28 protein-coding genes and 2 tRNA genes are annotated in these 40,884 nt (G+C 42.4%); 25 read left to right on the top strand and 5 right to left on the bottom strand.

Going from position 1 to position 40,884, the window contains the following annotated elements:
• From PHQ42_01665 to PHQ42_01545, 25 genes are all read left to right on the top strand, one after another.
• The coding region (locus PHQ42_01665; protein ID MDD5071421.1) for an MFS transporter at positions 1-839 on the top strand (839 nt) is incomplete at its 5' end.
• A 187-nt stretch (positions 840-1,026) separates the two neighbouring features.
• Positions 1,027-1,872 (top strand): 16S rRNA (adenine(1518)-N(6)/adenine(1519)-N(6))-dimethyltransferase RsmA, encoded by an 846-nt coding sequence (rsmA, locus tag PHQ42_01660; protein MDD5071420.1) that lies wholly within the window; start codon positions 1,027-1,029, stop codon positions 1,870-1,872.
• Positions 1,873-2,102: 230 nt separating this feature from the next.
• The gene (locus PHQ42_01655) at positions 2,103-2,756 is read left to right on the top strand and encodes a hypothetical protein (protein ID MDD5071419.1); all 654 of its coding nucleotides are present in this window, start codon (positions 2,103-2,105) and stop codon (positions 2,754-2,756) included.
• Positions 2,757-2,820: 64 nt separating this feature from the next.
• Positions 2,821-3,363: a hypothetical protein gene (locus PHQ42_01650; protein MDD5071418.1), complete on the top strand. Its 543-nt coding sequence runs from the start codon at positions 2,821-2,823 to the stop codon at positions 3,361-3,363.
• A 386-nt stretch (positions 3,364-3,749) separates the two neighbouring features.
• Positions 3,750-12,068: a hypothetical protein gene (locus tag PHQ42_01645; protein MDD5071417.1), complete on the top strand. Its 8,319-nt coding sequence runs from the start codon at positions 3,750-3,752 to the stop codon at positions 12,066-12,068.
• Positions 12,069-12,140: 72 nt separating this feature from the next.
• Positions 12,141-12,524: a GxxExxY protein gene (locus tag PHQ42_01640; protein ID MDD5071416.1), complete on the top strand. Its 384-nt coding sequence runs from the start codon at positions 12,141-12,143 to the stop codon at positions 12,522-12,524.
• A 126-nt stretch (positions 12,525-12,650) separates the two neighbouring features.
• A complete protein-coding gene (locus PHQ42_01635) occupies positions 12,651-13,631 on the top strand; it encodes a hypothetical protein (GenBank protein MDD5071415.1) in 981 nt (326 codons plus the stop codon).
• A 16-nt stretch (positions 13,632-13,647) separates the two neighbouring features.
• Positions 13,648-16,311, top strand: coding sequence for a hypothetical protein (locus PHQ42_01630; protein ID MDD5071414.1), 2,664 nt, complete (start codon positions 13,648-13,650; stop codon positions 16,309-16,311).
• 23 nt (positions 16,312-16,334) lie between these two features.
• A complete protein-coding gene (locus tag PHQ42_01625) occupies positions 16,335-17,249 on the top strand; it encodes a hypothetical protein (GenBank protein ID MDD5071413.1) in 915 nt (304 codons plus the stop codon).
• 255 nt (positions 17,250-17,504) lie between these two features.
• Positions 17,505-17,894 (top strand): four helix bundle protein, encoded by a 390-nt coding sequence (locus PHQ42_01620; GenBank protein MDD5071412.1) that lies wholly within the window; start codon positions 17,505-17,507, stop codon positions 17,892-17,894.
• Between the two features lie 123 nt (positions 17,895-18,017).
• Positions 18,018-18,971: a carbohydrate kinase family protein gene (locus PHQ42_01615; GenBank protein MDD5071411.1), complete on the top strand. Its 954-nt coding sequence runs from the start codon at positions 18,018-18,020 to the stop codon at positions 18,969-18,971.
• Between the two features lie 187 nt (positions 18,972-19,158).
• Positions 19,159-20,415, top strand: a complete 1,257-nt coding sequence (ahcY, locus tag PHQ42_01610; protein ID MDD5071410.1) for an adenosylhomocysteinase — start codon at positions 19,159-19,161, stop codon at positions 20,413-20,415.
• A gap of 208 nt (positions 20,416-20,623) precedes the next feature.
• The gene (gene metK / locus PHQ42_01605; protein ID MDD5071409.1) at positions 20,624-21,790 is read left to right on the top strand and encodes a methionine adenosyltransferase; all 1,167 of its coding nucleotides are present in this window, start codon (positions 20,624-20,626) and stop codon (positions 21,788-21,790) included.
• A gap of 70 nt (positions 21,791-21,860) precedes the next feature.
• Complete coding sequence (locus PHQ42_01600; GenBank protein ID MDD5071408.1) at positions 21,861-22,331, top strand: FAD synthase; 471 nt, start codon at positions 21,861-21,863, stop codon at positions 22,329-22,331.
• A gap of 48 nt (positions 22,332-22,379) precedes the next feature.
• Positions 22,380-23,663, top strand: coding sequence for an EamA family transporter (locus PHQ42_01595; protein MDD5071407.1), 1,284 nt, complete (start codon positions 22,380-22,382; stop codon positions 23,661-23,663).
• A gap of 30 nt (positions 23,664-23,693) precedes the next feature.
• Entirely contained in the window at positions 23,694-27,185 is a 3,492-nt protein-coding gene (locus PHQ42_01590) for a LamG domain-containing protein (protein MDD5071406.1), read from the top strand.
• Positions 27,182-27,610: a hypothetical protein gene (locus PHQ42_01585; protein MDD5071405.1), complete on the top strand. Its 429-nt coding sequence runs from the start codon at positions 27,182-27,184 to the stop codon at positions 27,608-27,610. Before PHQ42_01590 ends, PHQ42_01585 begins: the two co-directional genes overlap by 4 nt.
• Before the next feature lie 428 nt (positions 27,611-28,038).
• Positions 28,039-29,535 (top strand): hypothetical protein, encoded by a 1,497-nt coding sequence (locus tag PHQ42_01580; GenBank protein MDD5071404.1) that lies wholly within the window; start codon positions 28,039-28,041, stop codon positions 29,533-29,535.
• A gap of 41 nt (positions 29,536-29,576) precedes the next feature.
• A complete protein-coding gene (locus tag PHQ42_01575; GenBank protein ID MDD5071403.1) occupies positions 29,577-30,050 on the top strand; it encodes a PrgI family protein in 474 nt (157 codons plus the stop codon).
• Between the two features lie 4 nt (positions 30,051-30,054).
• On the top strand, positions 30,055-30,729 hold the full coding sequence (locus PHQ42_01570) for a TraC family protein (protein MDD5071402.1): 675 nt from the start codon (positions 30,055-30,057) through the stop codon (positions 30,727-30,729).
• Positions 30,730-30,742: 13 nt separating this feature from the next.
• A complete protein-coding gene (locus tag PHQ42_01565; protein ID MDD5071401.1) occupies positions 30,743-32,650 on the top strand; it encodes a DUF87 domain-containing protein in 1,908 nt (635 codons plus the stop codon).
• A 145-nt stretch (positions 32,651-32,795) separates the two neighbouring features.
• A complete protein-coding gene (locus PHQ42_01560; protein MDD5071400.1) occupies positions 32,796-33,416 on the top strand; it encodes a hypothetical protein in 621 nt (206 codons plus the stop codon).
• A 27-nt stretch (positions 33,417-33,443) separates the two neighbouring features.
• Positions 33,444-34,220: a DsbA family protein gene (locus PHQ42_01555; GenBank protein ID MDD5071399.1), complete on the top strand. Its 777-nt coding sequence runs from the start codon at positions 33,444-33,446 to the stop codon at positions 34,218-34,220.
• A gap of 6 nt (positions 34,221-34,226) precedes the next feature.
• The gene (gene radA / locus PHQ42_01550; protein ID MDD5071398.1) at positions 34,227-35,603 is read left to right on the top strand and encodes a DNA repair protein RadA; all 1,377 of its coding nucleotides are present in this window, start codon (positions 34,227-34,229) and stop codon (positions 35,601-35,603) included.
• Positions 35,604-36,037: 434 nt separating this feature from the next.
• Entirely contained in the window at positions 36,038-36,664 is a 627-nt protein-coding gene (locus PHQ42_01545) for a DNA-3-methyladenine glycosylase (protein ID MDD5071397.1), read from the top strand.
• Positions 36,665-36,729: 65 nt separating this feature from the next.
• On the opposite strand, the gene PHQ42_01540 is transcribed toward PHQ42_01545, so the two are convergent.
• The 5 genes from PHQ42_01540 to PHQ42_01520 form a co-directional block, all read right to left on the bottom strand.
• Positions 36,730-37,056, bottom strand: coding sequence for a hypothetical protein (locus tag PHQ42_01540; protein ID MDD5071396.1), 327 nt, complete (start codon positions 37,054-37,056; stop codon positions 36,730-36,732).
• Between the two features lie 252 nt (positions 37,057-37,308).
• On the bottom strand, positions 37,309-39,855 hold the full coding sequence (locus tag PHQ42_01535; protein ID MDD5071395.1) for a GxxExxY protein: 2,547 nt from the start codon (positions 39,853-39,855) through the stop codon (positions 37,309-37,311).
• A gap of 386 nt (positions 39,856-40,241) precedes the next feature.
• Positions 40,242-40,313 (bottom strand) — tRNA-Arg (locus PHQ42_01530).
• Between the two features lie 10 nt (positions 40,314-40,323).
• Positions 40,324-40,397: transfer RNA gene (locus PHQ42_01525), tRNA-Arg, on the bottom strand.
• 242 nt (positions 40,398-40,639) lie between these two features.
• A partial coding sequence (locus PHQ42_01520) for a hypothetical protein (protein ID MDD5071394.1) occupies positions 40,640-40,884 on the bottom strand: 245 nt, incomplete at its 5' end.

The raw sequence follows: 40,884 nt of genomic DNA, 5'->3' as shown, positions 1-40,884 counted from the left end.
TAATGTACTGGATACCGCTCCATACCGATTTGGCTAAATTTACAAGCAAAAGCAACCGGGCGAAACAGCTCGGTTTAATGGAGGCTACGGCTATTTCTTTGGGCGCGATTACGCCTTTAATCGCCGGCTGGATTTTATTCCATTATAATTACGACATTTTATTTTTAATTACGATTATAATATATTTCATTTCTTTAATACCTTTTTCCACTCTGCCAAAAACCACGGAAGTTTTTTCCTGGAGCTACTTCCAGACTTGGAAAGAGTTTTTTTCAAAGCGCCGGAGAAGAGTGGTGCTGGCTTATTTCGGAGACGGAGCGGAGAATGTCGTCGGAGTTATTATCTGGCCCATCTTTATCTGGGAACTTTTGTCCGGAAATTATTTCCAGGTCGGGGCTCTGTCTTCCTTGATTGTGGCGGTAACGGTATTTTTACAGCTTTCTGTCGGGCGGTTTGCCGACAAGGGCAATAAAAATAAAATGTTGAAATATGGCAGTATTTTTTACGCTTTGGGCTGGATTATTAAAATTTTTATCGCTACGGCTTTTCAGATTTTTATCACCTCCACTTACCATAATTTGGCTAAAATTTTTGCCCGCACGCCTTTTGACGTTCTAAATTATGAGAAAGCGGCTGATCAAGGGCATTACGTTGATGAATATACCGTTATCCACGAGATGGCGGTCCAATTCGGAAAAAGTTTTATGTTCGTTTTCATTTTACTCCTTTTGCCCTTTTTTAATGTCCAATGGACTTTTATTTTGGCCGCCATCGCTTCTTTGTCTATGAATTTTTTGGCTGACGAGGAAATGATAAAGAGAGAAAGTATAATTGATTAAATAAGCGTATAATTTTCAATTTTCAATGACCAATTTTCAGTCAATATTTAATTATTAAATATTTAATTTTCAAACGCTATTAGTAGCCTTGAAAATTAAATATTGAAAATTGATTGAAAATTGAAATTTGATAATTGAAAATTAGAAACATTTTTCATTTTGATTTTTGCACTTTACATTTATTGTTATGAGTTTACTAGAAACAATTAAACAACTTTGTAGATTATATAATATCAAGCCTGCCCGGTCGCGCGGGCAGAATTTTTTAATTAAGGAAGAGATATATGAAAAAATTATAAAAGCCGCGGAATTAAAAAAGGACGATGTGGTTTTGGAAGTTGGGCCAGGGTTTGGATTTTTAACTGCTAAGTTGGCAGAGGTTGTAAAAAGGGTGGTAGCAGTAGAATTGGATGACAGGCTAGCAGAAATTTTACAAACCGGTTTGGCAGCGCAAGGAATAAAAAATGTGGAAGTGGTGAATGAGGATATTTTACAAATCCCCCTGACCCCCTTTATCCACCGCAGGAGCGGGGCAGGCAAGGGGGAATATAAGATTGTAGCCAATTTACCATATAATATTACCTCCATCTTTTTAAGAAAATTTTTGTCCGCCGAGAATAAACCGGGGATGATGGTTCTGATGCTGCAAAAAGAAGTGGCGGAAAGGATTGTTGCTTCCCCTCCCAAAATGAGCCTGCTGGCTGTTTCCGTTCAATTTTACGCAGAGCCGGAAATTATAGATATTGCGCCGGCTAACTGCTTCTGGCCCAAGCCGGAAGTGGATAGCGCGATTATTAAGTTGAAAGTCATAAAGTCCATAAAGTCGAAAGTCAATGAAAAGGAATTTTTTCGGATGGTAAAAATCGGGTTTAGCGCCAAACGGAAGATGCTAAAAAATAATTTAGCCGCCGGATATCATATCTCCCAGGCAGAGGCGGAAAAAAAGATAAAAAATACTGGCTTTAACCCTAAAACCAGGGCCCAAGAGCTTTCAGTGGAAGACTGGATAAAATTGTTTGGAGAATTTATTTGATTTGTGTTATAATAATGGTAGAACAAATAATAAACTAAAAATTATCACCGCCTCGACGGGGTCCCGCCTTCAATAATTTAATAAAGAGGCGGGATAATAATGTGGCGGGACAAATTACGAACACAAAAACACAAAAGCACGAAAACACTAAAACATTTGTGTTTTTGTGTTTTAAGGCCGAAGGCCGTGTGTTTTTGTTTGTTTCCGCGTTTATTATTTATTAGTTTATTATGGATGATTTCAATGAATTAGGAGGCGATGAAAATTTAGGCCAGGACCAGAATAGAGGGCAGGGTTTGGGCAAAAATCAAAAAATTGCCGTGGCGGTCTTGGCGGTTTTGGGCGTGGCCGTGATTATTACCTGGATGGCCCAGCTTCAAAAAAACATCAACAGCCCCTTTGCTTATAATCCGGGCGGGATAAGCGAAACCGCCAGCGTTTGCCAGGGTCCGGAATGCCAGGAATCTTTAAAAACAAAAGACACGGACGGGGACGGCTTATCTGATTGGGATGAACTTTATATTTACGGGACTTCCCCCTATTTGGAAGACAGCGACAGCGACGGCCTTTCCGATTGGGAAGAGATTAAGAGGGGTACGGATCCCAATTGCCCGGAAGGCAGGAATTGTTCGGCTTTGGGGAGTATTAGTTCCGGAAGCGGGGAAGAAACTTTTTTGTCGGAATTTGCCCCGGATTGGGATTTGACCGGAGAGGAATTAACCGCTGACCAGGAAAAAATATTGCAGGATATTTTGGCGAGTCAGATTGACGCCCCGACCTTGAGGGAAATGCTTTTGGAATCGGGGATGGATAAGGGTGTATTGGATTTGGTCAGCGACGAAGATTTGATGGCAAGTTATGAGGAAATTTTGGAAAGCCAGTAGGGATGTGGGATTTTCGCTTTGGCAGAATCTCCCGTTAGGGGATTCTGCCAGTGAATAAGCGCTTATGGCGGTTAGAAACAAGATATTCATTCCCGACGAAATATACTTTATCACCTTTACAATTTTAGGTTGGAAGAAGATTTTTACCAGCAATAAATATTGCGATTTGGTTTATCGATGGTTTGACTGCCTAAAGGAGTATGACAACAAGATCCACGGTTATGTAATTATGCCAAACCATATTCATTGTTTATTGTTCATTGCGGAAAAATCTCCTAAACCGCCAACGTTAGTTTTTAACGGCAAAAGGTTTATGGCTTATGGGATAGCAAGGTTGTTAAAGGAAGATAATAATACCGCTTTGCTAAATTATTTTAAAGTTAGGGCTACAAAAAAAGAGGCTAAGCATAAAATATTTGAACCCAGATATGATTCGTTAGTAATCCAAACGGAAAAATTCTTTCTAGAAAAAATTAATTATATTCACGGCAATCCATGCCAAGAGAAGTGGAGATTAGCGGAAAATCCCGAAGATTATATTTATTCCAGCGCTAACAACTATATTACGGGAAAAGGAATATATGATGTAGACGTTATGGAGATTTAACACCTCAGATTAGATATCAGGCAGAATCCCTGCCTGCCGGCAGGCAGGCTCTACGGAGAGATTCTGCCGCGGCGGGAGTGGTCATTGATTAAGTCAATCTGCGCTTTGCGCTTTGGCAGAATCTCCCGATACAGGGGATTCTGCCACGATGGAATTGGATATCCAGCAGAAGTTATCCAGATTGGATATCCGGCAGAATCCTCTGCGGAGAGATTCTGCCGCGGCGGGAAAAGTTATCCAGCTCACAGCGTTCCAAAAACTTTATAAACTTTATAACTTTAAAAACTTTCAACTAATAGAAATTTTAAAATAACTGCCACGATGGAATTGGATATCCGGCAGAATCCTCTGCGGAGAGATTCTGCCGCGGCGGAAAAAATAACAATATGTTTTTCAAAAAAGGGAAAATAAATAAGTATAATAAAAATATTTCCTCTTTCATTGTTGGTTTTCTTATTTTTTTATTTATATTCACTTCTTTTTCTTTTAAAATTAAACCAGCCTACGCTCAGTTTGTGGATCCGGTAGCGGCAGCGCAACGGGAAAAGAGTTTTTGGAGAGATGTAGTATGGAACAATTTACTGATACTTTGGCAAAAAGGCGGTTCAGCCGCTTTCCAGGCGGCGATTCGGAATGCTTTGAATACAATCGCTTATGATACCGCCACCTATTTGGGCTCTGGCGGAAGGGGGCGGAAGCCTTTATTTGTTACGGAAAGTTGGGGTTCTTATTTAGAAAATGTGGCTGACCAGGCCGGGGGAGAGTTTATAGAGCAATTGGGAAGGAAGTGGAATTTTGATTTATGCGAACCGGATTTTGACATAAAAATGAGAATAGGGCTGGGTTTATATCAACAGCAAAGGCCAAGGCCTCCAACCTGCACCTGGAGCGAAATGAAAAATAATTGGGAAGAAGAATTGCGCCGGCCGGATTTTTTGCAGAGATTTCAGGCGGTTTTTAATCCGGCGCAAAGCGACTTGGGAGTGGCCCTTACTTTACAGACAGAAATTATAGCGGACCAGCAGGCCAAGAAGACCAAGGCCCAATCGGAATTGGAGTCAAAAGGAGGTTGGCTGGATTTGAGGAATATTGCCGGCAAAACGGAAACGCCTCCTGGGGAGGGAGAAAAGCAGGCTGATGCCGTGCGCAGCACTTTTTCCAGCAATTTAACCAATTTTACCGGCGATGCCTTGGTTGACGCCGCGAACGTTTTTTTAAACCAGTTGGCGATTACGAAGTTTAATGATTTGATGAAAAAATTAACCAAAGGAACCGGCCCGGCCTCTTCCCCTTATAGCGGAGATTGGGGCGGGCTGGCTGATTATGAAGCCAGCCCTATTTCCGGCGACAACGAATCTTTAAGAAAATTATTGGAGCCAAGTTTTGATACCAGAGCGGATTATGATATTTTAGCGATTTTGTCGTCCTGCAACAAAATGGGCGGATACGCGCCAACAAACGGGTGCGTGATTGACGAGGGGTTCAGGCAGGCCATAGAGGAGAGAAAAACAGTAGGAGAGGCCTTGAGTTTGGGATATCTTAAAGATTGGCCTTTTGGCTTCAGGTCAGTCGGCGTAAGCGCCATTGAGCCGGTGTATAATCAGGGCTATCCTTACCGGTCCATGCTTATTTTAAGAAAATACCGGATTATTCCGGTGGGCTGGGAGCTGGCGGCGGAATATATCCATTCTAATCAGGAAAAATTGAAAAACGCCACTTTGGCGAAAATGGTGGCCTGTTTTGACCCGAACGATTCTTACTTTGGTTTTCATGAAGAATGGTGCGAAGGACTGGTTGACCCGAACTGGGTTTTGAAAGCGCCGCAGAATTTTTGCGCCAAGGAAGGCTACGGGCCGGAAATAGTTTCTGATGAGATAGTTGACGATGGCGAAGGCGGCAAAGAAAGAATGATTATCCGAAACGACAATTATTGCGGGGACGAACAAAGCTGCATCAAGGAAAAGAGCGACGGCTCTTGCGAGGCCTACGGCTATTGCGCAGAGGAACGCCGGACTTGGAATTTTAGCGCCGCCTCCTGCGACCCGAAATATAATACTTGCCAGACTTTCCGGGCCGCTGACGGCAAAACTATTTCTTATCTAGAAAACACTTTGGATTATAGCGGCTGTTCGGCCGGGAGCGCCGGCTGCAAGGGGTACGCCACACCCGCCAATTATGACTTTGGGAGCGCTTCTATAAGCTGGACCGGCGCCAACCCGATTTATTTTAATAAAAATATTGAAACCTGCAGCCGGGAAAACGAAGGCTGCCATGAATTTATCAGAACCAAGGCCGGTTTAGGCACGAACTTGGTTGTAAATTCCGGGTTTGAAAACGATACGGTGGGCGACAAAGCCTCCATTGCTTCTTCGGGCGGCACGGTTAAATTAAACAACTGGCCTTTGTATTTGGGCGGCGGCGGCTCCAATCTGCAGGCCGAGATTGCCAACGGCGCCGAAGGCCGATCAGGAAACATTTTGCGTATCACAATGGGCGGCGGCAACGGCGGTTTATATTCTTATGACCATTCTTCCAGCGCTTATAGCAACGTATCCGTAATTCCCAAGGGCTTTATTATGGAACCGGGGGTGGCTTATACTTTAAGCGCTTATGTTTATTTAAAAAGCGGGACCAGCTTAAAACTGGGCATTGGCAACAACAACACTCAATTCAGAGAAGCTGTTTTAACAAGAACCGGCTCCTGGGAAAGGCTGGCCTTGTCGGTTAATAATGACGGAAATTTAGCGGCCAATGAATTCTATATTTACGGCTATGGCGCGGCTGATTTTTATATTGATAATATCCAGTTTGAAATCGGAACCGGAGCCACGGCTTATAAAGAATACGGGGCGGCTAATGTTATCTATGAAAAATTGGCTCCGGCTTATTTGGAGTGCCAGGCCGCTAATCCGCCGGCCCGTTGCGGAGGATTTGCCAATCTCTGCGGAGCATCCGATGTCGGCTGCGAATTTTATACTTCGGTCACTGACAAAATAAGCATTCCGGCCAAAACCACGGTAACCGATTATTGCCCGGCCGAATGCGACGGTTTTGACAATTATATTCAGGCGGCAACCAATTTTTCCGGAAGCCAGGCCGAATATTTTATCCCCAAATCGGCCCGGACCTGCCCGGCTGCCGCTGCCGGCTGCGATGAATTTACCAATTTAGACGAGGTGACCCGAGGCGGGGAGGGCAGAGAATATTACACTTATTTAAGGCAATGCGTAAAACCCACTGATGCGGGCGCCAATTGCGTTGAATTTTATACTTGGGAGGGAAGCGAGGAAAGCGGCTACCAATTAAAAGTTTTTAATTTGAAAGCGAGTGGAAGCGAGCCGGCTATTACCAGCGATGATACTTCCGAATGCGGCGAGGCGATTTATAATCTGCCGGCAACCGACCTGGGCTATAATTCGGATTGCCGCCAATTCTATAACAAAGCCGGCGGAATTTCCTATCATTCATACACAAAAACAATTTCCTGCAGTGATAATTGCCATCCTTATCGCCGGACAGCCGACTCGGAGATTTATATGGCTATTCCGGGCGAAGGCAAAGCTTGCGCGGCCAGCCAAAACGGCTGCCGCGAGTATAGCGGCAATATGGGGAGCAATATGCGGATTGTTTTAAACAATGATTTTGAAGGAGGCGCTCAGGGATGGTCGGGAAGCATCAGCAGCGAAGCCCTTACTGTCGGCGGCCATTCTTTGGAAACAACCGGCAATTCCACCAGCAAAGTGGTTGGCGCCTCTGTTGGGAAGGGCAAGTCCTACGTATTAAGCTTTATTGCCAAAAAGAAAGGAACAGCCGCGGCTGAATTTAGCTCTATCAGTTTTGTCAAAGACGGTGACAAGCAATCTTTTCCCATTTCCGGAGGAAATTTGGAAAGCGAATGGAAACTCTATAAATTTAATCTGGCCAGCCTTGAGCGCGAAGTTGACGTTGAGGAAAAATTAGAAATTGTGGCTAACAGCAATTTCTATATTGATGACATTAGGTTAACAGAAATCGTAGCCCGCCATTATTTGATAAAAGATTCCTGGGTAACGCCGGCTTCCTGCAACCAGGACATAAATAGCAATCCTTTTCCTTTGTATATGCTGGGTTGCGGCCAATATCAAGACCGGGCGAAAAATACGCATTATCTCCGCAGTTTTAGCCAACTCTGCCAGGAGTCGGCCGTGGGCTGTGAATTAATGATTGATACCCATAATTCCAGCCAGGCCGGAGTTTATACTTCCGCTACTGATCCGGCCGTGTCTGTGCCCGCGGACAGTTTTGCTTACGCGGTTTATGACAAAAATAAGCAATGCAACCGGGCGGATAAGGGCTGCGGCCTTTTCGGTTCGCCTTATAAATACGGAGACGAAGTGGTTTATGGCGATGTTTATCTGAAAAATAATCCGGACAGGTACACAAGAATTTTATGCGACGAAGAAAGCGAGGGCTGCGCCGCCTGGTCTTCGGAAAGCGGCAATTCCTTCTTTAAGGACCCGGGGGACATGGTCTGCGAGTGGCGGCAGGCAACCGGCGAAATCGGCTGGGGCTGGTATCAGAAGAAAGTAAAGAGATGTAACGGCGCGGGGACGGTTTGCTTGTCTGACAAAAACTGCGCTATCGGGCAGACCTGCGTTTTGGAGACGGCTGATACTCTCTGCCTAACCAGCGAATTAAAAACTTTTGGTTACGGCGGAGAAGGCCAGACTATTTATCAGCCGGATAACGGCTGGGTCGGAATCTGCTCCGCGGCGCAGGCCGGCTGTAGCGAATATATTGACCCGATAAGCCGGCCGGCCGCGAGCGCGAATTATAAAAACGACAATCAAGTTAACCTTGAGCTATCCACTCTTTACATATTAAAAGGAATCGGGGCCGAAACCAATTCAATAAACTGTTCCAAGGCAACTTTGCGCGAATTAAAAAGCGATAATAGCCTGGGCAATCCCGTAAATTCAATCAGCGTTTCCGGCACTGATTCAATTATATTTTTCAATGATTCTCTCGGCGGTTCCTCCGGCGGAAATATCTGCGAAAGCGCGGGAGAATTTAACCTTAGGAAAGCCATAGCGGAATATAGGTTAAATCAAGAACTGGACAAAACATCCTGCAACGGCTTGGTTGATTTTGAGAGAGGGTGCGTCTTATTTAATGAGCGCATTCAGGAAGGCGGAAGCGGTTTAGCCGGATTAAAGTTTGACGCGAATTTGACTATTGACGACGGAAACGGAGTGCCGCCGGAAAGCGGGAGCGACAATAACGCCAATGCCCTGATAAAGGTTTCGCCGAACCGGGTTTGCGCCGAGTGGCTGGCTTGCCGCAGTTATGTTAAAGATAAAGATAATAATAATATCTGCTTTGATGTCGGGCTTTGCAACGCTTTTGACGATAGCGGCAATTGCGGCAATTTTATCGCCTCAACCAAAGCGCCGCAGATATTTAAGTCCGGAGATGATCCGGGCATTATCGCTAATTTAACCGGTTATTCCAAATTCGGTTACGATGGCGGGCAATTGGGCAATAATTATTATCCGATAGGCGGAATGGAGCAGGTCGGGGACATAATCAGCCTGTCTAATGGCGGATTTGAAATGTCCGGGGGCAACGGTTATCCGGTCGGCTGGAGCAACACCAGCGGTAGCACCTGGAACGACAGCATGTTCAAAGTGATTACCAACGCGGCCGAAGCCAAAGCCGCTTTGGGATTTTCCCCGCCCGAAGGCAGAAATATTTTAAAGATGAGTTCCGGGAATTCAATTACTAGTGAGGAGATTGATTTTGAAGCAAAAACTTATATTATTAGCGCTTATGTTAATACAATGAATTTATCAGGCGGGAACGTAAGCATAAGCTTGCCTGATGGTACAAGATTAGAGATTTTGCCTGGTAATAGTAGATATTTTACCAAGGAGTTTTCTTTAGGAGCGGCGATAAGGAGGAAAATTACAGTTTCTTCAGGCGCGACTGGCGGGGTGGCTTATTTTGACGACATAAAAATAAAGCCGGTATTGGAAACAAAAGAAGATATTTATTCCAGGCAATCTTGCCGGCTTTACCCAAAAGAAGATTCCCTGTCTTGCGATTATATGGATGGGTCCGGAGTAAGCCAAAAAGGTTTGACCGGCTATTGTCTGGAATATGACCGGGCTCCGGGCTCGCCTGACGCTTGTTTGATGTGGTATCCGGTTGACAAAGTAAGGGGCGAAGGCATTGAGGAAGGCGCGGGTTATCAAGGAAAGTTTCCGCTTTATTATTGCACCGATTTGACGGAGGGGACAAAATTAAAGGTTAAGGTTGTGGCCGATGATAAAGTTTGGATTTATATAGATGGTGATGGCAGTAATGCCGATTGGATTGCACACGGCGTCAAAAATGGCGATCTAGATGAAAAAATAACCAAAAAGGAATATTTGGCTGGCAAGCACGCGGTTGTTTTATATGGTTATAACGGTCCCAAAACAGGTTATGTGGCGGCCAGCATAGAATCCGTTAATTCGGCTTATATGGACCCCGTAGTTACCTCAACTGATGAAAAATATGGTTGGCGTTGTGCCGTTGAACCCGTCGGCTATGACAGGAATCCCAATACGGGCAAAGGCATATTTACGCTTGGGTATGAATATAATGATCAATTAGCCTGGGTGAAGCCGTCTAAGATAGGGGATGTCGCTAGCATTTATGGTGCCGAGGGTATTTGGCCCAGTGATCAATATTTAGAACGTACAACGGTTGTTTGCCGGACGATTATTGACATTAAGCCGGTTTGCGAGAAATTTGTGCAAACGGTTTCTGCGGCCGGAGACAACAAAGTCTTCCAAACCAGATTAAGCGGAGGAGATAGTAATTTCTTCGTTAACACCTTTGCTGGTGTTCCTGGTTACACGGGTGGTAAGGCTTACTATAGTAGCGATGCCCCACCTTTTGGCACAATTGTTTACCCAAATCCAGCGGCCAATCCTTATGAATGGGACACCAGGATGGATGAGGGCATCCAGCCTCTTTATTACAGCGAGAATAAAAAATTACCTAGAATGGGGCAATTACATAATGATAAAGATGCTATTGAAAATAATTATGGAGATACGGGCGAATTAAAAAGGCTTTTTGCCCAAAGTTATGGCGGTTATAAATTAGTTCCGGAGCAAACCTGTCTTGGCGGCGGCGTTTGCTCTAAAAGTCTTACCTCTGATATTGTTTATTCTTGCGCAAGCAATTCGGTAAACTACGCCCAGGACTGTTCTCTGACAGGGTGCGCCAGTGGCGTTAAGTGTTCGCTTAATGCCGAACTGAATATGTATACCTGCAATGGATTACCGAATGGGTTGGCCTGCTGCGTTCCTGAAAGTTCGTGTACAGCAGAGGGCAAATGCGAGAATTCCAATCCCCAAGAAAGAGCTTCTTGTGATATAAGAGGTATTGATACGATAGCGAACTGCAATTCAACCGGAGAATATAAATGCGATTCAACCACGAGTGCAACCCCTGGTTCAGGCGATGATTGCTGCTATGGTGGCGTTTGCAGTAACGTCTGCGCCGAAGGAGTTAATGCGGGAAAAGCTTGTGAATATTCTAATCCGGATTGCCCGATTATGAAATGCAGTAATAATAATTTGACTTGCAGCGGTCCGCAAGATCCAAATTGTTTGAAATCAAAAACCTGCGTAGGTGGAGAAAGAAATATCGGAGCTGATTGTAGCGCCAGTGATACAATTTGTAATGGCATTGATGGAACCTGTTCTGAACGCAGATGCAGTGGGGGGGATAATAATAATGATGTTTGCGATGATCCTGGTGATTGTCCAGGCGGTTCATGCCCTGCCGGCACATGTAGCGGGGGGGCTAACAATAACGGTCCTTGTTATGGCGACGGTGATTGCCCAAGTAATGATGGCGTATGCACAGCAGCTTATTGGCCTTGCGGCATTTCCACTACTTATGGAGCATGTATTACGCCCCAATGTGTCGGAGGGCCCAGAAACGGCATAGCTTGCAATCTTGGTGGCAATAGCCAGGGATGTGTAGACCCCAATGACATTTGCGTAGAGGTTAGGAGAGTACAAGATGCTACTAGCAATAACAATCTAAGGTGCTGCGGTCCTGATACCGGGACCGGAACGTGTAGAGCAGAGACTAGGGATCGATATGTTTGTGTTGGGGGATCAAATGCTGGCGTTGTATGTTCAGAAGAGGAAGTTGGTCGCACGGCTGAAGCGAGTGCTGGCCGATATATTCCGGACAATACTTTTCCTAACTGGAAATCGAGCGATGTTTGCGGGAAGACAATAAGCGGAGAGTATATAAATTGCACTGATCCCATTGTAAGCCATATAAAAGCCAATGGTGCAGAAACAGGCGAGACGACGATTATCAAAAATGGGTTCGCCAATTTAACTTTTAACACGGCTGTAAATCCAAACCAGTTGCCATTGGTCAGATACGAAATTGACTGGGGCGACGGCGGGACTACGGTTGTTTCCGGAGTGGAGATGAATCATCGGCCGGATGAAAAAAATCCGCATTCGGTTTATCACTTGTACAGCTATTGGGATTTAAGGAATAAGGATAAAGATGGTGATGGCATAACCTGCGCGGCAGACGAAGAAGGCAACTACTGCAGTGTAAAACCAAAAATAACAATCAAGGATAATTGGGGCTATGGCGCTAGCGGGACATTTAGCGGGACGGTAAAAGTAACGGAGAAGTAGATCACTGAAATCACTGAAGGTCTAAACCACTGAAGCACACTGATTTTACTGAATTACACTGATGATTCATTTATGAATTATGTTGATAATAGATATTACAAATCAGATATCACCGCGAAAATAATTCAAGGCGCTTATAAGGTGCATAATTTTTTAGGTACAGGATTTCAGGAAGTTATATATCAAAGGGCATTGCAGCTTGAGTTTAATGAGTTGGGTTTGAGGTTTGAAAGGGAAAGGGAGATGCCAATATTCTATAAGGAATTAAAAATTGGCGAGAGAAGAGTTGATTTTTTGGTAGATGGCGATATTATGGTTGAATTAAAGGCTTTATCGAAATTAGAAGATGTCCATATAGCCCAATTAATGAATTATATTGAAGCTTATAAAGTGAAAATTGGTTTACTTATAAATTTTGGAGCAAAAAAGTTAGAGGTAAAAAGGTTTATTAAATAGTATCACTGAAAGTCTGGACCACTAAAACATACTGATTTCACTGAATTGCACTGATGTTTTTATGTAGTTATGTATAATTCAGTATATTCATGTGCTTTCAGTGTTTATTCAGTGGTGCTGACGATTATGGCACAAAAAGGAACAATCAACGATTTGTCAAATAAGAGCCAACTGGACGGTCCGGAAGAGGAAGCTTCGGTGGCCAGGAATTTAAGGCAGGCAAGAAGAGGCGGGATTTCAGAAGAAAACAGCTCTCTTGATAATTTGGTGAGTTTGGCCGGGGGAGTGGGAGGAATGGGAACGGATAACAGAAGAAGGCCGGACGGGTCAGGCAGGGATAATTTAGGCCGGCCGGTTAGGCCCCAAAAGCCGCTACCAGCCAGCCGCCAAAGCCAGAGCGGCGGTTTAGGGTCTGGTCAGACAGAGCCGGGAAGCGGTGGCAGGCAGCCCTCCTTTGCTAAAGCTGCGGAGGGCAAGCCAATGGGCGCGGGCGGCGACTTAGACAGCCGGCTGATGGCCGGGCAATTAAGAGAAGAAAAAAATAAAGAAAGAGAGAGAAGAGAAGAGGAAGGTGAGAAGGGTGAAGAGAGGGAAAGGGGCGGAAGAGATGAGAAAGCTAAAAAAGATAAAGAGGGCGAAGAAGAAAAAGAGGGCAAGGGCTTGAGAGACAGAGTAAAGGAATTAAAAGAAAGGGCGAATTTAAAAAAGAGAGCGCAGAAAAAAATAGAGGAGAAAGTAACAGCGCCGGCTAAACAGGGGACAAATAGTTTATTGCGTAATGCCTGGATCCATTTAATTGATAGTTTTGGCGCAACTTTGCTTTGGATTGATACGCACGTTTTTTTGCACTGGGTTTTGGGAGAAAAATTTTTCTGCAAATTGGGCGAGGAATGGATACCGAAAAAAGTAGAGGCGGCCGGCGGCGAGGCCGGGAAAGCGGCCAGTGAAAAAATCGGGTTGGTGGAAAGCGCGGGATGCTGCCTTTTAAATTTATCGGCCCTGATTATTATTTTATTTCTTATTGCCGTAATCGCCCTTATGTTTGATATAATTGCCCATCCGGTAAAATATATACTTGGCGCGATTTCCGAATCATTCAAGCTATAATTTGTTGTAAGTTTAAATGAAAATTAAATTTTTAAAAAACAAATATTTTTTTTCATTGGCGGCGATACTGATAATATCGGGTAGTTTTTTAATTGGTAAATTCGCTTATGCCGGTTTTGAAGAAGTCGCGATATTTTTAGGCAAAATTATTTCTTTGATTATTGAGGCCCTTGGAGCTTTATTAACCGTTTTAATATCCGGGTTAATTTGGGTAGCCGGGTATAATGATTTTATTACTTCGTCGGCGGTTACTAACGGTTGGGTGATTGTTAGAGACCTGTGCAATATGTTCTTTATTCTGATTCTGCTTGTTATCGCTTTTGCCACGATTTTAAGGCAGGAAAACTACAGCATAAAAAAATTGTTGCCCAAACTCCTAATAATGGCGGTCCTGATAAATTTTTCCAAAACAATCTGCGGAATTTTTATAGATTTTGCCCAGGTGATAATGCTTACTTTTGTTAACAGTTTCAAAGAAATAGGCGGGGGTAATCTGACCGAAATGTTGGGTTTGGACAAGATTATGAGTATAAACGCAGACAAGGCAACGCTTAGAGACGAGAAAATTACGGGTTCGTCTATATTTGGTTCTTACATGCTCGCCTTGCTCTATGTCATCATCTCCATAGTTGTTATTATAACGATAATCGCGGTTTTGGTTATGAGAATGGTAATGCTTTGGATTTATATCGTTCTTTCTCCTTTGGCCTATCTTTTGGCGGCTTTTCCGGCCGGACAGAAATATGCCAGCCAGTGGTGGAGCGAGTTTTCCAAAAATGTTGTAGTCGGGCCGGTACTGGCCTTCTTTATTTGGTTATCATTTGTTTCCGCTTCTACCGGCCTCGTGGATATTCCTTCAAGTTCCTCGGATCCCAGCGTTGCTGCTACCGTTGCCGGCAGCAGGGACAATATAATTAAATTTATAATTTCCATCGGCATGCTTTTGGGCGGACTAATGGTGGCGCAACAGGCGGGGGGAGCGGCCGGAAGCATCGCGGGCAAAGGTCTGGCTAAAGCGCAAGGAGTTTTGACTGGGGCCGCGAAATTAGCCGCCTCTCCCTTGAAAGGAGCTAAGATGGGAATCGGAGCGATAGCGGGCTTTGGCATTAATACGCTGCATCAAGGCACGGGAATTGATTTGAATTTGCCGAGGGCGTGGAAGACTTTGCAAGCGTCCAGAGAGGCTAAAAGAAACAGAATGTATGCCGAGGGAATGGAAAAAGCTGGAATGGCAAGGGCAACAGGAGGCCGAATCCATGGTTTATTGGCTACTACCGGAGATCCGGGGGGCGCTTGGGATCAAATAACCAGGGGCTATAGTTTAAGGCATCCATTTACCATTACCAAAGGGATTAAACAAATGGTAAAAGGGGGAAGGGCGATGGCGGAAGAAAGAGAAAGACTATTGCCTGAAATAGAACAAGCGAAATTTGAAGCTGATTTTTCTCTTATGAATAGGAGTGATAGGGGGCAAAGAGTTAACGAGTTAACTGGGGAAAAAGGTAGTACAGAAAAAAGATTGAATGATTTAACAAGAGAGAGCTATAATTTAGACGAGAGTATAGCTAAAAAGGAAGAGGAAATAAGAAAATCCACCGACACTGATCAAAGAGACGCATTAAGAAATAAACAGGATAGATTAAAGGAGAGAAGGAAAAAAGTAATGGAGGAAATAGATCCTTTGGCAAAAAAACGAGAATCAATAAATTCAAAATTAAAGTTTGCGCAAGCGAATAAGTTTAAGAATTTTTCCGATGATGAGAGAGCCGGACTCAGACAGAATGCGGAAGAAAAACAAAAACAACTTGATAGAAACGTTCCGATTTATTCTTTTGAAGCTAAGGCCGCCGGGGAAAAGGCAGTATCCGTAGAAATGGGCAATATTAAAGAAATTGATGACGCCTCGGAATTGGTTAGGATGTTAAAAGAAGCGATTTCGGGCGGGGAGAAATCAAAAGTAAAGGCGATAATGAGGAAACTAGCGGCTGATGCCAATGACAATGAAGCTTTTGAGGCGCTAGTTCCTGAAGCTGGTTCTGGATATGAGGGTTTGCAGGCTTTAATGAGGGGGCTTAGCGACAAAAACAATAAAGAACTTTATGCCGGTTTTGACGAACAGGAAGCTATGGCCTTGGGCGCTCAAGTAGCCGAAATGAACAAAAAGACCAACCACTGGGAAGCAACCGCGGCTTATGTAATGGAAAATGGCGAATGGAGAGAAGCCACGGTCAAGGAACATGCCGAAATAGCTTCTACCGAGTTTGGAAAGAACGCGCCCAGGGCCAATGCCCGCAGTTTCAACAGGTTGGCTATGGGGAAACATGTCGTTGATCCAAAGACGGGGGAAAAGAGTTACAAATTAGCCGATATCGGTTTAATCGCTTTGCAGTCGTGGGATAATCCAACCAGTATAGACAGGATGCTTGAAGATATGACAGAAAGCACGGCTAAATTTCTTGTACCCTTTCTAGATAAACTTGAGGATCAAAATTTTTTCAAAGCTAAAGGGCCCAAACCTACCCAGTTTATTAAGCGTGATGGTTCACTTTCGGATGGTAAAAATGAAATACCCAACCTTGCCGATATGATAAGAACTAAAGCTAATCAGGCAAAAGTAAACTTTGACCCCCAGTTTGATGAAGTAACCAAAACAAGAGAAGAAGTAAATAAAGAAGATTAAATTTCAGAGCTTATTCTATAATTATGGAAATTTCCAATAACACAACCAAAAACCAAGCGACAAAAAATATTAGCATTGCCGATAGGTTGTTTGATGATGATTATTTGGAATCTTTAAAAAAAGTTTTTGATATAATTGTTAGGAGCAATGACGTTAAACATGCGCAAATATTGGTGAAAGTATTGAAAGAAGCCATGGCCGCTAGAAAAAGGGAGCTGGAAGCGGTTAAGGAAATTAACGATTTTTATAAAAAAATTGTTATTAAATTAAAGTTTATCGCCTTGCCGCTGTTAGACGACGCGGACATTATGGATTTGGTAAAAAATTATTTCACCTGGCAATTCCGCCTGCCCGATTATGATATTATGGAAAAATTATCGGCTAAGCTCTTAAATATAGTGGTTTTGGAAGACCGGGATAAATTCAAGGCCGGCTTAAAAGGGGCGATTCTTAATAATAAGGAAACGATTACCAGCCGGGCGGAAATTAGAACCGTCGCCGATTGGCTTAAGAATTATATTTCAAAATTAGGCTTGGATATAGCCGATAATTTAAAGAGAACCCAATATTTGGTTGACTTAACTAAGGTAAAGGGCCTTGACGAAGATTATGTTAATCGGCTTAAAATTCTGTTTAATTTTTATGAATCCCTAAAATTTTCCTCCTTAACGCCGTTGGGTTTTGACGAGGAGATTCCTATGGTAATGAAGGGAAAATCTTATATCTTCCGGCGAGGCAGGTTAGATCCGGTTGGCGAGATAAAAATAAGGGGAACGGCGGACGGCGGGGTGGAGGCGGATAAAAACGAAATTCAGGAATTGGAAGCGTTAAAACAAATGTTATCCAAATATCCGGAAGGGAGTCTGGAGAGAAAAGCGATTGAAGACGAAATCGCCAAGTTGAAGACTGGGGGTGGGGAGAAAAAGGTTGGGCAATAAAAGAAGGATTTGCTTTATAGCTTGTGCATTAGGGCATAGGTACTTAGGGACTCTAGTTGCGCGTGGTAAAAAAGTTGAGTGATGGGGCGGGGGCTTGCAGTATGGATTGTGCATTAGGGCATAGGTACTTAGGGATTGGGGGCAGGATTGAAAGCCCTATACCCCAGGCCCCAAGTACCTAATATATAAGATAAAATCATAGAACGTTATAAAAGGAAGAAGATAATCTAAATAAAAAAATTAAGTATGATAAGTATGAAGGGAGGGTTGGAGAATTTGGAAATTTATAAATTATCTGAAAGATTAGAAATATTTATTCATAGGGTAACCGAAAAATTCCCCAAAGACGAAAAATATAGAAGCGTTGATCAATTAAGGAGGTCCTCTTCTTCAACTACGGATAACATTTCCGAAAGCTATAATAGATATTCTTACGGAGACAAAATTAATAGAATGTATATTGCCAGAGGCGAAGCCGGTGAAACTAAGGCTGGTATGAGAAAGGCTTTTAAGAAAGGATTTATCAGTAAAAAAATGGCTACTTTTGTTGATGATAAGTACACGGAGCTAATTAAAGGAATTAATGGATACATTCGTTATTTGAAAAGCCAGGATAGGAATAAAAAATCGAGAATAAAAAAATAGAGAGGTTTTGATAAGATAGCTTGTGTATTAGGTACTTAGGGCATAGGGATTAGGGAGAATTTTATTTTTTACGCCCAAGTACCTAAGCCCTAAGCCCTAATGAATGTTGTAAAATAACTAAACATGAAAAATAAAAACACTTGTAATACCATCCTAGTAAGCGGTTCCCTTGTTTATGATAGAATAATGAATTTTCCCGGAGAATTCAAGGACCATATTTTGCCAGATAAGATTCATATATTAAATGTAAGCTTTACCATCAATAAATTAAGGGAAAGCTTTGGCGGCACGGCCGGCAATATCGCTTATAATCTGTCCTTATTGGGCGAAAAACCGATAATTTTAGGAAGGGTTGGGGCGGATTTTTTTAAATACGAAAAATGGCTCAAAGGCAAGGAAATAGATATTTCCAAAATAAGAAAATCCAAAAAAGAACTGACGGCCAGCGCTTACATTATTACTGATCAAGCGGATAACCAAATTACGGGTTTTTACCCCGGACCCATGGATAAAAAATACTGCCAAGTTGCCAAAAAAATAAAAAATGTTAAAATGGCAATTGTTTCTCCGGATGCCAAAGCCAGAATGATTGAATACTTAAAAATTTATAAAAAGTCAAACATTCCCTATATTTTTGACCCCGGGCAGCAAATTATAAATTTTTCCAGAAAAGAATTGAAGTGGGCCATACCCGGTTCTCAAGTTTTAATCGGCAATGACTACGAAATTCATTTGGTTTTAAAAAATACAGGCATGAATTTGGCTAAACTGGGGAAAATGACGGAAATATTGGTAATCACCAAGGGAGACAAGGGTTCGGAGATTTATAGCGGCGGCAGAGTTGTAAAAATTCCTCCGGCAAAGCCGAAAAACACTTCTGATCCGACCGGCGCCGGGGACGCTTATCGGGCCGGCTTGATCAAGGGCTTGTCAGAAGGCTGGCCGTTAGATAAAATCGGACGATTGGCGGGCCTGGTGGCGGTTTATACGGTTGAGAAATACGGGACGCAAACGCACTATTTTAACTGGAAGGGGTTGGAGAAGAGATATGAAGAGAATTATGGGGAAAGTTTATAATAATAGTGCATTAGGTAGTTAGGGCACAGGGATTAGGCATAGGAGAAAAATTTTTTCTTGAGCCCTGTTCCCTAAGTACCTATGCCCTAATGCACGGGATAAAATAACAGCGCATGGGTGATAAAAATTATCCAAAATATATGTAATATTTTTACTAATTATCCATGCTCTAATGGACAATTTATATATGAATTATGATATTAAAAACATAAAACTGGCTTCAGGTGGAAAGAAGAGAATTGAGTGGGCGGAAAAGGACATGCCGGTTTTGGGCAAGGTTCGAGAAGGGTTTTTAAGAGAAAAACCTTTTGCCGGCAAGAAAATGTCGGCCTGTTTGCATGTAACGGCGGAAACGGCTAATTTAGCCAGAACTTTAAAAGCCGGCGGAGCCGACATCGTTTTGTGCGCCTCCAATCCTTTGTCAACGCAGGATGATGTGGCCGCATCCCTGGTAAAGGATTATAAAATTCCGGTTCTTGCTGTAAAAGGCGAAGATCGCAAAACTTATTATAAGCATTTGCGGGCGGCTTTGGGGCATAAGCCGGTTGTTACAATGGACGACGGAGCTGATTTGATTTCCCTGCTTCATAATGAGTTTAAAACTTGGGCAGGCAAAATTTCAGGGAGTATGGAGGAGACCACAACGGGCGTAATCAGATTAAAATCTTTGGAAGCAAGCGGCAAACTAAAAGTGCCGATTATTGCCGTGAATGACGCCAAAACCAAGAATTTATTTGACAATCGCTATGGCACGGGCCAGTCAACCATTGACGGCATAATCAGGGCGACAGATATATTGTTAGCCGGAAAAAATGTCGTAATTGCCGGCTACGGCTGGTGCGGCCGGGGAATGGCCATGCGGGCGCGGGGCATGGGCGCCAAGGTGATAATTACCGAAGTGGATGAAATTAAAGCCCTGGAAGCGGCCATGGACGGATTCAGAGTTATGCCGATGAGGAAAGCAGCTCAAATCGGAGACCTTTTCTGCACTTTGACCGGCGACATAAGAGTTATTAGGCGGGAGCATTTTGAAGTTATGAAAGACGGAGCCATGGTTTGCAATTCCGGGCATTTTGACGTAGAAATTGATATTCCGGCTTTGGCCAAGATGGCCAAGAAGATAAACAAAGAGGTGAGAAATTATGTTGATGAATTTGTTGTAAAAGGGAAAAGCATTTATTTATTGGCGCAAGGGAGGCTGATAAATTTGGCCGCGGCCGAAGGGCATCCGGCTTCCGTCATGGATATGAGTTTCTCCACCCAGGCTTTAGCGGCCGGATATGTGATGAAAAGAAAAATAAAATTAGACAATAAAGTTTACAATGTTCCGGCAGAAATTGAAAACCAGGTAGCCAAACTGAAATTAAAATCAATGGGGATTAATATTGATAAATTAACGCCGGAGCAGGAGAAATATTTAAAGTCATGGGAGATAGGCACGTAAAAATTTCTAATTTCTAATTCACCTAATTTCTAATAAAATTCTAAGCACTAAATCCTAAATTCTAAACAATTTCAAATGTCTGAAATTCAAATGTTCAAAACTTTTATTTTTAGAAAATTAGAAAATTTGAATTTTGAGCATTGTTTAGGATTTAGAAATTAGGATTTAGGATTTAGCGCTTTAACTTTATTATTTGTTTAAAATTATTATGGACAAGAAAAATGTACGTCTTATAACTTCGGAGTCCGTGACCGAGGGTCATCCGGATAAAATTTGCGATCAGATTAGCGATGCGGTTTTGGATGAATGCTTAAGGCAGGATCCGGAAAGCCACACCGGCATAGAAGTTTTTTGCACAACCGGTTTGGTTTTGGTCGGCGGTGAAGCCAAAACAAAGGCTTATGTTAATTTGGAGGGAGTAGTGAGGAAAGTTTTACGCGAGATAGGTTATGACAGGCAGGAATATGGATTCTGTTGCGACGATGTTGGCGTGATCGCCACCCTACATGAACAAAGCCCGGATATTGCCCAGGGAGTTGAGGGCAAGGGCGATTATAAAGAGCAGGGCGCTGGCGACCAGGGCTTGATGTACGGCTATGCCACCAAGGAAACTCCGGAATTTATGCCCTTGCCAATCGTTTTGGCCCACAAATTAACAAAAAAATTGGCCGAAGTCAGAAAAGAAAAGATTCTGCCTTATTTGCGGCCCGACGGCAAAAGCCAAGTGACGGTCCAGTATGAGGATGGCAAGGCCGCCAGGATTGAGACCGTAGTAATTGCCGCCCACCATAGCGAGGAGATAGAAGAGGAAAGATTGAGGGCGGACATAAGGGAAAAAGTAATAAAGCCGGTTTTGGGCGATTTGTTTGATGACAAGACCAAAGTTTTTATAAATTCTACGGGCCGTTTTGTTTTTGGCGGTCCGCCGGCTGATGCGGGCTTAACCGGTCGGAAAATTATTGTTGATACTTATGGCGGGGTCGGGGCTCATGGCGGCGGTTGTTTTTCCGGCAAATGCCCCACTAAAGTAGATCGGTCAGGCGCTTATATGGCCAGGCATGTGGCTAAAAATATAGTAGCGGCTGGGTTAGCGGATAAATGTGAATTGCAGGTAGCTTATTCCATCGGCGTGGCCGAGCCGGTCGGGATTTATATAAATACTTTTGCCACCAACAAAATTCCGGAAGAAAAGATTATTGATTTGATAAAGAAAAATTTTGACTTCCGGCCTAAAGCCATAATTGACTATCTTGGTTTAAAAAGGCCGATTTACCAGAAAACCGCAGCTTACGGGCATTTCGGCCGAGATGACGAAGACTTCACCTGGGAGAAAATTGATAAGGCGGAATTGCTTAAGAAAGAAGCAGGAGTATAATTTTTAATAACCAATAATCAAAAAACAATAATCAAACAATAACCAATAATCAAATCTTAATAAAAAACGTTTGATTATTGAAGTTTGGTTGTTAAATATTGTTTGGGATTTGGTTATTGGTTATTTTTCCTTAATATTTTTGAAATTAGCGTTGTCTTTTATGGGAAAAGTGATGTGCTTCGGCACTTTTGATAATCTGCATCCGGGCCATCGGTCATACTTAAGCCAGGCCAGGAGATATGGAGATTATTTAATCGTAGTAGTTGCCCGCGATGTGAATGTGAGAGAATTAAAGGGGAAGCCGCCTCGCCAGGATGAGAAATTGCGTTTGGAAAAAGTGAAAAGCGTAAGTTTTGTTGATAAGGCTGTTTTGGGCCAGTTGCGGGATAAATTAAAAGTGATAGATAAATATAAACCAACGGTTATTTGCCTGGGTTATGATCAGGAAGCTGATATTACCAGATTGAAAAATTTTTTTTTCGGTAAAATTATCAGGTTAAAACCGTATAAAGAACATATTTATAAGTCATCAAAATTATAAAAAAATAAGGAGGAAGAGCGGGAAGATTAATCTTCTCGCCTTTAGTATATGTCTGAATTTCGCTTAGAAAGAAGAAGTGTTATCGGAGCCGGAGCCATAATGTTGGCGGCCTTTTTTTGGAGTTTGGACGGGGTTTTTATCAGGCCGAAATTTTATAGCTTGCCCGCCGGTTTGGTGGTTTTTTTGGAGCATTTTTTAGGATTTTTGATTTTGGCCCCTTTTCTTTTTTTTGGCTGGTCCAAGGTAAAAATGCTTAGAAAGAAAGACTGGGGAGCGATTTTTTGGGTAAGTATTTTCGGCGGTCTGCTTGGGACGCTAATGATCACTAAAGCTTTTTTTGCCGCGGTTGGCGGCGAAGTCACTTTTGCCACAGTGGTAATTTTGCAAAAATTGCAGCCGGTTTTCGCCCTAATCATGGCGCGCCTGATTTTGGGGGAAAAACTTAGCCGGCGTTTTTATTTTTGGGCGGTTGCGGCTATCGTTTCCGCTTATTTTTTGGCTTTTGGCAAAACCGGCTTAAGCCCGGGAGAATTGGATTTTTTTCATCAGGCCGCCTGGTTTGCCCTTTTGGCGGCTTTTGCTTTTGGCTCTTCAACGGTTTTCGGCAAAAGAATCGTCAACCATCTGGATTTTAAATCTACGGCCGCTCTGCGTTTCGGCCTTACAAGCCTATTGGCTTTTTTATTGATTTTCTTCAATGGGGATTTATTCAAAATAGGCGAGGTGGGCGCTTTGTATTGGAAACTTTTAGGAGTGATAGTTTTTACGAGCGGAGCCGGAGCCATGTTTATCTATTACTTCGGCCTAAAAAGGATAACGGCTTCGGCCGCCGCCATCTGCGAACTGTTCTGGCCTTTGTCAGCCGTTTTGCTTGATTATCTTCTGAATAAAAATATTTTAAACAATATTCAGATTATTGCCAGCGCATTCTTGCTTTTGGCGTTTTTTATGGTTGTAAGGGAAAGCGGAAGGAAAATTCAATTTGAGGCGCGGGTGATAAGAGGGATGGGCCGGGGCGGCAAAATCGGTTTGCCGACAATCAACCTTGACCGGGTGAATTTAGACATGGATCACGGGGTTTATTCGGTTGAAGCGGAAATTGACGGAGCGTTCCATAAGGGATTGCTTCATTTTGGGCCGAAAGAGACTTTTGGCGAGGCCGCTTCTTTGGAGTTGTTTATCAAGGAATATATTTTGAACATTATGGAAAAAAATGTTAAAATAAAGGTAGGTTATAAGATAAGGGAAATAAGGAAATTTAGTGGCCCGAATGAATTAAAAGAGCAAATTAATAAGGATTTAGAGGAATTATCACCTTCAAGACGACTGTAGAGCGAGACGGGGGTAATTTATATATCTATTATGAAAAATAAGATTTTTAAACTAACTTTAGCCCTGTCCATTTTCGTGGTGGCGGGGTTTTTTGTTGTTAAAAGCGCCAAGGCGACTGACCAGATTGAGCCGGATGATTTAGCCATTTGGCACTTTGACGAAAATAGCGGGGGCGTCGCTTATGATTCAACCGCTAACCATAATAATCTTTCCTGGGGGTATAATCCCTGGGCGGCGGGGAAAATTTTGCCGGAGAGGCAGGAAGGAAGATGGGATTTAGGCGTAAATTTCAGCCAAAAAGAGGAATGGTTTTCTAAGACTTTTTCCCCGGCTATTTCTTGGCCCGAGGGCTTAACCGTCGGCTTGTGGCTGAAAACCGATTTAAGTTCTCATTATAATGCCAGAATTTTTTGGCTGGGCAACACTTTGGATCCTAAGGGCATTCCGGCGAACCATCTTATGCTTACCCTGAATCAGGGGAAAGTAAGGCTGTATTTAAAGCAAAATAAAGTCTGGCAGGAAGAAATTATTTCCAATCTTTCAGTCAACGATAACCAATGGCACTTTGTAACTCTACAATTTTCCGCCAACGGCAAAGCCACGCTTTTTATTGACGGCCAGTATCAGGCGGAAAAAGATTATCTTTTGCCGATTCCGGCCATGGAGGCGGTAGCTGTGGGCAGACGGGAAGATTATTGGGGGTCGTATAGCACTGATAATTTTAAGGGGATGGTAGACGAGATCTGGATTAAAACCAGGCCGCTAACTAACGAGGAAATAAAGCAAATATATTTATCAGGCAACCCTTATCAATCCGAAGCAACGGAGCCGGAATTAGCCCCGGTTGAAGTTAAAGCGTATTACCCGTTTGATGAAACAGCGGGCGTTATTGCCTTTGACCAATCGGGCAATAATTATAATCTTAATTGGAGCTACAATCCATACGGCGGCGGCCAGTCCGAGCCGCGCCGGGTTGATGGCAGATATAATGGCGGGGTAAATTTTAAAAAAGTTGAAGATTTATTCAGCCGCCTGAATTCCCCGGCTTTTGATTTTAACCAGGGCGGCGTCATCGGCGTTTGGATAAAAACTTCAGCTTCAAGCGCGACTCCTTCCCGATTTTTTATTTGGGGCAATGATGAACAAAATAAGGTTTTAAAAAATAATTTAATCTTAGCGGAAAACGGCGGTAAAGTTATTTTTAACTTGAATTATTTTGACGGTTGCGACAGCGTCAAATGCTTTTCCCGCAATTATAATTTAACGTCAACGAGCGAGATTAATGACAATAATTGGCATTTTGTCGCGGTTACGCTTGACCCGCGGCCGTATAACCACAAAGTCCGGCTCTTTATTGACGGCGAGCCGGAAGGCGAAATATTTTTTCCCGGCAATCCGCCCCTGGCCGAGACTTTAAGAGTCGGCTATCGGGAGAATTATTGGTGCGGGGAAGAAGGCAATTTTGCCGGCGATATTGACGATTTATTTATTTTATCTTCGGTCGTCAGCGCTGATGAGGTTAAGCAAATCTACCAGACCAACCAGCCCTTTGCCTGGCCGCCAGTCAAAGAACTGGAGCCGGTGATTTTAGTGCCGGGGATTATGGGAAGCTGGGAAGTGAGCGGCAAGTGGGAGTTAGATCCGATTTTACATACTTATGATAATCTTTGGGAAGCATTGAAGTTGGCTGGTTATGAAGAAGGTAAAAATTTATTCGCGTTTCCGTATGAATGGCGGCAAGATAATGTATTAAGCGCTTATCAGTTAAAGCAAAAAATAGATGAAGTAAAAGGTATTTGCAATTGCGATAAAGTGGATATAATTGGTCATAGTATGGGCGGATTAGTGGCGCGTGCTTACGCTGAAAGTGATTATTATGGTAATGATATTGATCAATTGGTGTTTTTAGGCACGCCGCATAGGGGAGCGCCCGAGGCATATTTAAGGTGGGAGGGAGCGACAGGTTTTGAAGGGAGATGGGGATGGTTTGTAAAATTAATATTCACACAAGAAGCGTATGCTAGAAGTTATGATTCTTTGTTTGCATATATTCAAAATTATGTTAAATCGGTAGAACAGTTGCTACCGGACTTCCCGTATTTACAAGATGGCGGTCAAATTGATTTAAGAATTTATGATAAAATTAATTTCCCCAGTAGTTACCCCTATAATTTATTTTTAGAAGATTTAAATTCAATCCAAAAGATAAACAAATTAAATAATCAAGGCATTAAAATAAAAAATATTGTCGGCAATGCTGGAGATAATACAATTACAGTGATAAAAGTAATATCTGGGGAGCCATATTTACCTTTATGGCAGCATGGATATGTAAAAGAGACTATAAGATTAGCGGGAGATAATACCGTGCCTTATATGAGTTCATCGTTTATTAATCCGCACGAAAAAATTGATGCCGACCATCTTGCATTACCAACCGAGGCACAAAAACAGATAATTGAAGAACTAACCGGTACTGAACCCGCCGAAGAGGTTAGAAAAAATATTTTTCAGAAATTTTTTATGGTCAGAATTTTTTCTCCGGCCGATTTTGTAATTATTGCTCCAAACGGCGAAAGATTAGGTAAAGACTTTTCCAGCAGCCAAGCAATTAATGAAATTGAGGGAGCATTTTATTCCGGCTTTGATAGTGATATTGAATTTGCGGTAATTCCAGACCCAACAGACGGAGAATATAGGGTTGAATTACAAGGCACGGGCCAGGGAGAATATAAATTAAGTGCTAGTCTTATTGATGACAGCAAGGAAATTAATAAAGAATTCAATGGAAGTATTGAAATCGGCCAGGAAAGAGCTTTCACTATAACTTATACTGCTACGGCGGAAGATCCGATTGGCAAGCTTGAGCCGCAAGATACGGTGCCTCCGGCAGTAACTATTAATATGCCGCAATCAAATCAGCAATATCTACGTAATCAAGATTTAATTATTGATTATAGTGCAGAAGACGATTTTTCCGGAATAGCTACTACTACCATAATTATAGATGGCCAGGAAGTTGCCACTACTACGATTGATTTGTTTGATTATTCTTTGGGCGTTCACACTTTAGTTATTGGCGCTCTTGATAAGGCCGGCAATTCAGGCCAGGCCCAGGTTAATTTTGAAATAATCGCCAATATTGATAGTACCATTGATGATATTGAAGAAATTCATGAACGGGGTTGGCTTAAAGGTAAAATTTATCAGCCGCTATTAATAAATACACTTAGATTATTAAAAATAGAGGAAAGATATTTTGCCAAAGAGGAAAAATTAACTGAAAAATTAATTGAAAAAACTGAAAAAGATAAGAAACTAAATCCCAAGCAAAAACAGAAGCTGATTGACCAATACAATAAAAAATTGAAAGATTTAAAGAAAAATAGGGATAAAGCTATCAGCCGCAGTTTAGATTTAATAGAGAAATTGTTAAATACCGCTAAAAAATTGAATCAGATAAATCAACAGGGATACGATATAATTATTAATAATATTAATTATTTAAGAGAAAATTTATGAATCAAAAAGTAAAAACAATTTTATTAATTTTTACAATTTTTTTGTTGACTATTATTTTTTCATTTATATTATCTCCAATTGGAGGATCTATTTATAAAGATATTTTGAATGGACATTGCGGCGGAGGTTTATTCTTATTAGAAATGGGAGATTCAAATTGTCAGACAGAAGGATTTATTTATTTTTATATTTTCTTCTTAACTATATTTAGTTTTATTTTATTAAGACAAAAAATAGCTTGGTATGTATTCGCAATAGGAAGTTTTATTTTTTGGTTATTAAGTTTATTTATGATATTTACTGAGAACTTAGATTATCAAAGGAATGTATATATTAGTGATTTAATTATAATGGTTTGTTTCTTTATTTTCGCTTGGCTCTTAGCTCAAGGCGGGTTGATAATCTATAGAAAATTAAAAAAGTAGGTTTATAAATTTGATTCAGTCGCAGGTTCCCGTTAGCCCCACCAGCGGCGGGGTTAGGGGACTACAGCTGTTTAATTTGGGACCGGGTCGTAGTCCTTTACGAGAGATTACCCCCGCTAAAAAGCCAAATTTTTGCAGGTATTAAATAAGCGGCTGGAAAAACTGCCTGAACAGCGGGCAAAATTTATTAAGCGCAGTTTAGATAATTTTATTAAACAGAGATTATGACCCTACCCCAAAAAATGTTAAAATAAAGGTAGGTAGGAAAATAAGGGAAATAAGGAAATTTAGTGGCTCAAATGAACTAAAAGAGCAAATTAATTAGGTGAATTGGGAATTTTATATCTTTAATTATAGATTTAGAAGTGGAATAAAGAGATTTAGGACTTTTTAATTCTTACTTCTTATTTAACAAAGTGTTTGATTATTTGCAAAAATTTAACCAATTGCCCAAAGGTTTGCGGGATAAAGTGTCGACAACTCCGGTTATGGCGGCGATTAATGAGCTGGAAAAGAAATATGGGTTGAATTTGGCGGCTACGGTTATGAAAGTGATGGTAAGGGAGATTAAACAGTCTGATTTAGCCGACTATTTTACGGAAAAAGAGAATTTGGACGCGGGCAAAGGGGAAGAACTGGCAAGGGTAATGGCAGAGAAAGTTTTTTTTGGCGTAAAAGATTATTTAGCGGCGGAAGGAGCCGGGAAACAGGAAAGGGGAGTTCTCCGCCAAGACGTTCGTCCCGAAGCCGGTTTGGTTGAGCCGACCGAAGCCGGATCGGAAGTTCGGGGCAAAAAAGAAAAACCCCGGGAGACCCAAGCAAGAACGGAAGCCGGCAGGGAAGGGGCTCCGGTTGTCAAAGGAGCGAGTTTTTTCTTTTCCCCCGAGGACGAAGAGGAAATAAGGGAATTGACAAAAAAGATAAACGGAGACCCGAAAGTGGTTTTAACGGATGAGCAAATCAAAGAAAAGTTAGACAAAATTATTGGTTCTATCCAGATAAATTTTGGCAGCCAACAGCTTTCCGACCGCTTCCAAAGTATTTTAAAAACTTATCTGCGCGGCATAAGGGACAGAATTGAAATCAAACAGACTTTAAAGAAGGCCTTTGCCGAGGGTGGTTTGGGTTTTGACGACGCTTCAGCCGACGAGGTTTTGAAAGTCGCGGATAGCGTTGCGGGAGGAAAAGAAATTCCGGCAAGGCCGCCGGTAAAAATAAAACTGCCGGAAGACAAAATTTTGGGCAAGGAAACGGCGGAAAAAACTGCCGCTCTGAAAGATATCGGGATGCGCGACATTGATTACAGTTTTTCTTCTTTGCTGGCCGAGAAAGAAAGGGAGAAAAAAGAACCGGCAAAATTGGATCCCGGGCGTGAAATCGCTCCTCCGCCTCCGGCGATTGCGGCCAGCCAGCCCGAACCAGAAGCGATAAAGGAAGCTGAATCGGGACAGGCAAAATCGGAAGTCTTGGCGAAAGATTCTGTTGCCGCTCCGGCGCCGGAATTTAAAAAGCCGGCCGCAAAAGCGCCTTTGCGGGCGCCGACTCCGGTTCAATCATCCGGGAAGAAAAGAATGGAAGATGTAAAATACGTTCCGCCAAAAGTGATGAATCCGATTGACGAATTGCGGTATATGGATTTGGTTAACTTTCGCCGCCTTAGCCCGGAAACGGGGAAACAGGCGGCAAAGGTAAAGGAAAAAATCAATCTACTGGAAGAAGAAAATTACAGCCGGCGGACCGAAGGGATAAAGGGATGGCGGCAAAGCCCGGTGAATAAATTATACCTTTCTATCGGCCAACAAAGCATTGGCGAGAATAAGCCGATTGATGTTATAATAGAAGAAAGGAAAAAGGCCGGCCAGGATTATTTAACCTTGGAAGAGTTTAAAGCCATAATGGATTTAAACAAAGAATTGAGATTCTAATTTATTAATTGCTAATCACTAATTAACTAATCACTAACAGCGTGCAGCAGTTTACCATTCCACAATTTATCGATGTTGAAGACAAAATAATCGGCCCGATAACAACCCGCCAGTTCATAATTTTACTGGCCGGATTTCTAATAATGGGCATAAGTTATAAAATATTTGATTTTTCCTTATTTCTGACTATAAGCATTCTAACTTTAATAATAACCGGAGCTTTCTCCTTTGTCAGGATAAACGGCCGGCCTTTTCACTTCTTTGTTTTAAATGTCATCCAGACCATAAAGAGGCCGGGATTGCGGGTGTGGCGCAATGAATTTTTTCCGCAGGAATCCCAAGGATACGAAATGAACGAGAAAGAAATAATAAAACAAACTCCGCTTCCGATCCCCAAAACAGAGCCGAGCCTCTCCCGGTTGGCAGAATTGTCCTTAATGGTTGACACACGGGGAGAGTATAAGGGAGATAAAGAAGGGGAAACAAAAATTAAGGCCATCAGGCAGGCTTCTTAAATTTATGGCTAAAGCCGTTAAAACCAAATCAATAGTCTCTTCCCAAAAATATTTGGACATTGCTGAAATAAGGGAGGACACGGTAATTATGCGGGATTATACCTTGCGGGCGGTTTTGTTGGTTTCTAGCGTTAATTTTGCCCTGAAAAGCGAAGACGAACAGGAAGCGATAATTTCTTCTTACGTGAGTTTTTTAAACAACATTGATTTTCCCATTCAAATTGCGATTCAATCCCGAGAACTTGATATTAACGGTTATCTTGAGCAGTTGAAGCAGAAGGAAAAGGAACAGACAAACGAGCTTTTAAAAATCCAAACGGCCGAATATACCCAATATATAGAGGAATTGGTTTCTATGGCGAAAATCATGAATAAGCGTTTTTATGTGGTCATTCCCTATAATCCGGCATCGGACAAGAAAAAAAATTTTTTCTCTTCGCTTTGGGAAATTTTAAAACCGGCGACCTTAATTAAAATGAGAGAGGAAAAATTTTTAAAATATAAAGACGAGTTGGGAAGGCGGGTGGATAATGTTATAAATAATTTGTCTTCAGCCGGCTTAAACGCCGTTCAGCTTGATACGCAAAGTTTGATAGAGCTTTATTACAACACCTATAATCCGAAAACTTCAAAAAATCAAAGGCTGGCCGACACAAAAGATTTGCGGGTGGCAGAATAGCCTATAAAAAAATATGCCAAATTTTAATAAAGAAAATATAATAAAAGAGACGGAGGCAATAAAAGAGGAACCGCCTATTGAAGCCAATCCGGAGGCAGCAAGGGAGGTCATAGAGGAAGAAAAAACTTTCCGGCGGGGCGTTCTCTCAATAAATGATTTAATCGCTCCGGCCAGCATGGAGGTTACTTCTGATTATTTAAGGCTGGGAGAAAAATATATCCGCACCATTTTTGTTATAAATTATCCCCGTTACATAACGGTTGGTTGGTTCGCGCCGATCATCAATTTAAATTCCACTTTTGACGTGGCCATGTTTTTTTATCCCGTGAGCAGTTCCTTGATTTTAAAGCAGCTTAAAAACAAGGTCGGGGCGCTGGAAGCCCAGATTGTTTCTGACGCCGAGAAGGGAGCGGCCCGCGATCCATTGCGGGAAACCGCCCTAAGGGATATTGAAGCCTTGCGGGACGCCTTAACCCAGGGCATAGAAAAATTTTTCCAGTTTTCTTTGTATGTGACAATTTATGCCGACAGCAAAGAAGAATTAAACCAATTGTCGGATAAAGTTGAAAATATTTTTGGCTCCCGTTTGGTTTATTCAAAAAAAGTTTTTTATCAGTCCGAACAGGGATTCAATTCTACCTTGCCGTTGGCTAATGATGAGTTGTATATCACTTTTAACATGAATTCTTCGCCCGTAGCTTCTTCTTTCCCCTTCATTTCCTCGGAATTGACTTCTGACAACGGCATTCTTTACGGCATAAACAGGCACAATAACAGCTTGATTTTGTTTGACCGCTTCAGCTTACAAAACGCCAATACGGTGGTTTTCGCCACTTCCGGAGCCGGCAAAAGTTATGCCATAAAACTTGAAGTCCTGCGTTCCCTGATGTTGGGCACGGACGTGATAATTATTGACCCGGAGCATGAATACAAGCATTTGTCGGATGCGGTGGGCGGAACTTATATTAATATTTCCTTATCAAGCGAAAACAAAATCAACCCTTTTGACCTGCCCCGGGCCATAGGCGGCGATGCCAAACCGGGAGATATAATCCGGAGCGCCGTAATCACGCTTAAGGGTTTGGTAAGGCTGATGCTCGGCGGCTTAAACCATGAAGAAGATTCTATCGTTGACCGCGCTTTATTGGAGACCTACGCCAAAAAGGATATTACGCCGGAATCAGACCTTTCCCAAATAGAGCCGCCGATTATGCAGGATTTTCAGGAGATTTTGGATGGGATGGAAGGCGGCGCGGACCTGGCCTTGCGCCTGCGCAAATATACCGAGGGCACATTTGCCGGGCTTCTTAACAACCTTACGAATGTGGAAATGAATAACCAGCTGGTCTGCTTTTCCGTCCGTGATCTGGAGGACGAATTAAGGCCGATGGCTATCTATACGATTGTTAATTATATTTGGAATATTGTCAGATCGGAAACAAAGAAGAGGGTTTTGGTGATTGACGAAGCCTGGTGGCTGATGCAACACGAGGATAGCGCCAAATTTATTTTTGCCTTGGTCAAACGTTGCCGCAAATATTATTTGGGCGTGACGACGATCACCCAGGACGTCAACGACTTTTTAACTTCGCCTTATGGCCAGGCGATTGTTACCAATTCTTCCCTACAACTTCTTTTGAAGCAGTCGCCGGCGTCCATTGATTTGATCCAAAAAACTTTTGCCCTAACCGAAGGGGAAAAATATCTTTTGCTGGAAGGCGGAGTGGGCGAAGGCATATTTTTTGCTGGTCGCAAGCACGCGGCCATAAAAATCGTGGCTTCCTACACCGAAGACCAGCTTATTACTTCCGATCCCCGCCAGCTATTGGAAATTGAAGAGGCTAAAAAAGAATTTGAAGCCAGTTTGGAAAAGGGGGGTGAAAATGAAGAGGAAGCTAATCCAGAAGAGGCAGGAGTTTAATATTATTTTTTAGGAAATTGAATAGCCAATAACTAATAATCAAATTTTAATAACCGAACTATTTGATTATTGGTTATTAGAATTTGTTTGGTTATTGTCTGCCTGCCGGCAGGCAGGTTTCTTGGTTATTGATTATTTTCAATTTATGACAAAAAAGCTCTTAAATTTATTGATAGCGGTAATTTTTTTGGCGGCTTTGGCCGGGATTGTCTATGTTTTGTTTTTTTATGATTTTACCGGCAAAAATATGGGCGGCGAAGAAAGAGAAATTTTTTCCCCGCCGGAAGAATTTCGGGAGGAGGGTGAAATAATGGTTTTGTCCAGTGAAAATCAGAAAAATTTAACGGAAGGCAAGGGGGAAATGAGCCAGAGTGAAATTACCCGGGAAAATTTAAAAAGAATGGCCGCTTTTTTTGCCGAAAGATTTGGTAGTTATTCCAACCATTCCAATTACAATAACATTTTTGATTTAAAGATTTTTATGACCGGCTCAATGCAGGTCTGGGCTGATAAATTTGTGGAGGAAACCAAAGCCGGGCGGGGGGCAAGCGATGTTTATTACGGCGTTACTACCAAAGCTGTGGCGGCCGAAATAAGTGGGATTGACGAAGGCGCGGGGCGGGCGGAAATTTTGGTAAAAACCCAAAAAAGGGAAGCTAGCGGAACCATGGAAAATTCCCTGGTGTCCTATCAGGATATTTTGTTGTTTTTCATTGAGGAAAATAATTTTTGGAAAGTAGACAGGGCCGAGTGGCAAACAGAATAAATTTTGCGCTTTTTAAGAAACTAATTTATGCCTCTTCAAAAAAAAGTTTATTCCGCCAGAAATAAATTTACGGGCGGGGCGGGCAAGGCAAAATTTCCCACAAAATTATTTATAGTTGCCGCTTTGGGCAATTTTATTTTGCTGTTTTTATTTTTTTTGATATTAAAGTCCGCTTTTAGCGTTTCTTGGGATAATAATGGCCAAACAGCCGCAAGCCGCCGAGGCGGTTATGGGGACGGAGACCCTCTGATAACCAGAGCGTCCGGACTAAGAGACGTTTTGGATGGCCCGATTATAAACGGCCTTGACCCCAGTTTGGGACCGAACGAAGCGGCGGTCACAATTGTCTATTTCGCGGATTATGAATGCGGTTATTGCCAAGAGCAGGAGGCGGTAATAAAAAAAATAATGGAGAAATATGAAGATAAGATACGTTTAATTTGGAAAGATTATCCGGAAAAAGATTCCGGCGCCAATTCTTTCTCCGCGGCCGCGGCCGGACGTTGCGCGCAAGAACAAGGGCGGTTTTGGGCCTTTCATGACCAACTCTTTCAGAATGGCGACAAGCTGGGCGGGGATTTATTCCTGGATTTGGCCGAAAAATTAAATTTAAGAAAAAGCTTATTTTCCGAGTGTCTGGAGGACGAAGAAACCGCCCGACTAGTAAGGAATAATATTTTAGAGGCGGAAATTTTAGATATAAAAGGAGTGCCGTTTATTTTTGTTAACAAAGAAGAAATAATGGGCGAAGCGACAGAGGAGGATTTAGAGACAATAATAAAAGCGGAACTTGATAAGTTATAAATTATTATGTCGAACAAAACTCAAAATATTTACGTTTGTTCAAATTGCGACGCCCAATTTTCCAAGTGGAGCGGGCGTTGTTTGGAATGCGGCTCTTGGGGGACTTTGAAAATGCAGACCCTGGAGCAGAAAGAAATTGATTATCGCCTTGGCGGGAAGGCGGAAGAAAAAAAAATAAGCCAGGCGGAAATTATTGATTTGAATAAAATAAGGGAAAACGGGCTGGAGAGGATTAGGACAAATATTTCCGAGTTGGATCGGGTTTTGGGCGGGGGAGTTGTGCCCGGCTCCCTGGTTTTGCTCGCCGGCGAACCGGGGATTGGCAAATCAACGATTGTTGCCCAGCTGGCCGATGCCGTTGGCTCAAACCGCGGCGATGTTATTTACCTTAGCGGCGAGGAATCAGCCGGCCAGATTAAAGCGCGTCTAGCCAGGTTAAAATGCAATTTGGAAAAAATTAAATTTATCAGCGAAACTAACGTGGAAAAAGCCATAGCCACTATTGTAGCCCTGAAGCCTATTTTAGTTATTATTGATTCAATCCAGGCGGTCTATTCGGCCGATGTTTTAGCCGAAGCCGGCGGTCTTAATCAAATCAGAGCTTCGGCCGTAAAATTTTTAGAAATCGCCAAAGAGAATAATATTGCCATTATTTTGGTCGGCCATATAACCAAGGACGGCCAAATCGCCGGTCCGAAGTCTTTGGAGCATATTGTTGATACCGTGATTTATTTGGAAACGGAAGCCGCCAATAATTATCGCGTGCTGCGGGCGATAAAGAATCGTTTTGGCTCTGTTAATGAATTGGGAGTTTTTGAAATGACCGGTTCGGGTTTTGCTGAGATTGCCAACCCGGGAGCGGTTTTTATAGAAACTAGCGGACAAAAAATAACCGGTTCGGTTATCAGCAGTGTTTTGGAAGGCACCCGCCCTTTTCTGGTTGAAATTCAAGCTCTGGTGACCAAAACGGTTTTTGGTTATCCGCAGAGGAAATCTTCCGGATTTGACTTAAATAGGCTGCAGGTTTTGGCCTCGGTTTTGACCAAGAGGGCCAAAGTCAATCTTTTGAATCAGGATATAATTTTAAACGTTGTCGGCGGCCTCAGAGTTAATGACCCGGCCCTGGATTTAGCGGTTTGCCTAGCTATAACTTCCAGCCTTCTTAATCAGGTTATTAACAGAAAAACTTTGGTTTTAGGCGAAGTTGGCCTGGGCGGGGAAGTGCGCAATGTTTCCAAACCGGAACAGAGATTGGCGGAAGCGGAAAAATTAGGGTTTGTCCAGGCGATGGTTCCGGATTATCAGGTGAAGGCAAAAAAATTAAAGCTGATAAAAATAAAAAATTTGGAAGAAATGGTTGGTCGCCTAGCGCGTATCGCGTAACGCATATCTCATATCTCATATCGCATATCGCATAACGCGTAACGCATAGTAATTACATGGATTTTCATGTAGAATTAAAAAATTTAATGCATCAATATGTTAAGTATGTTTATAAAATAACTAAAAATTTTCCTAGAGATGAATTGCATGGCGTGACTTCACAGCTACGTCGAGCCGTACTTTCTGTCATACTTAATTACACAGAAGGCTTTGCCAGGAGAAGAGGGGCGGATTGCAAAGTGTACAAGAATTTTCTAGAAATTGCTTATGGCTCGCTTAAAGAGTCGGAATATTTAATCTACTTTTCTTATACCTAGAATTATATTGCCAGAAATGATTACGAAAATTTATCGCAATTGGCTGATAAAATAGGCGGAATGTTATGGGGAACATTAAGTAAGATATAATGCGATTAGCGATATGAGATGCGTGATATGAGAATTTTGCCAAAATCTTTTTATAATAAAAATACGCTACAAGTTGCCCAAGATCTCTTGGGCTGTTTTTTGGTAAGGAAAAACCCCCGCCCCCGACCCCTCCCCCGCTCCTCGCGTCGCGGGAGAGGGGAGAGCACTCTAAGATGTAAAATTGTGGAAGTAGAAGCTTATAACGGGCCGAGGGACTTAGCTTCTCACGCCAGCCGGGGCCGGACAAAAAGAAACAGCGTAATGTTTGGCGGACCGGGCAAAATTTATGTTTATTTTACTTACGGCATGCATTATATGTTAAATATCGTGACAGAAGAAAAAGATTATCCGGCCGCGGTTTTAATCAGAGCTATATCATGTAACATAAAACATAAAACACATAACAAGGCAAAAAATAAGAGCTTACTGACGAATGGACCAGCTAAACTGACAAAAGCTTTAGGTGTAGATAAATCTTTCAATAGTCTACCTATTTATGTAAAAAAATACGGCCTCTGGATTGAGAGCCGCATCAAAGATGAAAAACCGAAAATAGTTAAAACAAAAAGAATTGGCGTTGACTACGCGGGAAGGTATAAGGATGAAAAATGGCGGTTTTATATAAGGGGCAATGAGTTTATTTCTAAAAAATAAAAGGGCTTTGGATTTACTACCGGTCAGTAAATCTTCAGCCCTTTGTTGCGTCTTGATGTTTCGCTTCAATGTTCGGCCAGCTGTGGCAGTTTCATGCCCAGCTTTCCGGCGATTTCTCTGATCATGGGGTTATTCGGGTTTGCCTCCAGACAGCCGTGGAGATTGAAGGTTGGCGTCCTATCTCCATTACGTACCGGGGTTTTGAGAGCTTCTTCCATTATTCCTATAAAAGACTCTCTCGCCAGTAGGAATCCTTCTCCTCCGCCGTTGCCATCGCTTTCTGTTATGACTTTGATGACGCGAGAAGATGGCGTATCTTCCCGAATGCATTGCCCGGAGATCGGGTCTTCAAATTTTTTCCCCGAACGATTTTTTAAATAAACTTCGCCCATATAGTGCCTTACTCCTCCTGGGCTTTTACAAAGCCCTGATAAAGATTGGCGTCCAGACAAATGGTATTGCCCTCGGTTTTTTGTTTAGTCAAAAGGACTCTTTTTATCCCCCTCCTTTCCAGAGCCTTTTATTTTTTTCTTCTCACCCCCATGAGATAGGTATGTAAAGATCATTTATTTCTTATTTATCAGTATAGAGCAAAAATCAACCCTTGTCAATGTGTTAATACGATGATATGGTGGCAAAAAGAATTACTCTAGATGGACGCTTTTTTCCCAATCTCCTAATTTTTCCGCCAGTAAAGGATAATTTTTTAAACCGGGGTCTTTATTTATAATTTCTATCGCTTCCTCCCGCGCCTCTTTCATCAGTTTATAGTCAAATAAAGAGGCGATTTTTAATTGAGGGAAGCCCTTTTGGGCCGTGCCGTAAATTTCGCCCGCGCCCCGGAATTTCAAATCCATTTTTGCCAGAGTGAAGCCGTCCTGGCAATTTACCAGCGTCTCTAGCCGTTTTAAGGTTTTGTCAGCCGAGTTTTCCGTGAAAAGAAAGCAATAAGATTGATGCTGGCTTCGTCCGACCCGGCCGCGAAACTGGTGAAGCTGGGCCAGGCCGAAACGTTCCGCGCCTTCAATCATCATAATCGCGGCGTTTGGCGCATCCACTCCGACCTCCACGACTGAAGTGGAGACCAGGATTTTAATTTTATTATCAAGGAATTCCCGCATAATTTTTTCTTTTTCCGGCGGCTTAATCCGACCGTGCAAAATGCCGATATTTAAATCAGGAAAAATTTGTTTATCCAGCTTTTCAAATTCCTGTTTTACGGATTTTACTCCAAGCTTATCAGAATGGTCGATTAAAGGGCAGATGACAAATACCTGGCGGCCGCTATCTATCTGCTGTCTGATAAAAGCATAAGCCTTTTCTCTTTTTTCCTCCGGCACAATTTTCGTCATAACCGGCTTCCTGCCCTTCGGCAGCTGGTTGATAATAGAAAGGTCTAAATCGCCGTACAAAGCCAGGGCCAAAGAGCGGGGGATAGGCGTGGCGGTCATTGACAGTAAATGCGGACTAAGCGCGGACTGATGCGGACTTTGGCGGACTGATGCGGACTTTTTCGTGTCAACAAAACGTTCAATTTGAACATCATTATTTGCGAAATTAACTAACAAAGCTAGTTTATATTCAGAGCCTTTCAGATAATGCCAGACTTGTTGCTTTTCAAATTTCCCGATAAAGGGCAGTTTTTTTATTTCTAAAATAACTTTATCATCGATGATAAAGTCAGGTCTGTAGATGCTAATTTTTTTATCATCATATTTTATCTCAATAGATTTTTCTTTAGTAAAAGATAATCCAACTTTTTCAAATTTTTTTTCCAAGGCCTTTTGATAAATTACTTCTTTATGCCCCAAACCCAACTGTTTTTTAACATTAAAAATCGCCCCTCTGATTTTATAAGTAATTTTTTCATACAACAATTTCCCCTCATCTTCCGCTTCCTCCCCGCCGGTCCGCATAGGTCCCCGCCGGTCCGCATAGGTCCGCGTTAAGAGCGCAGCTCTTTGCTCCACACCGAATCTATGTTGTTCGTCAATTATGGCTAGCCCCAAATTATTAAATTCTATCTTTTCCTGGATTAAGGCATGCGTGCCGATAATAATATCTGAATTATGAATTAAGAATAAGGAATCAGGGGTTTTCATCTTTTTATTTTCTTTCTGATTCTTAATTCCTAATTCATAATTCGCCCTTTTTTCGCTTCCAGTTATTAAACCAATTTTAACGTCAAAATTACTCAACAGTTGGCAAATTGTGCTGTAATGCTGATGGGCCAAAATTTCCGTTGGCGCCATCAAGACTGCTTGATAATTATTTAGGGCAACGTTAAGCATGGCAATTAGGGCAACAACCGTTTTGCCGCTGCCAACGTCTCCGGAAAGAAGCCGAGACATCGGTTTGTCTTTGCCTATATCCTTAAGAATTTCCCAGGCAGACTTTCGCTGAGCGTCAGTTAATGCCCAGGGCAGGGAATTGACGAATTTTTTTGTAGTTTCTTCTGAAAAGGGAATTGGCTTAGCTTGGCTTGCTTCAAGCTCTTTTTTTACGAGTTGGGACTGGAGCTGGATTATAAAAAGTTCATTAAAGGATAGGCGTCTTCGCGCAGTTTCAATTTCGGTTTTTGTTTTCGGGAAATGGATTTTGGCTATAGCCTCGCTTAAATCAAAGAGTCGCAGATTTTTTTTCATGTCAGGCGGCAGCCAATCAGATATCTGTTTCGCTGCGCCGATAATCTGTTTAATAAGAAATCTTATTTGTTTTTGCGTGAGATTGGCGGTTAAGTGGTAATTAGGCACCAGACCTTGGGTATGAAAACCTTGCTGGCCGGCAATTTTTTCATAGGTAGGAGATTTCATAACCAAACCGCTTGCGTCTTCTTCTATTTTTCCTGCTAAAGAAACCTTATCGCCAACTTGTAGGTTGCGGGCGATAAAGGGCTGGTTAAACCAAATAACTTTTAAGGTTTCCGTATCATCAGTAATTAGCGCTTCCGTGATATACATCCTTCTCCGCCAACTCTTTTTATTTTGAATCAGTTCAATCCGGCCGACAATATTAGCGCTGGTTTCAGACTGAAGCTTATCAATAGGCGTTAAATGGGTAAAATCATCATAGCGGAAAGGGAAATAAAAAAGCAAATCGCGCACCGTCGTTATACCCAATTTATTTAAATATTTAGCCGTGGTTTTGCCCACGCGGCTGATATTTATTATGTCCGTGTCCAGGGTTAACATGAATATATTTTAGCATATAAACACAAAAACACGGAAACACGAAAACAAAAAATAATCCTAATTTCTCGGGACTGTTTTTTGTGCCCTTAAGCAGGAAACCCGCCCTATAAGGGCGCGAGAAAGGTCGCCCCGCTATCCGGCGGGGATTTCGTCGCTTTCCCGCAAGTCTGCGGGACAGGCGCTCCTCAAAACTTACTAAACAATTTTTGTGCACCCGATAGGAACCCCGCATCAACATTCGCTTCGCTCATGTTGGGCGGGGCAGGTCGAACCAAAACTCTTTGATTTTTCCTTTCTGGTGCCCCTGCTAGGAATTGAACCTAGATTTTGGGATCTCCGCCTCCGCTAAAGCTTCGGCGGACAAGCGCAATCCTGTGCTTTATCTGTGCTCTCGGCAGGAATCGAACCTGCATTGCAAGATCCGCAATCTTGTGTCCTATCCATTGAACGACGAGAGCTTAGTTTAAGTGCCCTCAAGAGGATTCGAACCCCTGATCTTCGGCTCCGGAAGCCGACGTTCTATCCAGCTGAACTATGAGGGCATGGGCGTTGACGGGCGGGTATCCAATTGAGCCATAAGGGCATTTTTAATCTTTTACCATTTATAGGAAAAAATAGCAATATAAATCCCGCACCTTTTTGTTCTTGTGTTTATATTTAATAAAAATATTAATTTTATGGTTATTTTGCAAAAAAATCGTTATTTTATAAAAGATGCGGGACAAATAAAAACCCAAAAAAACAAGAATGTTTCTCGGGCAATATTTTGATAAAAAATTTAAATTTATTCCACTTTCGGCGCTCCGCCCGCATCAGATGGCGGAGTTTCCTCTTTTTTGCTTCCGGCAAAAGCCCCGATGAAAGCGATGATGGCGAAAATAAGGGCCACTACGGCTGTCCAGGGCATGCCAGCGCCCCAATACAGCCAAGCCGTTAAGGCCAGAAGAATAACCCCGATCATTATGCGGACATTTTTTCCCGTCATAAATTTGGCTTTTTGCTCCGCGTTTGAGCCGCGGAGCAAAATTT

This window comes from Patescibacteria group bacterium, from assembly GCA_028711655.1.
Lineage (GTDB): Bacteria > Patescibacteriota > Patescibacteriia > Patescibacteriales > JAQTRU01 > JAQTRU01.
Note: the sequence above shows the minus strand (reverse complement) of the source record. Positions and strands in the feature narration are given on the sequence as shown.

Bases quoted from the DNA above. Each gene is read 5' to 3' on its own strand.
- rsmA (MDD5071420.1), top strand. From the start codon at position 1,027: ATGAGTTTACTAGAAACAATTAAACAACTTTGTAGATTATATAATATC.
- PHQ42_01655 (MDD5071419.1), top strand. From the start codon at position 2,103: ATGGATGATTTCAATGAATTAGGAGGCGATGAAAATTTAGGCCAGGAC.
- PHQ42_01650 (MDD5071418.1), top strand. From the start codon at position 2,821: ATGGCGGTTAGAAACAAGATATTCATTCCCGACGAAATATACTTTATC.
- PHQ42_01645 (MDD5071417.1), top strand. From the start codon at position 3,750: ATGTTTTTCAAAAAAGGGAAAATAAATAAGTATAATAAAAATATTTCC.
- PHQ42_01640 (MDD5071416.1), top strand. From the start codon at position 12,141: ATGAATTATGTTGATAATAGATATTACAAATCAGATATCACCGCGAAA.
- PHQ42_01635 (MDD5071415.1), top strand. From the start codon at position 12,651: ATGGCACAAAAAGGAACAATCAACGATTTGTCAAATAAGAGCCAACTG.
- PHQ42_01630 (MDD5071414.1), top strand. From the start codon at position 13,648: ATGAAAATTAAATTTTTAAAAAACAAATATTTTTTTTCATTGGCGGCG.
- PHQ42_01625 (MDD5071413.1), top strand. From the start codon at position 16,335: ATGGAAATTTCCAATAACACAACCAAAAACCAAGCGACAAAAAATATT.
- PHQ42_01620 (MDD5071412.1), top strand. From the start codon at position 17,505: ATGAAGGGAGGGTTGGAGAATTTGGAAATTTATAAATTATCTGAAAGA.
- PHQ42_01615 (MDD5071411.1), top strand. From the start codon at position 18,018: ATGAAAAATAAAAACACTTGTAATACCATCCTAGTAAGCGGTTCCCTT.
- ahcY (MDD5071410.1), top strand. From the start codon at position 19,159: ATGAATTATGATATTAAAAACATAAAACTGGCTTCAGGTGGAAAGAAG.
- metK (MDD5071409.1), top strand. From the start codon at position 20,624: ATGGACAAGAAAAATGTACGTCTTATAACTTCGGAGTCCGTGACCGAG.
- PHQ42_01595 (MDD5071407.1), top strand. From the start codon at position 22,380: ATGTCTGAATTTCGCTTAGAAAGAAGAAGTGTTATCGGAGCCGGAGCC.
- PHQ42_01590 (MDD5071406.1), top strand. From the start codon at position 23,694: ATGAAAAATAAGATTTTTAAACTAACTTTAGCCCTGTCCATTTTCGTG.
- PHQ42_01585 (MDD5071405.1), top strand. From the start codon at position 27,182: ATGAATCAAAAAGTAAAAACAATTTTATTAATTTTTACAATTTTTTTG.
- PHQ42_01570 (MDD5071402.1), top strand. From the start codon at position 30,055: ATGGCTAAAGCCGTTAAAACCAAATCAATAGTCTCTTCCCAAAAATAT.
- PHQ42_01565 (MDD5071401.1), top strand. From the start codon at position 30,743: ATGCCAAATTTTAATAAAGAAAATATAATAAAAGAGACGGAGGCAATA.
- PHQ42_01560 (MDD5071400.1), top strand. From the start codon at position 32,796: ATGACAAAAAAGCTCTTAAATTTATTGATAGCGGTAATTTTTTTGGCG.
- PHQ42_01555 (MDD5071399.1), top strand. From the start codon at position 33,444: ATGCCTCTTCAAAAAAAAGTTTATTCCGCCAGAAATAAATTTACGGGC.
- radA (MDD5071398.1), top strand. From the start codon at position 34,227: ATGTCGAACAAAACTCAAAATATTTACGTTTGTTCAAATTGCGACGCC.
- PHQ42_01545 (MDD5071397.1), top strand. From the start codon at position 36,038: ATGAGAATTTTGCCAAAATCTTTTTATAATAAAAATACGCTACAAGTT.
- PHQ42_01540 (MDD5071396.1), bottom strand. From the start codon at position 37,056: ATGGGCGAAGTTTATTTAAAAAATCGTTCGGGGAAAAAATTTGAAGAC.
- PHQ42_01535 (MDD5071395.1), bottom strand. From the start codon at position 39,855: ATGTTAACCCTGGACACGGACATAATAAATATCAGCCGCGTGGGCAAA.